The 42,034-nt window shown below is 69.5% G+C and carries 38 protein-coding genes (1 of these 38 cut by a window edge); 18 read left to right on the forward strand and 20 right to left on the reverse strand.

The features are described 5' to 3' along the window. A protein-coding gene (locus VGC13_RS27005; protein ID WP_331128435.1) for a hypothetical protein crosses the window boundary here: on the forward strand, window positions 1-802 show its 3' portion. The gene continues 71 nt to the left of window position 1, outside the view; only the last 802 of its 873 coding nucleotides appear in the window; its start codon lies off the left edge, out of view; it ends in the stop codon at window positions 800-802. Window positions 803-985: 183 nt separating this feature from the next. Here VGC13_RS27005 and VGC13_RS27010 read toward each other — a convergent pair whose 3' ends face one another. Next, a complete protein-coding gene (locus VGC13_RS27010) occupies window positions 986-1,426 on the reverse strand; it encodes a hypothetical protein (protein ID WP_331128436.1) in 441 nt (146 codons plus the stop codon). Window positions 1,427-1,459: 33 nt separating this feature from the next. Next, window positions 1,460-1,879 carry a hypothetical protein gene (locus tag VGC13_RS27015; RefSeq protein ID WP_331128437.1) on the reverse strand — a complete coding sequence of 140 codons (420 nt, stop codon included), beginning with the start codon at window positions 1,877-1,879 and terminating at the stop codon, window positions 1,460-1,462. 125 nt (window positions 1,880-2,004) lie between these two features. Between VGC13_RS27015 and VGC13_RS27020 the strand changes: the two genes are divergently transcribed. Then, entirely contained in the window at window positions 2,005-2,532 is a 528-nt protein-coding gene (locus VGC13_RS27020) for a phosphoribosyltransferase (protein ID WP_331128438.1), read from the forward strand. Between the two features lie 622 nt (window positions 2,533-3,154). Here the strand turns inward: VGC13_RS27020 and VGC13_RS27025 are convergent. Both VGC13_RS27025 and VGC13_RS27030 read right to left on the reverse strand, forming a co-directional pair. Next, the gene (locus VGC13_RS27025) at window positions 3,155-4,828 is read right to left on the reverse strand and encodes a M56 family metallopeptidase (RefSeq protein WP_331128439.1); all 1,674 of its coding nucleotides are present in this window, start codon (window positions 4,826-4,828) and stop codon (window positions 3,155-3,157) included. Between the two features lie 2 nt (window positions 4,829-4,830). Further along, window positions 4,831-5,223 (reverse strand): BlaI/MecI/CopY family transcriptional regulator, encoded by a 393-nt coding sequence (locus tag VGC13_RS27030; RefSeq protein WP_331128440.1) that lies wholly within the window; start codon window positions 5,221-5,223, stop codon window positions 4,831-4,833. Between the two features lie 371 nt (window positions 5,224-5,594). On the opposite strand from VGC13_RS27030, the gene VGC13_RS27035 reads away from it, so the two are divergent. Further along, complete coding sequence (locus VGC13_RS27035) at window positions 5,595-6,791, forward strand: hypothetical protein (RefSeq protein WP_331128441.1); 1,197 nt, start codon at window positions 5,595-5,597, stop codon at window positions 6,789-6,791. Here VGC13_RS27035 and VGC13_RS27040 read toward each other — a convergent pair. Continuing rightward, window positions 6,788-6,982, reverse strand: coding sequence for a hypothetical protein (locus VGC13_RS27040; RefSeq protein ID WP_331128442.1), 195 nt, complete (start codon window positions 6,980-6,982; stop codon window positions 6,788-6,790). The genes VGC13_RS27035 and VGC13_RS27040 overlap by 4 nt on opposite strands. A gap of 562 nt (window positions 6,983-7,544) precedes the next feature. Between VGC13_RS27040 and VGC13_RS27045 the strand changes: the two genes are divergently transcribed. Continuing rightward, a complete protein-coding gene (locus VGC13_RS27045) occupies window positions 7,545-9,746 on the forward strand; it encodes a YfbK domain-containing protein (protein WP_331128443.1) in 2,202 nt (733 codons plus the stop codon). A 337-nt stretch (window positions 9,747-10,083) separates the two neighbouring features. Here VGC13_RS27045 and VGC13_RS27050 read toward each other — a convergent pair whose 3' ends face one another. From VGC13_RS27050 to VGC13_RS27085, 8 genes are all read right to left on the reverse strand, one after another. Continuing rightward, entirely contained in the window at window positions 10,084-10,431 is a 348-nt protein-coding gene (locus VGC13_RS27050) for a helix-turn-helix transcriptional regulator (protein WP_331128444.1), read from the reverse strand. After that, entirely contained in the window at window positions 10,428-10,790 is a 363-nt protein-coding gene (locus VGC13_RS27055; RefSeq protein WP_331128445.1) for a type II toxin-antitoxin system RelE/ParE family toxin, read from the reverse strand. The genes VGC13_RS27050 and VGC13_RS27055 overlap by 4 nt, the downstream gene beginning before the upstream one ends. Before the next feature lie 277 nt (window positions 10,791-11,067). Continuing rightward, entirely contained in the window at window positions 11,068-12,054 is a 987-nt protein-coding gene (locus VGC13_RS27060) for a threo-3-hydroxy-L-aspartate ammonia-lyase (protein ID WP_331128446.1), read from the reverse strand. A 168-nt stretch (window positions 12,055-12,222) separates the two neighbouring features. Then, a complete protein-coding gene (locus tag VGC13_RS27065; RefSeq protein ID WP_331128447.1) occupies window positions 12,223-12,645 on the reverse strand; it encodes a hypothetical protein in 423 nt (140 codons plus the stop codon). A gap of 168 nt (window positions 12,646-12,813) precedes the next feature. After that, window positions 12,814-15,285 (reverse strand): cation:proton antiporter, encoded by a 2,472-nt coding sequence (locus VGC13_RS27070; RefSeq protein ID WP_331128448.1) that lies wholly within the window; start codon window positions 15,283-15,285, stop codon window positions 12,814-12,816. A gap of 437 nt (window positions 15,286-15,722) precedes the next feature. Then, window positions 15,723-16,910: a molybdopterin-synthase adenylyltransferase MoeB gene (gene moeB, locus VGC13_RS27075; RefSeq protein WP_331128449.1), complete on the reverse strand. Its 1,188-nt coding sequence runs from the start codon at window positions 16,908-16,910 to the stop codon at window positions 15,723-15,725. Window positions 16,911-17,710: 800 nt separating this feature from the next. After that, complete coding sequence (locus VGC13_RS27080) at window positions 17,711-18,295, reverse strand: TetR/AcrR family transcriptional regulator (RefSeq protein ID WP_331128450.1); 585 nt, start codon at window positions 18,293-18,295, stop codon at window positions 17,711-17,713. Between the two features lie 107 nt (window positions 18,296-18,402). Next, complete coding sequence (locus VGC13_RS27085) at window positions 18,403-19,599, reverse strand: hypothetical protein (protein ID WP_331128451.1); 1,197 nt, start codon at window positions 19,597-19,599, stop codon at window positions 18,403-18,405. Window positions 19,600-19,772: 173 nt separating this feature from the next. Between VGC13_RS27085 and gcvH the strand changes: the two genes are divergently transcribed. From gcvH to VGC13_RS27115, 6 genes are all read left to right on the forward strand, one after another. Next, a complete protein-coding gene (gene gcvH, locus VGC13_RS27090) occupies window positions 19,773-20,159 on the forward strand; it encodes a glycine cleavage system protein GcvH (protein ID WP_331128452.1) in 387 nt (128 codons plus the stop codon). Window positions 20,160-20,270: 111 nt separating this feature from the next. Next, a complete protein-coding gene (locus VGC13_RS27095; protein WP_331128453.1) occupies window positions 20,271-20,957 on the forward strand; it encodes a metal-dependent hydrolase in 687 nt (228 codons plus the stop codon). A 170-nt stretch (window positions 20,958-21,127) separates the two neighbouring features. Further along, window positions 21,128-21,475 carry a hypothetical protein gene (locus tag VGC13_RS27100; protein WP_331128454.1) on the forward strand — a complete coding sequence of 116 codons (348 nt, stop codon included), beginning with the start codon at window positions 21,128-21,130 and terminating at the stop codon, window positions 21,473-21,475. A 51-nt stretch (window positions 21,476-21,526) separates the two neighbouring features. Then, entirely contained in the window at window positions 21,527-21,685 is a 159-nt protein-coding gene (locus tag VGC13_RS27105; protein WP_331128455.1) for a hypothetical protein, read from the forward strand. Beyond that, complete coding sequence (locus VGC13_RS27110; RefSeq protein WP_331128456.1) at window positions 21,682-22,410, forward strand: Nif3-like dinuclear metal center hexameric protein; 729 nt, start codon at window positions 21,682-21,684, stop codon at window positions 22,408-22,410. The genes VGC13_RS27105 and VGC13_RS27110 overlap by 4 nt, the downstream gene beginning before the upstream one ends. Before the next feature lie 59 nt (window positions 22,411-22,469). Beyond that, the gene (locus VGC13_RS27115; protein WP_331128457.1) at window positions 22,470-22,949 is read left to right on the forward strand and encodes a DUF4112 domain-containing protein; all 480 of its coding nucleotides are present in this window, start codon (window positions 22,470-22,472) and stop codon (window positions 22,947-22,949) included. Window positions 22,950-23,808: 859 nt separating this feature from the next. Here VGC13_RS27115 and VGC13_RS27120 read toward each other — a convergent pair. After that, window positions 23,809-24,129: a hypothetical protein gene (locus tag VGC13_RS27120; RefSeq protein ID WP_331128458.1), complete on the reverse strand. Its 321-nt coding sequence runs from the start codon at window positions 24,127-24,129 to the stop codon at window positions 23,809-23,811. A gap of 193 nt (window positions 24,130-24,322) precedes the next feature. On the opposite strand from VGC13_RS27120, the gene VGC13_RS27125 reads away from it, so the two are divergent. From VGC13_RS27125 to VGC13_RS27145, 5 genes are all read left to right on the forward strand, one after another. Continuing rightward, complete coding sequence (locus tag VGC13_RS27125) at window positions 24,323-24,619, forward strand: type II toxin-antitoxin system HigB family toxin (RefSeq protein WP_331128459.1); 297 nt, start codon at window positions 24,323-24,325, stop codon at window positions 24,617-24,619. Between the two features lie 34 nt (window positions 24,620-24,653). Then, the gene (locus VGC13_RS27130) at window positions 24,654-25,034 is read left to right on the forward strand and encodes a helix-turn-helix domain-containing protein (protein ID WP_331128460.1); all 381 of its coding nucleotides are present in this window, start codon (window positions 24,654-24,656) and stop codon (window positions 25,032-25,034) included. A 248-nt stretch (window positions 25,035-25,282) separates the two neighbouring features. After that, window positions 25,283-27,511, forward strand: a complete 2,229-nt coding sequence (locus VGC13_RS27135) for a PBP1A family penicillin-binding protein (RefSeq protein WP_331128461.1) — start codon at window positions 25,283-25,285, stop codon at window positions 27,509-27,511. 31 nt (window positions 27,512-27,542) lie between these two features. Beyond that, window positions 27,543-29,999 carry a PBP1A family penicillin-binding protein gene (locus tag VGC13_RS27140; RefSeq protein ID WP_331128462.1) on the forward strand — a complete coding sequence of 819 codons (2,457 nt, stop codon included), beginning with the start codon at window positions 27,543-27,545 and terminating at the stop codon, window positions 29,997-29,999. A gap of 278 nt (window positions 30,000-30,277) precedes the next feature. Further along, entirely contained in the window at window positions 30,278-30,865 is a 588-nt protein-coding gene (locus tag VGC13_RS27145; protein WP_331128463.1) for a hypothetical protein, read from the forward strand. Window positions 30,866-31,096: 231 nt separating this feature from the next. Here the strand turns inward: VGC13_RS27145 and VGC13_RS27150 are convergent, their stop codons facing one another. From VGC13_RS27150 to VGC13_RS27160, 3 genes are all read right to left on the reverse strand, one after another. Beyond that, window positions 31,097-32,467, reverse strand: a complete 1,371-nt coding sequence (locus VGC13_RS27150; RefSeq protein WP_331128464.1) for an aspartate aminotransferase family protein — start codon at window positions 32,465-32,467, stop codon at window positions 31,097-31,099. Between the two features lie 293 nt (window positions 32,468-32,760). Next, on the reverse strand, window positions 32,761-33,684 hold the full coding sequence (locus tag VGC13_RS27155; protein ID WP_331128465.1) for a hypothetical protein: 924 nt from the start codon (window positions 33,682-33,684) through the stop codon (window positions 32,761-32,763). A 310-nt stretch (window positions 33,685-33,994) separates the two neighbouring features. Further along, window positions 33,995-34,243, reverse strand: coding sequence for a pinensin family lanthipeptide (locus VGC13_RS27160; RefSeq protein WP_331128466.1), 249 nt, complete (start codon window positions 34,241-34,243; stop codon window positions 33,995-33,997). A 296-nt stretch (window positions 34,244-34,539) separates the two neighbouring features. On the opposite strand from VGC13_RS27160, the gene VGC13_RS27165 reads away from it, so the two are divergent. Continuing rightward, window positions 34,540-35,085 carry a DNA-3-methyladenine glycosylase I gene (locus VGC13_RS27165; RefSeq protein ID WP_331128467.1) on the forward strand — a complete coding sequence of 182 codons (546 nt, stop codon included), beginning with the start codon at window positions 34,540-34,542 and terminating at the stop codon, window positions 35,083-35,085. 473 nt (window positions 35,086-35,558) lie between these two features. Here VGC13_RS27165 and VGC13_RS27170 read toward each other — a convergent pair whose 3' ends face one another. Further along, window positions 35,559-35,786 carry a hypothetical protein gene (locus VGC13_RS27170; protein ID WP_331128468.1) on the reverse strand — a complete coding sequence of 76 codons (228 nt, stop codon included), beginning with the start codon at window positions 35,784-35,786 and terminating at the stop codon, window positions 35,559-35,561. A gap of 156 nt (window positions 35,787-35,942) precedes the next feature. Here VGC13_RS27170 and VGC13_RS27175 point away from each other — a divergent pair, with 156 nt between their 5' ends. Then, entirely contained in the window at window positions 35,943-37,208 is a 1,266-nt protein-coding gene (locus VGC13_RS27175) for an AI-2E family transporter (RefSeq protein ID WP_331128469.1), read from the forward strand. A gap of 155 nt (window positions 37,209-37,363) precedes the next feature. Then, window positions 37,364-37,573, forward strand: coding sequence for a helix-turn-helix domain-containing protein (locus tag VGC13_RS33735; protein WP_414683020.1), 210 nt, complete (start codon window positions 37,364-37,366; stop codon window positions 37,571-37,573). Between the two features lie 221 nt (window positions 37,574-37,794). Here VGC13_RS33735 and VGC13_RS27180 read toward each other — a convergent pair whose 3' ends face one another. Beyond that, the gene (locus VGC13_RS27180; RefSeq protein ID WP_331128470.1) at window positions 37,795-40,770 is read right to left on the reverse strand and encodes a type IV secretory system conjugative DNA transfer family protein; all 2,976 of its coding nucleotides are present in this window, start codon (window positions 40,768-40,770) and stop codon (window positions 37,795-37,797) included. 10 nt (window positions 40,771-40,780) lie between these two features. Continuing rightward, window positions 40,781-41,353, reverse strand: coding sequence for a hypothetical protein (locus VGC13_RS27185; RefSeq protein ID WP_331128471.1), 573 nt, complete (start codon window positions 41,351-41,353; stop codon window positions 40,781-40,783). Window positions 41,354-42,034 lie beyond the last annotated feature (681 nt).

Raw genomic sequence — 42,034 nt, forward strand, 5'->3', positions numbered from 1 at the left:
CGGCAACCGGGGCGGCGGCGGGGACGGGTTCTACGACGACGAGTTCCGCGGCGGCGGAATGAACCGCGGCTACGACCGCGGCTACCGCGAGATGGGCGACGTGAGCGGCTACGGCGGCGGCGCCATGCGCGGCGGCTACGACGCCACCAACTGGCGAGGCTACAACGACGACTGGAACCGCGGCCCCATGGGCGGCGGCTACCGCGGCGGCGGGGAGGGGTACCGCACGGGCGGCTACCAGCCGGGGCACGGCAGCTGGGACGTGGACTGGGACGACAACCGCTCCGGCGGCTACGGGATGGACCGGGGGATGAACCGCGGCGGGATGGACCGCGGCTACACCGGCGGCGGCATGGACCGCGGATACAGCGGCGGCGGGGAGCGCGACCACTACATGGGCCGCGACTTCATGACCAACCACCCGCACTTTGGCCACGACTGGCAGAGCGGCCACTCGGACGACGCCAGCGGGGACATGAACCGTGGCGGCGGCTGGGACCGTCCGGGCGGGATGATGGGCCGCGGCACGATGGGCGGGATGAACCGCGGCATGCAGGGCACGGACCGCGACCGGGACGACGATCGCGGCGACTGGAACCGCGGCGGGATGGACCGGGGGATGGGCGGCGGCGGAATGCTGGGCCGCGAGGGCAGCATGGGCGACGTTTCCGGCGGGACGATCGGGAACTACGGCGCCTACGGCAGCTACGGCCTCGAGCGCTTCCGCAGCGCCAGCGGCGGCGGCGTGTCCAGCGGACAGTACTTCCGCGGCTACGGCGTGGGCTCCGGCTACCGGCCGTAATCCACGCATCGGCTGAAGGTGCGGCAAGGCGGGCCTGGGCTTTCCGGGCCCGCCTTTTACGCGGACGTCGGATCAGCAGGCCGGGATGAGCGGGTAAACCCGCTGCTGGGAAAGCGACAAGCCCCGTTCCCGGCTCGCGTGCGCTCGCCGGACGGGGCTTCAACGGCTCATCGGCCCAGAGCTCTACGAGCCGTTCGACTGTTTGACGAGAAGGTCGTACGCGGCGCGCTGGGCGGGGGAGAGCCTGGGCGGAATGCCGAGCACCAGCGCGGGGCGGGCGGCGTTCTCGGGAAGGTGCAGCACCATGGCCTCCAGCGGCACGGGGCGGGTGTAGTCGCGCGCGCGGCCGCCGGTGTCGATCTGCACCGTGCGGCCGGGGACGGCCAGGCTCGCCAGCAGCCGCCCGTACTCCAGCCACTCCGCCACCGGGTCCGACGCCTCGTCCGCGACGGTGGGGATCAGCGTTTCTTCGAAGTAGCGCAGCGCGCGGCGAAACGCGTCCGGATTGCTGCCCTTGAGCTCGCGCAGCTGGTCGCGGAGAAAGCTGCGCGGGTCCCGCGCGCCCGTCTGCTGCCGGGCGCGCTCGAACCGCTGGTCGGCGCGCGCGCGAAGGTCTTCGTCCATGGCCGCCATTCTACGCGCGCCCGCGCCGCCCCGCTACCGCCGGTCCGCCAGCCGGTACACGAACTTCAGGCCGGACCACACGGCATCGATCGCGCAGACCTTCACGTCCACCATCCCCGCCTGCAGCCCGATCGCGCGCACCACGTCCTCCGTCACGTCCGTGGGCACCTTCGCCGCCTTCTTGGGCCAGCCGATCCACAACGCGCCGGACGGATGCACCCGCGCCCCCAATCCACGGAACGCCGCCTCCAGCTCGTCCGCGCGCTTCGTGAAGAAGACGATCAGGTCCACCGCCTCCTCATCGTCCCAGACCAGCACCACGCCGTCCGGCGGCGCGCCCAGCGCCTCCGCGAAGCCCTCGGGCGGATGGAGTAAAGCGATGCGCTGGCCGGACTTGATGCCGAGCTTCTTCGGCAGGGGCGTGCCGGAGTAACCGGCGGGCTGGGACGTCACGAAGGGAGAGGCTGGGGGAAAGGATGCGGAGATGCAAATGTTTGCTGTCGCGTCCGGAATGCATCTTGTATCGTGCACCGCTCCCCGCGCAACACACCATTCGCCGCCACCGAAGGGAAGCCACCATGCCTGGATTCGTTGCTTCGCACACGTCTCCGGCCAACGGCGGCATGGGCACGTTCGAGCTGTCGTGGGAGCTGTTCGGGGAGTTCTGCCGCGCGCTGGCGGTGCGGGTGTCGCAGGAGTACCAGCCGGACCTGGTGATTGGCCTGGCGACCGCGGGCGTCATGCCGGCCGCCACGGTGGCCACCATGCTGCAGGTGGACTTCGAGGCGATGAAGGTGACGCGCCGCGAGCGCGGACAGGTGGTGCACGCGTATCCGCGGGTGCTCTCGCCCACGCCCGTGTCCGCGCGCGGGCGCCGCGTGCTGATCGTGGACGAGATCACCACCAGCGGCGACACGCTGCGCCTGGCGCTGGCGGCCGTGCGCGAGGTGGGGCCGGCGCAGGTGCGCACCGCCACCAGCTTCGTGCGCCCCGGCCGCTACCGGCCGGACTACTTCACCATGGAGACGGATGCCCTGGTCGTCTTTCCCTGGGACCGCCAGGTGATCGAGAACCACGAGCTGGTCACCCCGCCGATCTACGCCTGAACCGGACGTCTCCCACCCCGGGAATCATCCCCGGAACGTGACTTCCTGAGGGAGCGCACCACGTGGAGCCGGTCGACTGCACAACACTTGGTGCGCGACCGAAGGACCTGCTCTCCGTCACTGCGTGGCCGGCCCCGCCGTGACGCAGCCGGCCCCTCGGTTCCGCCGGCGAGATCCTTCGGTCGGCGCCCGGGCACTGAGGCAGGGCAGGATCAGCGCGGCGCCTCCCCCAGAGGGTGTTGCTGAACCTGACCCCGTGATTGGCTTCCTGAGGCTGAGGGAGGCGCCGCTCCTCGATCTGCGGGTACGAAAAACCATGGCGCCGACCGAAGGACCTCGTTGGCACAAACCGAGGGGCTGGTCCCGCGGCATGAAGCCGGCCCCGCCTCGCGGGAAAGCAGGTCCTTCGGTCGCGCGCAGGCGGTTGTGTGGGATATCGGGTTCCAGGTGGTGCGCTCCCTCAGGAAGTCATCGCTTCTTTGTGAGTTTGAGCGTTTGGCAACACCCTCTCAGGAAGACAATCGCCGAGAGGTCTGGCCGACACCATCCTGCTCCGCCGATGTGAAAAAGGCCGCCCCGCAGCAGCGGGGCGGCCTTTTCGCATCATCCATCGATCCGCGAATCACAGCATCTCGTCGCCGCGGATGCCGGGGAGCAGCTCGCGGCTGCCGAGCGTGTCATCCTCCATCAGGCCGCCAAGGATGCGGAGCGCCGGGTCGGTGGGGCCGCCGCCGCCCATGTCCGTGCGCGCGTTGCGGGGGCGCGGAGCGGGGGCGGTCGCCGCGCCGGTGGGCACGCGCGGCCTCGGCTCGGCGGCGCAGGCCTCGCCCTCGCAGGCGGGCTGCCGGGTCGCCGCCACGCGTGCGGCGTTGCCCGTGCGGCCGGCGTACTCGCCCAGCGCCAGCGCGGCGGCGCTGCGCACGCGCGCGTCCGTATCCCCCATCGACTGCACCAGCGGGCCCACCACCCCGCCCACGTCCATCCGCCCCAGTGCCGAGACCGCGCTGCGGCGCACCTCGGGATCCACGTCGTGCGTGGCGCGGATGAGGGCGGTGAGCATGGGCTCGTCCGGCGGCCCGAAGTCGGGGAAGCGCGCCGGCGCGGGCGAGCCGGACGCCGGGGACGCGTGCGGATCCTTTACCCGCACGTTCAGCCGCAGGTCGCTCGCGGAGGCCAGCGGCACGCTCACCGCGCCCTCCCGCTCCGCCGGCGACGACTCCACCGTCCACTCCAGCGCGTGCGGCGGCGGCGCGGCCGCGACGGCGGGGTGCACCGCCACGGCGGGGGCCGGCGGGGGCGCCTCGAAGCCCTCGGGCGACGCCGCCGCCAGGGGGAACAGCGCCACCGCCGCGACGCCGCCCGCCACCAGCGCCGCGCGCCCGGGGACCGCGGCGCGGTCGCGGGCGGCGTCGAGCACCGCCAGCACCCGGCCCTCCAGCTGCGAGCGGCGCGCCATCGCCACGGCGGCGGCGGCGGTCAGCGGGCGCGGGCGAAACGAGCGCGCCACCTCCAGCAGGTGCCCCGCGTAGTCCGACGCGCGGGTGCCGGCGCGCAGCACCCGGTCGTCGCACGCCTGCTCGCGCTCGATGCGCATCTGCCGCGCGGCCCACCACACGCCCGGGTGAAACCAGTACGCCGCGCAGCACAGGCTGGCCAGCGTCTGCCACAGGCAGTCGCGCCGCGCCACGTGGGCCAGCTCGTGCAGCAGCACCACGCGCTTGCGCTCCGCCGTCCATCCGTCCGCGTCGGCGGGCACCAGCACGGCGGGGTGCAGGATCCCCCACGTCATGGGCATGGCGGCGCCGTCCGCGCGCAGCAGGCGCACCCGCTCGCGCATCCCCAGCTCGCGGGCGGCGGCGTGCAGCCGGTCCATCCACTCGCCGCGCGTCACCCGCCGCGCCCCGCGCGCCACCATGCGCACGGAAACCATCGCTACCCCGTACCGCCCCATCGTCACCGCCGCGCCGGCCAGCCATACCGCCAGCACCAGGGTGCTCCAGTCCACCCCGCCCCCCGCGCCTGCCGCCGCGGCCGCCGCGGCGCCGGCGGGCGCGTCCACCGCCACCAGCCGCACGAACGACAGCTCCCAGCGGGGAATGAGCAGCGAGGCGGCGGGAAGCGCCAGCATGGCGGCCAGCGCCAGCGCCCACACCATGTGCCGCGCCGCCGCGCTGCCGCGGCGCAGCGCCAGCGCCGCCAGCGCGGCGGCGCCCAGCAGCACCGTGCCCCGGGCCACCAGCCACAGGGCGGGCGCCAGCCAGGGCGCGGCCACGGACGAGGGAAGCGGCAGGTCCATGCTCACCTCCCCTGGACGCGCGCCTGCTCGATCAGGTCGGCGATGCGGTCCAGCTCCGCGTCGGACATGCGGTGGTTGTCGGGGTCGAGCAGCGCCGCCACCGCCGCCTCGTTGCTGCCGCCGAAGAAGGTGCGCACCATGTGCGTGAGCGCGTTGGTGCGAGCCGACTCGCGCGGCACCATGGGCAGGTACAGGTAGCGCGGGCCATCCTGCTCGTGCCGCAGGTGGCCCTTTTCCTCCAGGATGCGCATCAGCGCGCGCACCGCCGAGTAGCTGGGCGGGTCCGGGATGCGCTCCAGCACGTCGGTCACGCTCGCCTTGTTCAGGCGGTAGACCACGTCCATGATCTGCCGCTCGCGGCGGCTCAGGTCGGTTGCGGTGGGGCTCGTAAGCATGGGCGGGGGATCGGGCTCCGATTGCTAAAGCGCTGGCAGCGCCTGAAGGTTCGTCTCGCGGGCGCGACAAGTCAAGCTCGGCGAGCGCGGGCCGCGCCCGCGAGAGCCCGCGGAGGCGCGGGAAGGGCCCTCCGGTGACCGGCGCGGGCCGCCGTTTCGTCACGGCGCGGAAGGGTGCGCGCAACAAAGGGGTTGCGCTCGGCGCACTCTTACGGAACATTCAGGGGCTGGAAGCGTTTACAGTCGTAAACCGTTGCACGGCCTTCCGTTCGTTTGGCGACATGCCCTTGATTCCGCCCCTCCGCTCCCGCCGCAGCGCCGCCCTCCGGCGCACCCGTGTGCCCCCCGCGCTCACCCATGGACCCGAGAGCATGCCCGCCGCGGGCATCCTGGACGAGGTTCCCGGCGACCTGGGGGTGCTGCTCTGGCGTTCGGTCCGCAACGTGGCGCTGTGGGCGTCTACCCCTGCAGCTCAACGCGGCGCCCTCTTCTGCGGGGGCGCCGCCGACGTTCGCGAGGCGGACGTGGGCCGGCTGCCGGTAGAGCCGGAGCTGGTGGCGCCGCTTTCGGTGATGGTGCGGCTGCTGGAGACGCCGGCGCGGATGGACGTGATGCGGATGGTGAACGCCTGCCGGCGCGTGTCGCTGTGGGCGGAGCAGCGCGGCTCGCTGGCCACGGCCCTGGAGTTCATGCAGGCGGCGGCGCAGACGGCGCCGCAGGTGGCCGCGCTGGCGTACGCGGTGGGCCGCCTGGCGCGCCGCCGCGCCGAGTACGACCGCGCGGAAAGCTGGTACGGACGGGCCATCGTGCAGGCGCGGCGCACCGGCGACTGGCGCACCTACGCGCTGGGCTACTCGGGCCTGGGCAACCTGAACACGCAGAAGGGCAACTTTCCCGTGGCGCGCCGCGCGCAGATGCGCGGCCTGCGGGCGGCCCTGCGCCACAACCTGACGGACCTGCAAGGCATCGCGTTCCACGACCTGTTCGTTACGCACATCGAAACGGGAGCCGGCGCCGATTCCACGTCGCTCGCGGCCCGTGCCTTCGCGGCGTACGGCGCGGACCATCCGTTCGTGCCGCGCCTGGCGTACGACCTAGCGTACCACTGGACGCTGCAAGGGTACTTTGAACAGGCGCTCAGCGTGGCAAGCGCAATGGAACACGTATTCGACGCACCCGCGGAGCTCGCGCTGGTTCTGGGGCTGGTTGCTCGCGCGGCGGGAGGCACGGCGAACGTGCGCGTGTTCGAAGAGGCACGGACCCGGCTGGACGACGTTCTGGGCGCGGGGGCGGAGTACGATACGGCCGCGCGTGCGCTGCTGGGTGTATCGTATGGGGCGGGAAGCCTCAAGCGTTGGGAGCTCGCCGAGGCGACCGCCCTGCGTGCCCTCGAGATCGCCAACCAGAGGCGGGAGGGGCGGGTCGTGATGGCGGCTGAAGCGGCACTCAGCTTCGTACGTTCGCGGCCTGAGCCTTCCCCCCGGATCGAGCCGGAGGAGGTCCAGGCCGTGCTGGCCGGAGAGTTCGTCCGGGCGCTCCGCCGGCGCCCGGCCTTGGCGGGCGCTTAGGTGCCGGTACCCATCGCGCCGCCGCCGCGGTTGGGGGTGGTGGTGTCCGGCGGGGGAGGCACGGCGTCGAGCGCGGCCGGGGCCGCGGTGGGACGCTCGGACGCGGTGGGGGAGCCGGTGCAGCCGCCGATGGCAACAGCCACCAGCAGCCCCGCGAGCAGGCCGCGGATCTTCATAGGGTGCTTCTCCAACTGGATGTGGAAAAAAGGCGCGGAGTTCACGCCTGCGGCAGAAGCTAGGGGATTGCGGCACCCTACGAACGTACATCACCCGTCGTATATCGCATAGTTCCCGACAGATCGAGCACACTGCACCGGGATGGTGCAGCAGATCAAAAAATGTCGTAAGTCATTGCGACTGCCGAAGCTGCAAAGCGGTCGCTCCCATCGGACCGTAACAATCCGCCGGACCGGCGAGCGGCGCGGGCCGGGAGCGGCCGCCGAAAACGGGAACGTGGAAGCCGTCGGCGGGGGTGGCCGTCCGTACGGAGCAGGGAGGATCACGAGGCGCAGGCCGGAATTCCGGCGTGCGCCTTTTCGCGTGCCGGAACGCGGGTGCGGCCGGTCATCCCGGGCATTCGCCGCTCGTCCCCGCCCTCCGCCGCCTGTCACACGGGCGAAGGCTCGTGACGTTGAGAAGGTGGCACCGGCTACAAGGTGCATCCTTCCCCGCATCCCCGAAAGGAGGATCGATCGGGCGACTCGAATCCTACGGAATCCGACATCATCCACCCGACCGGGTAAGGAGCCTGCCATGAAACGAGCCTTGGTAAGACCGCTGTTCATCCTGCTCGCCCTGCTGTCCGCACGCCCCGCCGCCGCGCAGGAGGCGGCCACCGTCACCGGCCGCGTCAGCAACGCGCAGGGACAGCCCGAGGCCGCGGTGCTGGTGCGCATCGAGAGCCTGAACGCCGGCGCCAGCACCGGCGCGGACGGCACCTACCGGCTGGTGATTCCCGGCGCGCGCATCCGCCCCGGGCAGTCCGTGCAGATCACGGCTTCGCGCCAGGGCCTGTCGCCCGTCTCCCGCAGCATCACGCTGTCGCCGGGCGCCACGCTCACCCAGAACTTCGTCATGGCCGCCCAGCTCATCCTCATGGAGGAGGTCGTGGTCACGGGCGCCGCGGGTGCCATCCAGGAGCGCAAGGTTCCCTTCGAGGTCGCCCAGGTGTCCGGCGCCGACATCGTGGCTCCGCCGGCCAGCGCCGCCGCCGCGCTGCAGGGCAGGGTGGCCGGCGCCACGGTGGTGCAGGGCGCCGGCCAGCCGGGCACCGCGCCCTCGGTGCTGCTGCGCGGGCCCAAGAGCATCAACGCCGCGGGCCGAAGCCAGGAGCCGCTGTACGTCGTCGACGGCGTGGTGGTGAGCGGCGCGGCGATCCCGCAGCTGGACGCCGCGGACGTTGCGCACGTCGAGGTGGTGAAGGGTGCCGCGGCTTCCTCGCTGTACGGATCGCGCGCGGCCAACGGCGTGGTGCAGATCACCACGCACAGCGGGAACGGGGGCCGGTTCAACACCGAGGAGTACAATCCCATCCAGGAGAACCCGTTCCTGGCGGTGGCGCACAACCCGCTCAGCACCTTTGCCATCGACGTGGACCCGGCGTCGTACAGCAACGTGCGGCGCTTCATCCGCGACGGGCAGGCCCCGCCGCGCGACGCGGTGCGCATCGAGGAGATGGTGAACTACTTCAGCTACGACTATCCCGATCCGCGCGGCCGGCACCCGTTCGCGGTGGTGGCCGAGGTGGGCGCCGCGCCGTGGAACCCGCGCCACCGGCTGGTGCACGTGGGCATTCAGGGCCAGCGGATGTCGCAGGCGCAGCTTCCGCCCAGCAACCTGGTGTTCCTGGTGGACGTGTCGGGCTCCATGCAGTCGCCGGACAAGCTGCCGCTGGTGCAGGCGTCGCTGCGGCTGCTGGTGGAAGAGCTGGACGCGCGCGACCGCGTGGCCATCGTGGTCTACGCCGGCGCGGCGGGGCTGGTGCTCGACGCCACCCCCGGCGACCGGCGCGAAGTGATCCTGGACGCCATCGAGCGGCTGCAGGCGGGCGGCAGCACCGCGGGCGCGGAGGGGATCCGGCTGGCGTACGAGGTGGCCGCCCGCAACCACGTCCGCGGCGGCAACAACCGCGTCATCCTGGCCACGGACGGCGACTTCAACGTGGGCACCAGCAGCGAGGCCGAGCTGGTGCGGCTGATCGAGGAAAAGCGCGGCCAGGGGACGTTCCTCACGGTGCTGGGCTATGGCACGGGGAACCTGGCCGATGCGCGGATGGAGCAGCTGGCCGACCACGGCAACGGCAACTACGCGTACATCGACGGGCTGGTGGAGGCGCGCAAGGTGCTGGTGCAGGAGATGGGGGGCACGCTGTTCACCATCGCCAAGGACGTAAAGCTGCAGGTGGAGTTCAACCCCGCGCAGGTGCAGGCGTACCGGCTGATCGGCTACGAGAACCGCCTGCTGCGCAGCGAGGACTTCGCGGACGACCGCAAGGACGCCGGCGAGCTGGGCGCCGGGCACTCCGTCACCGCGCTGTACGAGGTGGTGCCCGTGGGCGCCGACAGCGACGTGCGGGTGGGCGACGTGGCCGCGCTGCGCTACCAGCGTCCGTCCACGGAGCCGGTGACGGCGTTCCGGGGGGAGATGATGAACGTCAACATCCGCTACAAGCAGCCGAACGGGGCAGAAAGCGTGCTGCTGTCGCACCCGGTGCGGGCGGCGGCGCGCAATGCGCGGAACTCCGACGACTTCCGCTTTGCCGCGGCGGTGGCGGAGTTCGGGATGCTGCTGCGCGGGTCGGAGCACCGCGGAAGCAGCAGCCTGGACCGCGTGCTCGCCCGTGCCCGCGGCGCCCTGGGCCGCGACCCCAGCGAGCACCGCGCCGGCTTCATCCAGCTGGTGCAGGACTACGCGCGCCTGCAGGCCGACGGCGAGGAGCTTGCCGCGCGGCGGTAGTGGGATGTCGGTAGATCAGCAGAAGCGCGCGCCGGAGGGAAGTCCTCCGGCGCGCGCTCCGTTGAACAAAGGCGGATGTGTGGAGGGGGGGGTTCCAAACGTGGATGTCACACAGGGGCGTGACTTCCTGAGGGAGCGCACCGCGTACAATCACAATCTGCAAACAGGCTGCGCGCCGAAGGATCTACTCCGCCGTGCCGTGGGACCGGCTTCAGGACGTGAAATTAGCCCCACGGTTCTGCCGGCGAGATCCTTCGGTCGGCGCAAAAGTCCATCACATCAGCAGGTTGTCGGACGGCGCCTCCCTCAGGAAGTCAATCGGTTCAGCGACACCCTATCAGCCCAGCGTGACGGCGAGATGCCCTGCGGCTGCATCGTGTTCACCGGGACGGATGGTGATCTCGACGTCGTTCCCCAGCGCGAGCACGCAGCGCGTCAGCCGGTCCTGCGTGAACCCGGTGAGCCGCCCGCGAACGATGGCGGACACCTTGGGCTGATCCAGCCCCATGATCTTCGCGGCCTCGTCCTGCGTCAGCCCGCGACGCTCGATGGTGTCGCCGATGGCCTGAGCGAGCCCTGCCTTGACCAGCGCCTCGCCGGGGCTGGGCAATCCCAGGTCGGCGAAGACGTTGCCCGATCCGCTCTCGAACCGCGTGGGCTTCTCGTCCGGATTCTTGTTGCTCATCTCTCTCCTGCGTTGCTACGGCAGCCCCTGAGCGCGTCCCTGTACCGCCTGGCGATCAGGTCCTCTTCATGTCTCGGAATCTCGCCGCCCTGCCTGGACTTTTTCTTGTGACAGTAGAGCACGTAAACGTAGCCCGGACACTTGAGCGTGTAGTAGAGCCGATACGTATCTCCAGCTTCATCGGAAGCGAGTTCGACCACTCCGGCGAGCCGTCCCCTCATCGCCGATGCATTTCGAGCCATCCGGCTCTGCTCCGCCAGAAACAGCCCCTGCCCGAACTCCGATTTGACCTCGTCCGGAAATCCGCGCAACGTTTCCCGCGTCCCCGTCTCCCACTCCACCCTGCGCGCTTCGTCCATGCGTCCTCATAATGCTAGATTTAGCATGCACTGTCAAGGCGGACACCCGCCCACAAGCGGAGCGATGCCGTGGCGCGTTCACTCCGCTCACATGTGCGCAGGAATTTCGTGGAAGAATTCGTTCTTTGGAAGAGGTCAATGAAGATGGCATGCACCACGGGCTTAGGCGTTTCCCACTCCGCCACGCCCGCAGGGTGTCAGCAAAAGAAGGCGCGCCCCGGACCATCCGGGGCGCGCCTTGTGTGTCGAATCCAGCAAGGGTGGATTCAGGCCATCGTCACGCGCCGAACAGCTGGCAGGCGTTGGCCAGGTCCACGTTGCCGCCGCTGACGATGATGCCGATGCGCATGCCGCGGAACGCGTCGGGGTCGGCGAGCAGGGCGGCCAGGGGGACGGCGCCGGAGGGCTCGACCACGATCTTCATCCGCGTCCACAGGAAGCGCATGGCCTCGACGATCCCCGCCTCGGTGACGGTGCGCATGTCGGAGACGTGGGCGCGGACCAGGGGAAAGGTGATGCGGCCCAGCGCCGGCGTGCGCAGGCCGTCGGCGATGGTGGGCGGATTGCGCACGGACTGCACGGTGCCGGTGCGGAACGAGCGGGTGGCGTCGTCCGCCAGCTCCGGCTCCACGCCGATGACCCGGCAGCCGGGCGAGGCCGCCTGCGCCGCCAGGGCGCTGCCGCTCAGCAGCCCGCCGCCGCCGCAGGGGGTGAGCAGCGCGTCCAGCGGCCCGGTCTCCTCGATCAGCTCCAGCGCGGCGGTCCCCTGCCCCGCCACCACGTCGGCGTAGTCGTAGGGCGGAATCAGGCTCATCCCGCGCTCCTGACTGAGCTGCGCCGCCAGCTCTTCGCGAGACTGCGTCTCCTTGTCGTACAGGATGACTTCGGCGCCGTAGCCGCGGGTGCCTTCGATCTTGGACGCGGGCGCATCCTCGGGCATCACGATGGTGGTGCGGACGCCCAGCAGGCGGCCGGTGAGCGCCACCGCCTGCGCATGGTTGCCGGACGAGTACGCCAGCACGCCGCGCGCGCGCTCCTCGTCCGTAAGCCGCGAGACGGCGTTGTAGGCGCCGCGGAACTTGAAGGCGCCGCCGCGCTGCAGGTTCTCGCACTTGAAGAAGACGGTGGCGCCCAGCCGCTCGTCCAGCGTGCGCGACGTCATGACCGGCGTGCGGTGCGCCACCCCTCGCAGCAGCTCCGCCGCCGCGCGCACGTCGTCGGCGGTGGGGAGCGCGGGGGCGTCTGTGAACAGATCCGAAGCCATCAGACAATGCGTCAGTGTGTGGCCGTGTTCTACCGACGGCCGAAGTACTCTGCCGGGGCAATCCACCCGGCAAAGCGGGAACGTGCAGAGATGCAGACGACCCGCCCTGAAGGTACAGGAGGCGGGTCGTTTCTGCAGCGGGCGTGCTCGGCGAGCGCCGTGTCGATCTCAGCCTGCCGCGAGTCGCGCCTTGTAGTCCCTGGGACACCACAGCTTGCCGTCGTGGGTCGTCAGATCGGTGTCGGGAAACTCCATGCCGCATTCAGAGCACAGTGCGATATCCGGCCCCTGTGTGGTGTATTCAGCCGGCTTCACGTACGCGGCATGCAAAAGCGCAATCGCGTGAATGATGAGCCAGGAGCCGTCAGAGGTTGCCTTGATGAATGAGACGACGAATAGAATCAGCGTTCCGGTTCCGAAGTAGCCCTTGTAGATATGTCCTCCGCCAGCAATGAAGAAGCTCACCACGACGGCGATTCCATTGGTGCGAGGCCTTTTCCCCGGAGGCGAGAACCGCTCGGTAGCGAATGTGACAAGTGAAGCAACGATCAGAACATTGAGGATGAGTCCAAAAGTGATCAATTCAAACATTGTTGCGACCGGGTGAGAAGGAATGGATCCGTCCGCAGGCGCAGAGCTAGAGGCACCGGCGTTGAACTCGTCAGGGTCCGAGCCCCACAACGTAATGGCGCAAAATGACGCAAGCAAGGCTCGTCTGTGCGATGAGCTCAAGCATCGCTTCGCTCCTCCGCGCTTCCCTCACTCGTTCACGTGCAGCCAGTCCAGCCTGGCTTCGGGGGCGTAGCGCTCCAGCAGCCTGCCGGTTTCGGCAGGGTCCGCCAGGAGCTGGGCGATCTGGGCAAGCGCGCGCAGGTGCTCTTCCGCGCGCTCGGCGGAGCTGACGAGGACGAAGAGGAGGCGCGCGGGGCGGCGGCCGTGCGGAAGGGGCACGCCCTCGCGGCTCACCCCCAGCACCAGCACGGAGCGCGGCAGCCCCGGCAGCCGCGCGTGGGGCAGCGCCACGCCGGGCACGATCTCCGTGCTGTAGGCCTGCTCCGACGCCTCCAGCGTCTCCGCGACGGCGCGCGCCGTATCCGCGTCGAACACGGAGCCCAGCATCTCGCGCATCGCGTCGCCGAAGTCCGCGGACTGCACGCGGACGACGCGCTCGGGCACCAACGTGCCGGAGATCGCTTCCACCGCCCGGTCCGCCGGCGCCTCGGACTCCGGCGCGTAGACGGCCAGGAAGCTTTCCGGCGCAAGGTCCGCCAGCTCGCCGGGCAGGCGCGCCAGCCGCGGGTGCCACGCCACCGTGCCCCGCCGCGCCCCCATCAGCACCACCAGGTCCTCGCGCCGCAGCGACGCCCGCAGCCACGCGTCCAGCGCGCCCCAGTCCGCCACCGACTGCCACTCCGCCGCCGCCTGCGGCCGCACACCGGCGTGCACCGCCTTCAGCCGCTCCGCGTCCCGGCCGATCACCACGCCCGCCATCCCCGCGCCGATGCCGGCGGCGATGCGGTTCACGGCCGAGAGCGCCGCCTGAAAGCCGGGGTGGCGGTCGATGCCGGGCGGACACAGCACCACCAGCCGCCGCGTCACGCTCAACGGGTGGCCCAGCTTTGCCACCAGCACCATCTGCCGCGTGCGCTCCAGCAGCTGGTCCAGCACCGTGCCGAAGATGGCGCGCGCCCCCGTCCGCCGCCCGTCCCAGCCGATGATGACCTCGGTGCTGCGCGTTTCCGCGATGCCGCGCACGATCCCCGCGGCCACGTTGGCGTCCACCCGCGTCAGCGGCGCGGTGGGCACCTCGGCGGCGGCGGCGTGGTGCACGGCGTGGCCCAGCATCCGCTCCGCCTCGGCCACCCACGCCTCCGTCGCGCCGCCCTCCTGGGGCGCGACCGTCAGCGGATACAGCGGCTCGTCGCCGTCGCGCCCGCGCACCACGAAGGCCAGGTCCATCAGCGCTTCCGCCGTGGCGGGGTTGGCCAGGGGGATCAGGATGCGGCGCGGCGCCGAATCCGGATTGTACGGCTTCTGCTCCTCGCGCGCGGCCAGGCGCCGGCCGAAGCGCTCCACCGCCCAGGGGCCGGCCAGGCAGGTGGCCAGGATCATCAGCACCACGCCGTTGACCTCGGTCTGGTCCAGCAGCTCCAGCTCGTAGCCCACGAGGACGATGGCCAGCGTCCCCGCCGCGTGCGGCACCGTCAGGCCAAAGACCACCCATCCCTCGTCCGCATCGTAGCCGAACGCCTTTTCCGTCACCCTGGCCGCCAGCCACTTGCCGGCGATCACGCCCACGGTAAGGACGATGGAGATGGTCCACGCCCGGGCGCTGTCCAGCGCCCGCACGTTCACCAGCATCCCCACGGAAAGCAGGAAGAAGGGGATGAAGATGGTGTTGCCGACGAAGTGGATGCGGTTCATCAGCGGGCCGTGGCTGGGCACCAGGCGGTTGAGCGCCAGGCCGGCCAGCAGCGCGCCCACGATGGGCTCCACCCCGGCCGCGTGCGACAGGTACGACACGGTGAACAGCGCGGCGAGCACGAAGATGAACTCCGCCCCGCCCTCCCCCGCCTGCCGAAAGAACCAGCGCCCCAGCCTCGGCAGCCCCCACATCACCACGCCCACGTACACGCCGAACGAGACCGCCAGCCGCGCCCAGAACCCCAGCGTCGGCGCGCCGCCGCCCGCCGAGTTGGCGACCACGGCCAGCAGCAGCAGCGCCAGGATCTCGGTCAGGATGGTGCCGCCCAGCGCGGTGGTCACCGCCTCGTTGCGCACGATCCCCAGCCGGCTGGCGATGGGGTACGCCAGCAGCGTGTGCGAACTGAACGCCGACGCCAGCAGCAGCGCCGAGCCGGTGGAGTAGCCCAGCGCCAGTCCGACCGACAGTCCCAATGCGGCGGGGAGCCCGAACGAGAGCAGGCCGAAGACGATGCTGCGGTTGCGGTAGCGGTTGAACTGGTGCAGGTCCAGCTCCAGCCCCACCATCAGCATCAGGTAGAGGAGCCCGACGGTGCCCAGCAGCACGATGGTCTGGTCGCGCGCCAGCAGCCCCGCCCCGTGCGGCCCCACCGCCGCGCCCGCGACGATGAGCCCGATGACGCCGGGGACGCGCACGCGCTCGGCCAGGATGGGCACGGCAAGAAAGAGGAGCGTCGCCAGCGCGACGATCAGGACGGGGTCCGTGAACGGCGGGGTGGGGATGATGGACAGCAGCGGTGCGGGCATCGGCTTCCTTGGCCGTGGGTGGTTGAGGCCCAGGTCAGGGAGCAGGGACCGGTGCCCTCCTCCAGACGGCTATGCGGGTGCTTCGGCGTTTTGCCGCCGCGGGTTCCGTGCCGGTCGTGCAGTGACTACAAAGGATTGGGAGTGGTTCGTAGCACAACGAACGGCATCGAACTGCGTCCGCCGGGGGCCCCTCCCCCGGCCCCTCCCCGCTCGTTCCTCACGGAGAGGGGAGAATTCGATCGCGCTACGATTGGGTTCGGCGCGAGCGGCGGGCGCCCCCCTCTCCCGGCCTCTCCCCCATACACTGCATGGGGGAGAGGAGAATTCGATCCCGCTCCGGACACCCTGTCGGGCGCGACACCCTCCCCCGCGCGGTTTGCGGGGGAGGGCCGGGGTGGGGGGCGTTCGCGGACGCAGCCCGATGCCGTTCGCGCGCCTCAGTACTTCGGGATCGACGGGTCCACCTGGTCGGACCAGGCCAGGATGCCGCCCTTGAGGTTCAGCACGCGGTCGTAGCCGTGGCGGCGCAGAAAGCCCAGCGCCTGCGCGCTGCGGGCGCCGCTGCGGCACTGCAGCACGATCTCCTCGTCCGGGCTGATCTCGTCCATCCGCTCGGGCACCTGCTTGAGCGGAATGAGGCGCGCGCCGTGCGCCTCCAGGTTGCCGATCTCCCATTCGAACGGCTCGCGCACGTCGATGATGGTCAGCCGCTCGCCGCGGTCCAGGCGCTCCTTGAGCTCCGTCGGGGTAATCTCGGGCACGTCGTCGTTCATCCGGTTCTCCGTCACGGCCTCCGCGGGCGCGTACCCGCAGAAGCGCTCGTAGTCGATCAGCTCGTGGATCGTCGGGGCGTCGCCGCAGACAGGGCAGGCCGGGTCGCGGCGCAGGCGCATCTCGCGAAACCGCAGCCGCAGCGCGTCGAACAGCAGCAGGCGCCCGATGAGCGAATCGCCCTGTCCCAGCAGCAGCTTCACGGCCTCCAGCGCCTGCACGCACCCGATGATCCCCGGCAGCACGCCCAGCACCCCGGCCTCCGCGCACGACGGCACCTCGCCCGGCGGCGGCGGCTCGGCGAACAGGCAGCGGTAGCACGGCCCGCGCCCGCCCCAGAACACCGACGCCTGCCCCTCCCACCGCAGGATGGAGCCGTAGACGCACGGCTTTCCCTCCAGCACGCACGCGTCGTTCACCAGGTAGCGCGTGGGAAAGTTGTCCGTGCCGTCGATCACCACGTCGTACCCGCGCACGATCTGGCGCGCGTTGGCGCTGGTCAGGCGCACGGGGTGGCCCTCGACGGCGACGTGCGGGTTGATCCCGGCGATGCGGTCGCGGGCGGAGTCCAGCTTGGGGCGGCCCACGTCCGGGGTGCCGTGGATGACCTGGCGCTGCAGGTTGGTGGTATCCACCACGTCGAAGTCCACGATCCCCAGCGTTCCCACCCCCGCCGCGGCCAGGTACATCGCCACGGGCGAGCCCAGCCCGCCGGCGCCCACCAGCAGAACGCGCCCCGCCTTCAGCCGCCGCTGCCCCTCCGGCCCCACTTCGGGAAGGATGAGGTGGCGGCTGTAGCGGATGGATTCGTCCTGCGTGAGCGCGGGCAGGCTGGCCGGGTCGCGAGTCTCCATAGGGGACAGGTTACAGGGGACAGGGGACAGCCAGCAACACCCGGCGCGACGACGTTGCGCGCAGAGCAGCAGCTACCCTTTGTGGATTCGGGATGAGACGCAGACGCCGCGGGAGACCGCGCGGCAAGAGTTCCGACCGTCGCGCCAGGTCAGGTGAGCACGGCGCTACATCAAAAGTCTGTCATCCCGGGGCCCGGCCACGAGAAACCGTCCGCACACGCAAGTGGTTGCAGGGCCGAGGGATCTACTTTCTGGCTGCTCGAACTCCGACGCGGCAGCCCGCACCGCAACTGCCGCCCGCGGCATGGCCGGACGAAGCCGATGGTCCTGCGCATAAGAGCGTGTTAAGAATCCGACGCCGCGCATCCAGGCAGATCTACCAGCGCTGTCATTCCGAGGCCCGGCCACGCCGTAGCCTGCTTTCACACCAGATGTTGCAGGGCCGAGGAATCCCCTGTCGGATTGCTGGAGGGCAGACGCGGTAGCCCGTGCTTACCTTGCGGCTACGACACGGGCGGACAGGGCCAGTGCCGGAGCGGTGCGGCGGGGCACCAGCGGCAGACAGTAGATTTCTCAGTCGGCGCGCCGGATTTCGTGCGAGCCGATGGTGCGGTGTGGCGCCTCCTTCGAAATGACAGACCGGCGCGAGCGCAGGGATTCTTAAACACATTCTAAGGGGCTGGCTACCAGAATCCCGAGAGTAGATTCCTCAGTCGCGCGCCCGGTCTGGCGGTTGGAGAGGGTTCAGCGCGGCGCTCCTTCGGAATGACAGATCCGGGCGAGGGGGCAAGGCGGGAAGGTTACGCCCGATACGGCTCCAGCACGGCTTCGACTTCGCCGCGAAGCCAGTCGTCGAGGGTGCCGGAGCGGTAGACGGCCCAGGTGGAAAGCGCGCCGGTGTAGGCCGTCTGCACGGTACGCGACAGGTCGTCGGGGTCGCACTCCGCCAGCTCGCCCGCCTCCACGGCTTCGTCCAGCAGCGCGCGGATCTCCGCCAGCATGGTGCGGGCGTGCCGCAGCGCGTGGGCGTGAAAGCCGTCTTCGTCCAGGTGCATCTGCTCGAACGCCAGCAGGTTCGCCAGCGCCTCCGGCGTATCCACCTCGTGCGCAATGCTGGCCAGCGCGTGCAGAAGCGCGTCGAGCGACGAGGCGTGCAGCTCGCGCGCGGCGGCGAACCGGCCGGGGACGCCGGATGCGCGGTGCTCCGCCAGCGCCAGCAGCAGCCCGCCCTTGGAGCCGAACCGCTGCACCAGCCCCGCCGGAGAAAGTCCCGCCTCCTCGCCGATGTCGCCCAGCGTAAAACGCCCGGAGCCCACCCGCGAGATTACGCGGGCCGCCGCCGTGAGGATCTCTTCGTCCGACGTGCTGCGGGGCCGCGGAGACATGCGCGCACTTTCGTGAATGTGTGTTCATTTACAATCGTGCACAGATGCGGACACGTCAAGCATCTGGTGAGCCGATCGGCAGCGAAGGCTGCAAATCGGCTGAAGCGTCAGGCGCCACTCTCCGTCGAGGCCGCGGCGGCCATCTGGTCCAGCAGCGCCAGGCGGAACGGGTCCTTGTCGGGAAGTGCGGCGCGGGCGCGCTGGATGCGCTCCGCGGCGCCGGCCCGGTCGCCCTCCGCCAGCGCGACGGCGGCCTCGGCGCGCAGGCGGTCGAACGGCTTTACGGCGGGTGCCTTTTCCGGAACCTCCGCCAGGTACGCGCGCGCCGCCGCCGCATCGCGGGTCACGAAGCCGTCGAAGAACGCCGCCTCCGCCATCAGCGCCGGCACGAACGGCTGCGGATACTGGTCCGCCAGCTCCAGCGCCCGGTGCAGCGCCTGCCGCGCGCGGTCGGTGTCGCCGCGGTCCAGGTAGTGGCTGTACGCAAGCAGCCACGCCGAGCACTCGTCCGGTCCACCGTCGCGCAGCGCGGTCACGGCGCGCACCGTTTCCTCGGGCCAGTCGCGCGGCGCCGTTTCCGCCATCGACAGGGCCACCAGCGTCATGATCGCCGCCTGCCGCTGTGCATCCGGGCCGCCCCGCGCCAGCCGCAGAAGCTGCGCCCCGTCCGACGCAAAGCCGCTGAACCGCATGGGCACCAGCGTCACCAGGCCCACCCCGCCAGACATGATCACCAGTACGCCCAGCAGCAGCCGCGCCAGCGGCGCCCCGTCCGCCATGGGCCCGGCCAGCGCGGCCGCCCCGGCCAGCAGAAAGCTGGTGCCCGGCCCGCCCGCCACCATCAGCGCCATCCGCCTGCCCAGCGCGTCAGTCCCCGTGGGCATCATCGCCGCGATGCCGCCGTACAGCGATCCGTCGCGGTTCAGCCCCACGCGCACGCGGTCCGCGGCGTTGCGCTCCACGCGCAGCGGGCCCGCCACCAGCAGGTGAAAGCGAAAGCGGCCCATCCACCCGCCCGCCACGTGCCCGGCCTCGTGCGCCAGGATGGCCAGCCACGCCGCGGCAAGGGCGGTCAGCATCACCACCACCGTGGTCCACGGGCCGTACGCGGCGCGGAGCGCGGCCTTGCCGCCGAGCCCCGTGACGCCCCCGCCCAGCAGGCGGATGGCGCCCGCGGCCAGCAGCGCGCCCACGACACCGCCGGCCATGCCGGTCAGCAGGGCGCGCCAGGCGGACTTCTTTGCGGGCTTGCGGATGATGGGCGGCCGCGGGACGGGACGGGCGGCATCGATGCTCAGGTCCATCGGAACATCCAGGTAGAACGGGGCGGAACTCTGATTCGGATCGGCGGAATTCTACGATGCGCGGGCGCGGAGGTTTCGTCCAGCGGGTGCCGGCGCGCTTGACGGTCGCGGTGTGCGCGGCCTATATCTTCCGGCGAAATCCGGCCCCGGCCCAGAACCGCTCGGAGAGCACCATGGCGAACGTCCCGCAGGACCTCAAGTACACCAAAGAGCACGAGTACCTCAAGCCCGCGGGTGAGGACGGCGTCTTCTACGTCGGCATCACCGACTACGCGCAGGGCGAGCTGGGCGACATCGTGTTCGTGGAGCTGCCCAGCGCGGGCGCCACGTACGACGCGCACCAGACGTTCGGCACCATCGAGGCGGTAAAGGCGGTCTCGGACCTCTACATGCCCGTCGCGGGCGAGGTGGTGGAGGCCAACGCCGCGCTGGACGCCAACCCCGCCGTGGTGAACAGCGATCCGTACGGCGAGGGGTGGATGATCAAGGTGCGCGTCACCGACGCCGCGTCGCTCGACGGCCTGCTGGACGCCGCCGCCTACGAGGCGCTGATCGGCTGAGAAAGGCAGTGCGTGAGTGCGGAAGTGCGTGAGTGCGGGAGCAGCTCTTTCCCGCGCCGTGTGCTTTTCCACTGACGCACTCACGCACTAACGCACTCACGCACTCTTCTCATGGCGATCCTTACCTGGCACGGACACTCCTGCTTTACGCTGGAGCACGACGGCACGCGCATCCTCATCGATCCCTGGATCGACGAGAACCCCATGGCCGACATCAAGAGCGGCGACGTCGGCAAGATCGACTTCATCCTGGTCTCGCACGGCCACGCGGACCACTTCGCGGACTGCATCAAGATCGCCAAGGCCACCGACGCCACCGTCATCTCCACCTTCGAGCTCGTGGCGTTCTGCCAGAAGCAGGGCGTAAAGAACGGGCACGGGATGAACATCGGCGGCGCGTACCTCTTTCCCTTCGGCCGGGTAAAGCTCACGCCGGCGGTGCACACCGGCAGCATCGACGGCGACGACGAGGGCGCGTTCACCACCGACTGCTGCGGGTTCCTCATCAGCCTGGACGGCGGGCCCACCATCTACCACGCGGGCGACACGGCGCTCATCACCGACATGCAGCTGCTGCAGGGCCGCGTGGACGTGGCCATCCTCCCCATCGGCGACAACTTCACCATGGGACCCGAGGATGCGGCCCGCGCCGTGGAGATGATCCAGCCCGAGATCGTCATCCCCATGCACTACAACACCTTCCCGGTCATCGAGCAGGACCCCGCGGGCTTCCGCGAGATGGTCGGCGAGTCGGCCCGGGTGGAGATCATGCAGCCCGGCGGCACCTTCGAGGCCTGACGCCGCACCCGGCCCGGTCGACGGCTCTTCCGCCCTCCGCCTGCACTCCAGGCGGAGGGCGGATTCGTTTCGTCCGGCGCCGGCGGGTGAGGGGCCGCGTGGCAGGGCCATTGCACACGGGCCGCGCGCATGGGAAGTTGAGGGAGTCCAGAAACGGAGGGAGCGGTACGATGCGGATGAACATCGCGAAGCTTGGGGCCGTCCTGCTGCTGGCCGGCGCCGCGGCGTGCGGAGGCGGCGGCGAGAACGAGGGCGATCCGGCGGACGTGCCGGGCGTGGACGCCTCGGGCACGGCGGACACCGAGATCTTTACCGACAGCCCCGACACCACCGGGGTGCCCGTCGCCGGCCAGGGCGGCACCATGGCCGACAGCACCGCAACGGGCAGCGGCGGCGCGATGAGTGGTGGCGGGGCGACCGGCGGCACCACGGGCGGCAGTGTCGGGAACGGCGGCGCGCAGGGCGGCGGCGCAAACGTCGGAAACGGCGGAGCGCCCGGCCAGACCACCACGCCCTGACGCACGGGGCCCCGCCTCCACGCGCGCGACATTCACCAGGAGATTCAGACGATGGTGGGACTCATCCTGCAGTCGCGCGCGCTGGAGGCGGGGTACGCGCTGGCGGCCGCCGCGGCCTGCGCGGTGGTCATGTGGAAGTCGATCGAATACATCGTCACCACACGCCGCAACAGCCGCGAGCGAAACCAGGGATCCGATCCCGAGGCGTGACGGGATACGAGTCGCCCGCCCCCGCCGTCCCCCTCGCGGAGCTTGCCGCCCGCATCGGCGACGTGGTGGATGCGGGCGCCTTTCCCGATGATCCGCCGCTGGTCTACGTCCCCTCTCCGCGCCCGGTCGCGCGCCTCGGGTTTGCGCTGGAGCCCGCGCCGGACCTGGCCGCGTGGGTGGATGCGCAGCATCTCGACGCGCTCTTTCTGCACCGGCCGTGGGGCGTGGAGGATGCGGGGCTCCCGCCCGACATCGGCACCCTGGCCTCCCACGCCGCCTTCGACCACCGCCTGACCATCGGCGCCAACCCCGGCCTGCTCTTCGCGCTTGAGATGCACGACGTGCGGCCGCTCGGCGGCGGCGCGGACGGGGCGCCGGGGATGGTGGGCTCGATCGGCATGGCGGAGCCCGCCGCGTGGATCGCGCGCTTCGAGGCGATGTTCGGCGGCGTGGAAGAAGTGGTGCAGGGCGACGCCGCGCCCATCCGCCGCATCGCCGCCGTCGGCGCGATGACCGACGCGCTGGTGCGCGAGGCCGCGGCGCTGGGCGCGGACCTGTACCTCACCGGCCAGATCCGCCACCCCGCGCGCCCGGCACTCGCCGAAACGCGGATGGCCGCGGTCGCAATCGGCCACCGGCGCATCGAGGAGTACGGGCTGCGGCTGCTGGCCGACGCGCTCGCCTCCGCCTTCCCCGGCCGCCTGTCGACCGTCTTCCATCCCTGACGGCGCAGTCCGTGCCTCACCCTCCCGCACCACCGCCCACGCCCCTCCCGGAGAGCCCGATGGAGCCACAAGACCACACGGCGCGCGAGCGGGCCCTGCGCCGGCTGGATTCGCTGGGCTACGTGCTCGACAACTCCATCCCCATCCCCGGCACCGGCAGGCGCTTCGGGCTGGACGCGGTGATCGGGCTGATTCCCGGCGTGGGCGACGCGACGGGCGCGGTGATGTCGGCGTACATCGTGGTGCAGGCGGCGCGGCTGGGGGCGCCGGCCTCGTCGCTCGTGCGGATGCTGCTGAACGTGGGGATCGAGGCGCTGGTGGGCGCCATCCCCTTCGTGGGCGACCTGTTCGATGCGTGGTTCAAGGCCAACGCGCGCAACGTGGCCCTGCTGCGCGGCGAGCTGGACCGTCCCGGCAGCACCCGCCGCTCCAGCACCGCCGTGGTGGTCGCCGTCGTCATTGCGCTCGTCGTGATCCTGGGCGCCATGGGCTGGCTGGCGTTCTCCCTGTTCCGCGCGCTCTGGCAGGCGATCACCTGAACGCAGGCGATCGCTGCGCGCACCTGCTGGATGAGAAGAGTTGTCATTCCGAGGCCCGGCCGCGCTGCAATCGGACGATCACGCCGCGGATTGCAGGGCCGAGGAATCTAATGTCGGCTCGCGCGAGGCCGGACGCGGCAGCGCACGCCATCGCCGCGGCGGCGAAACAGCAAGACAGGGCCAGTGTGGGGGCATCGCGGCAGGCCACGAAGTGGCGGACAGTAGATTCCTCGGTCGCGCACCGGGTTCCGTGGTCAGGCCAGGTGCCGGGTGTGCGCTCCCCTCGGAATGACAGATTGGGGGAGAGCAGGCTTTTCTTGTACTCCAGCGGCACTCCGCGCACCTGCTGGACGAAGGGGATTGTCATTCCGAGGCCCGGCCGCGCCGCAATCGGACGATCACGCCGCGGGTTGCAGGGCCGAGGAATCTACTGTCGGCTCGCGTGAGGCAGGACGCGGCAGCCCACGCCATTGCCGCGGCGGCGAAACAGCGCGACAGGGCCAGTGTGGGGGCTTCGCGGCGGGCCACGAAGAGGCGGAGAGTAGATTCCTTGGTCGCGCGCCGGGTTCGTGGTCAGGCTAGGTGCCGGGTGTGCGCTCCCTCGGAATGACAGATTGAGGGGGACCGGCTTTCCAGTCCGGGAGCGCACCACGTGCAGCCGAACGCTGCACAATCGCCTGCGCGCGACCGAGAATCTCGTCCGCATCGGCAAGGGGCCGGCTTCCGCGCACGGAAGCCAGCCCCTCGGTTCTGCCGGCGAGATCCTTCGGTCGGCGCCACAGCCCATCGTGCCGGCGGGCCGCGGAGCGGCGCCTCCCTCAGGAAGTCAATTGCGGCAAGAGGTTCAGCGACTCAGGAGTCAGCGGCTGGAGCCGCCGGCCGGGGGCATGGGGTCGCTGCGGTCGCCGGGGCGGTTCTCCATCCCGCCGGAACGGCTGCTGTTCATGGCGTCCTCGCGCCCCGCCTGGCCAGGACTGTCGAACACCTCGCGCTGGGTGATCTGCCCGCCGTCCGCCCGCTCCCGCTCGGTCACCGGCCCGCCGCGCAGCCCCTCATCCCCCTGCGTGCCTTCGCGCTCCACGCCCCCGCCCCGCATCCCCTCGCGCTCGGCCGGCGCCTCGTCCAGCCCCCGCTCCACGCTGCCGGGATTCACGTCGCTCTGGCTCTCGCGGTCCTGCATGTCCGCCTCCGTGTGCGTGATGATCGGCCCCCTCAAGGGGTCGCCACCCGTCGCAAGCGGCAGGCCGCGGAAGCCCCAGCATCACCGTGTTACCATCATGGGAAAACTACATCCTTGACAGCCGCGGAACCGCCCGTTACCATTTTGGTAATCCGAAGGCAGGTCGTGGCGGAGGAGATGGAAAAGCGAGCAGATGCGGATCATCACCGAAACGCGACTGACGGCGTTCTGGACGGAGCATCCCGATGCGGAAATCCCGCTGAAGGCCTGGCGGCGCCTGATCCACGCGGCGCGGTACAGAACGCCGCACGACGTGCGCGCGGACTTCCCCACCGCCGACTTTCTGGGCAACGGCTTGACCGTGTTCGATATTGGAGGCAACAAGTACCGGCTGGTGGTCACCATGCGGTACGACCTGCAGCGAGTCTACACCCGCTCCGTGCTCACCCATGCCGAGTACGACCGCAGAAGCAGGACCGGCGACCTGTAGGCGCCGCGTCAGAGACGACAACGAGGGTGGCTCGATGAAGACGGTGCTCGACTGTCCCACACCGCACGTGCTGCGCAGCAGGGATGAATACGATGCCGCGGTGGCGGAGATCGACCGGCTCGTCGACATCCATCCCCAGCCCCCCAGCCCCGGCTACGACCGGCTGGAGCTGCTGTCGCTGCTGGTGGAGGACTACGAGGCGCGCCACCACCCCATCGACGACAGCGGCCTCACCCCGCAGGACATGGTGGACTTCGTCCTGGAGCAGCGGGGGATGACGCGCGCCGAGCTCGCGCCGCTGATGGGCGGGCGCAGCCGCGTGTCGGACTTCTTCAACGGCCGGCGCGCGCTCTCCCGGGGGCAGATCGAGGCGCTGAGATCGCACCTGCACATTCCCGCGGATTTCTTGTTCTAGGTACCCGCTCGTATGGGGCCAGCGCTGTGCACTTTTATGTCCACTTTGCTTCGGCAAGGCGGACGGTGCCGCCCGGCAACCGGCGCCGCGCCGGTCCATCTCCGGGGTTCGCTCCACCGCACGTCTTCCCTCCCCGCATTCCCGCCGATCCGCCCGGGAGGTGGCACATCGGCCGCGGACGCTGTATCTATGTAGGCTGATTCCACCCGCGAGCAAACCGGAAGCACAAGGCATTGGCAACTCCCTGGATGCGGTTTGACCGCGACCTGTGGCGCGACCGCGCGCGCGAGGGCTGGACGCGCCTGCGCGGCGCCTGGCACGACCGGCAGGAGCGCAAGATCGTCATCGGCCTGGCGGCGCTGTCGCTGGGGTCGTGCGGCACCGGCGGAATGGTGGCCGCGTGGACGCGCGCGTGCGCCGGCACCTGCCCCACCGCCGAGAGCATCGAGAGCTTTGCCCCGCGGCAGGCCAGCCTGGTGCTGGACGCCCGCGGCGGCGTGCTGGGCCAGTTCTACCGCGAGCGCCGCACCGTCATCGACATCGACAGCCTGCCGGCGCACGTGCCCATGGCGTTCGTGGCCATCGAGGACAAGCGCTTCTTCGAGCACGAGGGCGTGGACCCGGTGCGCATCATCGCCGCGGTGCGCGACAACGTGATCAAGGGGTGGGGCGGGCCCGGCGGCAGCACCATCAGCATGCAGCTGGCCCGCAACCTGTTTCCGCAGCAGCTCCCCGCCAGCGAGACCTCCGTGCGCCGCAAGGTGGCCGAGATCAAGCTGGCCATGCAGATGGAGCGGCGCTTCGAAAAGCGGAAGATCCTGGAGCTCTATCTCAACCACATCTACCTGGGCGCCGGCGCGTACGGGGTAGAGGCGGCGGCGCGCAGCTACTTCGGCAAGCCGGCGCGGCAGCTGAGCTACCTCGAGGCGGCCACGCTGGCCGGCCTTCCGCAGGCCCCCAGCGCCTACGACCCGCGCCGGCACCCCGAGCGCGCCGAGCGGCGGCGCAACGTGGTGCTGGAGGCCATGGCGCGCGAGGGCGTCATCACCCGCGCGCAGGCCGAAGAGGGGAAGCGGACGCCGCTGGCCCTGTCGCCCCCCGGCGGCGCGCGCGGGGCCCCGTACTTCGTCGAGGCCGTGCGGCGCGAGCTGGAGGCCCGCTTCGGCGAGCTGCTGTACACCGGCGGGCTGCGCATTCACACCGCCATCGACCCCGTGCTGCAGCGCACGGCCGAGCAGGGGCTCGAAGAGCACCTGCGCCGCATCGAGGCCGGCACCTACGGCGGCTTTCGCGGCCCCAGCTACCAGCAGTTCACCGCCGGCCTCAAGCCCGGCCAGGCGGTCACCCACACGCCGTACCTGCAGGGGATCGTCGTGGCCCTGGACCCCGCCACGGGGCTGGTGCGGGCCCTGGTAGGCGGGCGCGACTTCCAGCAGTCGCAGTTCAACCGCGCCACGCAGGCGCTGCGGCAGCCGGGCTCGGCCTTCAAGCCGTTCGTCTACGCGGCGGCGCTGGAAAACGGCCGCGCCCCCTCGTCCGGCATCTCGGACGGGCCGCTGTCCATCAGCGTCGGCAGCGAGGTGTGGTCGCCCAAGAACTACGACGGCAGCTACGGGGGATGGACGTCGCTGCGGTCGGCGCTGCGCAACTCGCGCAACCTGGCCACCATTCGCCTGGGGCGCGAGACGGGGATCGAAAAGGTGCGCGACCTGGCCCGCCGCACGGGGCTGGGCACGCGCATCCCCGGCTACCCGTCCAGCTACATCGGCTCGGGCGGCGTGTACCCGCTGGACATGATGGCCGCGTACGCGTCGTTCTCCAACGGCGGCTGGCGGGTGGAGCCGCAGTTCGTGGCGCGGGTGGAAAACCACCGCGGCGAGCTGCTGTGGGCGCCGGCCCCGCCGCCGCAGCGCGCGGTGGAGCCCGGCATCGCCTGGATCCTGACCGACATGCTGCGCGAGGTGGTGGACCGCGGCACCGGCTACCTGGTGCGCGACCCCTCCGTGGGCGGCCTGTCGTACGACGTGCCCGCGGCGGGAAAGACGGGGACCACCAACGACGCAACCGACGTGTGGTTCGTGGGATACACGCCGGACCTGCTGGCGGGGGTGTGGCTGGGCTTCGACAACCCGCGCCCCATTGGATCGGGGGCCACGGGGGGAACACTTGCCGTGCCGGTGTGGGCCCGTGTTATGCGTACCGCATACGCCAACCGCAAGCCGCCCGCGCCCTGGACCCGTCCGCCGGACGTGGTGACGCGGCGGGTGAGCGGGCGGACGGTGTACGCCGAAGGGTGCGGCGGTGGCACGCCCGACTACTTCGCGGCCAGGCACGTGCCCGAGGCGTCGTGCCCGCAGCCCCGGGCGGCCCCGCAGTTCGTGGACCCCACCCCGGAGCTTCCCGGACGGCCGGTCTTCCCGGGGCAGGCGCGCGAGCCGCGCCCCGAAGACTTCATCACCCCGGACGAGCGGCGGTGACACACACATAGATCAGGACCGGGACGAGTAGATGAAGCGCAAGCTGCTGATCGCACTGTCGATCCTTCTCGGCCTGGGCCTGACCGCGTTCGGCTGGCTCTGGTTTGGCCCCTGCGGCCTGGGCGGATGCGCCCCCGTGAGCCAGCTTGAGCAGTTCCAGGCGGAGGGCTCGCAGCTCTTCGACCGGCACGGCAAGCCCTTCGGCACCCTGGCGACCGTCAACCGGCGCGTCGTCCCCCTCGATTCGCTTCCCGAGTACCTTCCCCAGGCCGTGCTGGCGGTGGAGGACCGCCGCTTCTACGACCACGGCGGGGTGGACTGGCGCCGCTTCATGGGCGCCCTGCTGCGCAACGTGCGCGCGGGCGGCGTGGAAGAGGGCGGCAGCACCATCACCATGCAGCTGGCGCGCAACCTGTTCCCCGAAAAGCTGGACTACCGCGACCGCTCCATCCGCCGCAAGGTGCTGGAGGTGCGCGTGGCGCGGCAGATCGAGCGCGCGCTGGACAAGCGCAAGATCATGGAGCTGTACCTGAACCACATCTACCTGGGCGAGGGCGCCTACGGGGTGGATGCGGCGGCGCAGACCTACTTCGGCAAGCCGGCCACGCGGCTCACCCTGGCCGAGGCGGCGCTCATCGGCGGGCTGCCGCAGTCGCCGTCGCGCATCAACCCGCGCGAAAACCGGCAGGCGGCCCGCACCCGGCGCAACCTGGTGCTGCGCGAGATGGCCAAGGCGGGGTTCATCACGCCCGAGCAGGCGCGCGAGGCCACCGAGTCCCCCATCCGCCTGGCCCGCCGCACCGACAGCGGCACGGGGCGGGGCTCGTACTTTACCGAGCGGGTGCGGCGCGAGCTGGAAGAGCGGGTGGGACCGGAGTTCTACACCTCCGGCCTCCGCGTGTACACCACGCTTGACCCGGCGGCCCAGCGGGCGGCGGAGGAAGAGATCGCAAAGCAGGCCGACGCCATCGAGGCGGGCGGCTTCGGCGCGTACCGGCACCCGACGTGGCCCGAGGCCAAGGGCGAGACGGAGGAGGGCGCCACCACCTACCTGCAGGGCGCGGCGGTGGTGATGGAGGTGCGCACCGGGGCCGTGCGCGCGCTGGTCAGCGGGCGGGACTACGAGGACAGCAAGTTCGACCGGGTGTGGCAGGGGATGCGGCAGCCCGGCTCGGCCTTCAAGCCGTTCGTCTACCTGACGGCGCTGGAGCGCAGCGTTCCCCCCACGCGAAAGATCCAGGACGCCCCCGTGCGTCTCGTGCTTTCCGGCGGCGAGGTGTGGTCGCCGCGCAACTACACCGGGCGGTACGACGGGCCCATCACCGTGCGCGAGGCGCTGACGCGCTCCAAGAACACGGTGACGGTGCAGCTGGCGCAGGAGATGGGGATGTCGTCGGTCATCCAGACGGCGCGGGAGATGGGGATCACCACCCCCATCCCCAACGTTCCCTCCACGGCGCTGGGCTCGGCCGAGGTGCGGCCCATCGAGCTGGTGCGGGCGTACGCCGCGCTGGCCAGCGGCGGATGGCTGCCGGAGCCGCACGTCATCGAGCGCATCGAGGACCGCCACGGCGAGGTCATCTACCGCGCCGAGCCCCAGCGCGACCGGGTGATCGACCCGGCCGCGGCGTTCGTGCTCACCACCATGCTGCGCGACGTGGTGGACCGGGGCACGGGAACGCCGGTGCGGGCGGCGGGCTTTCGCGGCCCCGCGGCGGGAAAGACGGGGACCACCAACGGGGCCACCGACATCTGGTTCGTGGGGTACACGCCGGAGCTGGTGGGCGCCGTCTGGTTCGGGCTGGACCGTCCGCAGACCATCGTCCGCGAGGCGTCGGGCGGCACCATCGCGGCGCCGGTGTGGGGGCGCATCATGTCGCGCATCGGCGGCCGCGGGGGCGACTTCGCGGAGCCGCGCGGGGTGGTGACCGAGACGGTGGACCGGGCCACGGGGTACGTGGTGGACCCCGCCTGCCCGCCGCAGGGCGAGACGTACACCGAGTACTTCGTCCACGTGCGCCCGCCGCGCCCGGTCTGCTACCCGGGGAACCAGTACCCGGCGATGGCCTTCGACACCGTGTTTTCGGACGAGGAGCTGGGGGCGTACAGCTACGAGGCCTACGACCCCGACACGGTGGGCACGGGCGACCTGCGCAGCAAGGGGATCGACTGGCCGGAGCTGGAAGAGCGCCGCCGCCAGGGCGAGGCCCAGGGCCGCCCGCTTCCCGGCAGCGTGAACACGGATCCCACGACCGGCGCCCGCCCGCCGGTCGGCGGAACGCTTCCACCCCAGCAGCAGCCGCAGCGGCCCCCACCCCAGCAGCAGCCGCAGCGCCCGCCGCCGCAGCAGCCGCCACCCTCGCAGCCCACGCCGGAGCCGGAGCCCGCCGAGCCGGAGCCGGCGGAACCGGAGCCTCCGCTGCTGGGCGAGCCCGTCACGCCGCCCCCGCCCGACAGCACCGGGGCGCGAGCCGGCTCCCGGGGCTGAGGCGGACTCCGCAAAAGACAGGATCACCCAGAGGGAGCAGAGGACGCAGAGAAACGACTCCGCTTCCTCTGCTTCCTCGTGATCCCGGACCCGGGAAAACAAAGACCCTCGATCGTTCTTTTTCAGGATCTGGTTTGATACGGCTCTTTCACCGGGGGACGGGGTGAAACTCCCGGCGTGCTACGGGGTTGTAGACGGGCGCCGCGCTCCGACCGGGGGCGCGGCGCCTCGTTGCCGGAGGGTCCGGCACGCTTCCGAATCCAGAGGGGGTGGGTCGCTTGGCGGGTTCCATTCGGCGGGTTGCGGCGGTGGCCGCCGTCGTCTTGATGATGCCGCTGGCCGCGGCGGCGCAGGCGCGTCCCGCGGCCACCGAAGTGCCCGGCGCGCGCGCCAAGCCCCAGGCGCGCGAGTCGGTCATCAACTGGTACGGCGAGCTGCAGAGCATCAGCACGCACCTGCAGCGCGTGCACGACCGCGCCCTGCAGGACGCCGAGCTGCTGCGCGCCCGTACCCAGTTCATGGCGGCGGTGCAGCGCGCCATGGACGCGGCCGACCCCGAGCTTCCGCGCCTTGCCGCGCGCGTGCAGCGCATTCCCGCCGAGATCACCGCCGCCCGCCGCCGCGGCGACGCCGAGCGCCTGCCCGCGCTGGAGCGGGAGCTGGCGCAGATCCAGGCCCGCTTCATCCGCGCGCGCTCCGACGCGCTGCGCCAGCCCGACATCGCGCGGCAGGCGCGCGCGTACGAAGAGCGCCTGCGCCGGCGGATGATCCAGATCGAGCCGCTTACCGAAAACCTGCTTTCCCGCAGCGGCCAGCTGCAGCAGCTGATCCAGTCTTCCCTCCCCCAGCGCCACGACGAAGACTGATCCGCGCCCTCGATGATGATTGAATGAAGACGGCCTCCACCCTCGCGAGTGGAGGCCGCGTATCATTTCACCCGGAAAAGCGGGGGAGTACAGAGGGGCAGAAAAAAGCCAGAGGAGCAGAGAAGGCCGATTTTCTCTGTTCCTCTGCCTGTTCTCTGCTCCTCTGTACTTTCGATGTCGTTTTTTCGAACTTGAGATGAGATCGAGGCAGCGCGTCGTGTCAGCTGTCTGTCACCGCATCTCGTCCAGGATCTCGCCGATCACGCCCAGCGCGTGGTCCGCCTGCGCGTCCGTCAGCACGAACGGGGGCGAGAGCGAAAGGACGCTGCCGTGGATGCCGCCGCCCAGCAGCAGCACCCCGCGCCGCAGCCCCTCCACCACCAGCCGCCCCGCCAGCTCCGGCGCCGGCTCGCGCGTTCCGCGGTCGCGCACCATCTCCATCCCGATCAGCATCCCCCGCCCGCGCACCTCGCCCACGTTGGGGTGGCCGGCCGCGATGTCGATCAGCCGGCCCATCATCCGTGCCCCCAGCGACGCAGAACGCTCCACCAGCCGCTCGTCGCGCAGCACGGACATGGACGCCAGCGCCGCCGCGCATCCCACCGGGTGGCCCAGGAAGGTGGACGTGTGCAGCGCCTCGCCGGTGGACCGCGGCCAGGCATCCATCACCGCCTCCGTGCCGATGCAGGCCGCGAACGGAAAGCCGCCGGTGAGCCCCTTGCCCACCATCATCACGTCCGGCACCACGCCCCAGTGCTCGCACGCGAACCACCGTCCCGTGCGCCCGAAGCCGGTGTAGATCTCGTCCAGCATCAGCAGCAGCCCGCGCTCGTCGCAGATGCGGCGCAGGCCGGGAAGAAAGCCGTCGGGCGGCACCACGTCGCCGCCGCGGGCCTGGATGGGCTCCACCAGGATGGCGCCGATCCCCTCGGACGCGGAGCCGGGCGTATCCAGCGTGTGCTCGATGAGCCGCAGCGTGGCCGCGCACACCTCCTCGGGGTCGCGCCCGAACGGCGAGCGGTACGGGTAGGGATAGGGGACGAAGACGGCGGCGGAGCCCAGCTGCGCCGCGAACGGCGCGCGAAAGTCCTCGCGCCCGCTGACGGAGAGCGCGCGATAGGTAAGCCCGTGGTAGCCGCCGTGAAAGGCCAGCACCCGCGGCTTTCCGGTCGCGAGCATCGCCGTCTTGAGCGCGGCCTCCACCGCCTCCGCGCCGGAGCTGGCCAGGATGCTCCGGGTCAGCCCCCCCGGCGCCACCTGGGCCAGGGCGCGCAGCAGCTCCACCTTGACCGCCGGGGGGTGCACGTCGCCCATGCCGTGCAGCAGGCGCGCGGACTGGCGCTGGATGGCCTCCACGATGCGCGGATGCGCGTGCCCCGGCCCCGCCACGGCAAAGGCGGCGGTCAGGTCCACGAACACGTTGCCGTCCACGTCGCGCACGTTGGCGCCGCGCGCCTCATCCCAGAACACCGGAAAGTCGTCCGCCAGGTACGTGACGTTGGGCGACTCCCAGCGCGCCAGCTCCGCCGCCAGCGCGCGCGAGCGCGGCCCGGGCGGCGGGACGGCGAGGGACGGCAGGGCGGTTCCGGTCAGCGGGGACACGAGTGCGTGAGTGCGTGAGTGCGTGAGTGCGTGAGTGCGTGAGTGCGTGAGTGCGTGAGTGCGTGAGTGCGTGAGTGCGTGAGTGCGTGAGTGCGTGAGTGCGTGAGCAGAGGAGTTTGCGTCGGCGGGACGAGCGGGGCAAGCCGGCGAACAGAAAAAGGACGGGCGCCGCGGAAGTCCGCGGCGCCCGCCTGTGTCTCCTGTACGGCACCTTCCGCCACACGCCGCACCCCCCCTCGCGACGATCCCGTGCAGGCTATTCCCTATTCCCTGTTCCCTATTCCCTAGATTCCCTATTCCCTCATCTCCGCGGGCCGGCGCAGCTTCTGGGCAAGGTCGGCGATCAGCAGCTGGGTAAAGGCCAGCGGCACCAAGCGGCCCGCGTCGCCCTCGTCCCCCTGGTACATGCCGTAGCTGGCGGAGGCGTACGTCTCGGGGAACCGCTCCTGCCCCCACGCGTCCACCACCTCCTGCGGCAGGGTGCTGTCGATGCGCACGATCAGCTCGCCGCCGTCCGCCTCTTCCAGCGCGCCGTGGCTGCCCAGCCGCGCGGCGATGCCGTTGCCGCGCACCGCGTCGGCGGCGGCGCGGCGCAGGGTGAGCGTGGTGCGCACCTCGCTGTCGGGCGCGTCCCACTCGGGCACCTCGTAGCGCACCACCAGGTCGGCGCGGTCCGCCTGCGGCAGCACGTAGATCTTGCTGTCGACCAGGTGCCGGGCAATGCTCTTGAGCACCTCGGCCTCGCTGTAGCCGCGCGACTTGGTGTCGCGGCGCAGCTTCCAGCGAAACAGCAGCTCGGGCTCGGGATACAGAAAAGCGGCCAGGTCGTACGACGACCGCATCTCCTCGGTGGGAAAGCCCAGCAGCCCGCGCACGATCACCACCTCTTCGGGCTCCAGCAGGCGCAGGGGGCCAAAGGTGCCGTCAGTGTGGTCGTAGCTGCGGTTGCGCACCGGGCGCCCGCGGCGCAGCAGGTTCAGGTGCTCCTGCACCAGCGACAGGTTGTGCACCATGGGGTTCAGCGCGGTGAGCCCCAGCTCCTGGCGCTCGGCGCGCGAGTAGCGGTGGTAGTCGTCCAGCTCCAGCGTGGTCACGCGCGCGGGGCCGATGAGCTCGCGGACGCCGCGCGCCACGGTGCTCTTGCCGCTCCCCGAATCGCCGATGATCCCCAGCACGAAGGGGTGGTGGCGCGGCGCGTCGCCCTGCTCGTCAGACATGCGCACTGTTCCGGGCCATGAACGAACCTCCGGATGATAGAGGGTGGGCGTACATCATAGCGGGGCGGCGTTCGGCGCGCGAGAGTTGAGAAAATAGCAGGCGTTCCCCGTGCGTGCACGCGGAAGTGAACGGCCCGTTCGGCGCGGTCCACGAACCCCCGATGTCGCCAGACGTTGGGTTGGATGCGCGGGACGGGCGGATGGATGCGTGGGGGGTGGCAGAGGGGTCCGGAACGAGTCGCCGTGGGCGGGATTGCATCCCGCCCACGGCGATGGTCATCCTGCGCTGCGTCGCGACACTAACAGCACACTAACAGCACTGGGTGTCGTCGCAGTTGGTGGCACAATCCGACGCGCAGAAGGTGTAGTCGAACGATCCCGAGCAGCCGTACGGGTGGCAGGTCTGGGAGCACTCCACGAAGCTCTCGCAGTGGCCGCAGGTGTAGATGCATCCCGTTCCTTCGTGCCCGCTGTGTCCCTGCACCGTCCCGCGCTCATCGCTCTCCTTCGTCGTGTCGAAGCTCTCGACCGACAGGTCTTCCAGGCGCAGCTTCTTCATGAGGTGCTCCTTTGGAAAGGAAGGGTGGGATGGGCGGATCCTCCGTGGCGCGCTGCCGCCGGCCGGCTCCGCCCCGCAAGCGCAGCCAGCCGGACGGCCGCCTGCGCATGATGAAGACCCCCCCGGCTGCCCGGGGCGAGCTTGCACGAAGAAAGAGAAGAAAGAACGGGCACGGTCGCGTTCCGTCCAGCGGTGCCGCATAATCATCGTGAACGCGCGCGCTGTCCGTCCCGCCCCGATTGTGCAAGAAGGGACAAACACCCCGGATTGTGACACGCCCCTCACACGCTTCCGTCATGTCATCCTACTGCGACGCCGCGCCCGGGCATCCGTTCCATGGGCCGTATCACGAGCACGAGTACGGGTTTCCCCTGCGCGGCGACGCCGAGCTGCTGGAGCGGCTGGCGCTGGAGATCAACCAGGCCGGGCTCTCGTGGCTGACGATCCTGAAAAAGAAGGACGCCTTTCACCGCGCCTTCGACGGCTTCGACGTGGACCGGGTGGCGGCGTACGGGGACGAGGAGCGCGCGCGGCTGCTGGCGGACGCCGGCATCGTCCGCAACCGGCTCAAGGTGGACGCGGTGATCCAGAACGCGCGCCGCATCCAGCAGCTGCGGGGGGAGCATGGATCGTTCGCGGGATGGCTGGATGCGCACCACCCGCGCGAAAAGGCGGAGTGGATCAGGCTGTTCAAGAAGACCTTCCGCTTTACCGGCGGCGAGATCGTGGGCGAGTTCCTGATGTCGCTGGGCTACCTCCCCGGCGCCCACAAGCCCGAGTGCCCCGTCTATCCCCGCGTCCTCGCCGCCGGCCCGCCGTGGGCGCGGAATGCGCCCGGCTGAGCACTTCGCGTCCGCGGATCCCGGGATGCCTCAGAGGGTGTTGCCAAACCTCTCAGCGTGATTGACTTCCTGAGGGAGGCGCCGCGCTGTAACTCGCTTGTACACTGCACCTTGGCGCCGACCGAAGGACCTCGCCAGCAGAACGACGGGGCTGGTTCCGTGCCCTGATCTGGCCCCTGCGCCGCCGGGACGAGGTCCTTCGGTCGCGCGCAACCTGTAGTGTGACTTCTGGTTACACGTGGTGCGCTCCCTCAGGAAGTCACCGCTTCGTTATGGATTCGAGGTTTAGCGACACCCTCTCACACGGAGTCAACGAAGTCAACGGAGGGCAAGTACTCCGTTAACTCCGTTGGCTCCGTGTGAGGCCCGGTTCTTCCGTGTGAGGCCCGGTTCTTTTGAGGATTTCGGTACGAAGCGAGGCCGCCCCGGCGTACCGGGGCGGCCTCGTCGTCCCTCGAAAGGGCGAACGGCGCTCAGTCCAGCGGGGCGCGTCCGGCGCCGGCGCGGCGCGCGCGGAACTTGTCGTACGCCATCAGGCCCAGCGGAACCGCCCAGGTGGCGGCCTCCACCATCCGCACGCCGCGCGCGGCCCGCGGGCTGCGGCGGCCCATCCGGTTCATCGCCCAGGTGGCGGCGCCCATCATCGCCATGCTTTTCATGTTCCGGCGCCCCGGCACCAGCATCCGCATCAGACCGTTCATCGCAGTTCCCTCCGGTTGTCGGCTAAGTGCCTGTGAGCCTGCGTGTTGTGCAATGTCCGGGCCGTGCTCCGGCATCCCCGCTCTGGCCGCCGCCCCGCCGCCGCGCTACTCTGTGCACCCATTCCGGACCTTGATCCCGCACGACCTGAAAATCGCATGAACGACAGGGCCGTCGAACCGTTCAACTGGCGCACCTGGCACGCCGTCCTCGTCATCGGCGTGCTGGCGCTGTTCCTGTTCAGCATCAAGAGCATCCTCAATCCCTTCATCCTCTTTCTGCTGCTGCTGTTCCTGGTGCAGCCGTACTCCGGCACGCGCTACCACGTGATGCTGGTGAGCACGGCCGCGCTGCTCACCTTTGTCTGGGTGCTCGACACCACCGGGTTCCTGCTGGCGCCGTTCGTCCTGGCGCTGGTGCTGGCGTACATCCAGCACCCGCTGATCGCGCGGATGGAAAAGCGCGGCGTCTCGCGGCTGGCCGCCACGCTGATCCTGGCGCTTCCCGCCATCGGGGTGATCTGCCTGATCCTCTTCGTGGGCATTCCGGCCCTGAGCGCGCAGATCGCCGACTTCATCCGCGGCACCCCGCAGCTGCTGCAGACGGCCACCACGCGGCTGGAGCAGTGGCAGGCGCAGCTGCAGACCCGCGACCTGCCCTGGCTCGACGAGCAGGCGGTGCTGGAGCGCATGCGCTCCGTGCAGCCCGAGGCGGTGATGGCGTGGATGCAGCAGCGGCAGGAAGCCATCGCCCGCGGCGTGTGGAGCGGGCTGCTGGGCGTGGGCGCGGGGGTGGGCGCGGTGCTCAGCCTGTTGAGCTACGTGTTCCTTACGCCCATCATCACCTTTTACCTGCTGCGCGACTGGCGCAGCATCCTTCTGAAGTTCAGGGAGCTGGTGCCCGGGCCGTACCGTGACCGCGTGGTGGGTTTTGCGTCGGAATACGACCGGCTGCTCGCGCGCTACCTGCGCGGCCAGGTGCTGGCGGCCGCCATCGTGGGCGTGCTCACCTGGATCGGCTTCTGGATCGCCGGCTTTCCCTATGCGCTGCTGCTGGGCGCCATCGCCGGCGTCTTCAACATCATCCCGTACATGGGGCTGGTGGCCAGCCTGATCCCCGCGCTGGTGATCGCGCTGTTCTCCGCCAATCCGCTGGTGGCGCTGCTCAAGATCGCCGCCGTCTTTGCCGTGGTGCAGGTGCTGGACTCGTCCGTCATCGGCCCGCGGGTGGTGGGCGAGGCGGTGGGGCTGCACCCCGTGTGGGTGCTGCTGGCGCTGGCGGTGTCGGGCTACTTCTTCGGCTTCGTGGGGCTGCTGATCGCCGTGCCGCTGGCCGTGCTGGTAAAGCTGCTGCTGGGATACGCGCTTACCCGGTACCGCGGCAGCAGCCTGTTTCGCGGCGAGCAGCCGCTGGTGGTGGATTGATGGAAGGTGCGGGAGTGCGCCGGAAGTGCGTGAGTGCGTGAGTGCGTGAGTGCGTGAGTGCGTGAGTGCGTGAGTGCGGAAGTGCGGAAGTGCGGAAGTGCGGGGTTGCGTTCCCATTTTGCAGGTGCACGCGAACCTGGCGCAAGGACGGGTCAGTGGCGCCGGAGGGGTTTGCTACGCTTGGGGATCATCTCAGGCACCGCCGGATACTGCTAGGACTGACTCTTGATGCGGCAGGTGCGGCTGTAGGTGTGGACGGGAAGAAATTCAGCCATTGGGAACGTCTCTCCGTTCGGCGGCCGCGGGGGTGCAATTGGTCGGCAGTGACAACGTTCTTAGGGTACGATCCACGCTTAGCCGCGTGAAGGTCGACCACTACGACATAGGCGAGGCGGGAGCGAAATGCTCCCGCCTTTTCTTTGCCCTTGGGAGAGCCCCCGGTTTTTGTGACGTTCTGTACACCCCCAAAGGGCGGGTAAATCGGACTTACCTCACGGGGTTGATCACCCCTGTGATTGCTGCCTTAACCCCTTCTTCCCCCCAGGCAGCACTACCCGCCCTGCTGCTTGCCCCTGCACTCTCGCACTCATCGTTTCCGTTTGAGGGAGCGGGTCAGTAGATCGCGGATGCGCTCCCGCATCGAAGCATCATCCGACGACGGTTCGTTGATCCGCACGTTCACCTTGTACCCTGAAACTACCTCACCTGAGGGTTTGTCTTCTGCCCATGATCGGATCAGCTGCGGCAGATCCTCAGGCGCTGTAAAGAGGAGGCGACTTAGCTCTGAGGCTGCAAGAACTTTCCGCACCGCCGCTTCAGCTCGTTTAAGCTTCTTTCCATCCGGACTCGTCAGCACCACGACATCAAACCCGGCAGCAAGGCACTTCTGGAGATTTGCCACCTCGTGTTCAGTCGGTGTTGTCACCGTGACCTGTACCGCTGCCCTAAAGCCTTCCCGCTCAAGCACTACATCGACCCGGCCGACTCCATCGAGGATCGGAACTTCGATGCTGACCCGGAGGTTTTCTGCGTGGCCGAACCCCTTAACAAGATTCTGCAGATACCGATGCTCCTGACCTCCAGCGCCCGGTAAGCTCGGCGGCAGCTTTACAGGGGGCGGCGGCGCTGCTGGCTCTGGCGCTCGGGGATGTGCTTTCGGTTCAGCAACGGGCGGGCGAGTGTCGGCTGGCGGTGTTTCTGCCGCATCGCGTGCAGGTTCATTCTCCGAAAGCTCTACCGCATGCTGTGCTCGGGAAGCATCGATGATGTTGCGAAGCGTTTCGCGCCCTGAGGCCGGGTCAACTTCAGCAGCAGCAAGTGTTTTCAAGTTGAAATCATACTCTGCCCGCTCGACCCGAACGACTGCTTCACCTGTTGAGAGATTGAGGAGATCGGCCGCTTCAAAATGCGAGAAGCCGGAGGATAGCGCTTTAGCGTCGCTGTCGCTTGCGCGAAAAACGATGCGGGTTGCCGCACTTAGGGCTGCATCGGCCAACTCGTCTGACTTTCCGCTCAACTGCGATAGCTGCTGGTGAGCGAGTGTGAGGCCCAAGGCATACTTACGCACCCCGGTCAGAAGATCGGCAACAGAGGGAGTGACGAAGTGCTGGAACTCGTCCAAGAACACGAAGAACGGCACACGGTCAGAACTCGCGGTGTCCTGACGGGAGAGCGCTGCCTGTTGCAGCTTGGAAACGATCAACGCGCCTAGGAGATAGCTGTTCTCAGCGCCGATTGCCCCTTGAGACAGCTTGCAAAGCAGGATGCCGCGACTATCCATCACCTTCCGGAAATCGACGCTTCCTCGGGTTTGAGATACCATGCGCCGGATGAGCTTCGGGCGCAGGAAGGCATCAAGGCGCGTGAGTATCGGCGCCTGCGGTTTGCCTGACAGCAGGGGAAACTCGCGCTGCCAGTAGTAGACGATCTCCGGATCCCGGACTGAACGCAGAAACTCGGCACGATACTCTTTCTCGACCAGGAAGCGCCGCAGCTCAGGCAGCGCACCCCCAACATCGCTTTCCAGGAATGCGAGGATAGCGTTTGCAAGCACCGCGTTCATCTGATCGCCCCAGCTCGTTGAGAGCCGGCGAAAGACGGCAACCAGGTCTGAGGCAAGGAGCGTTCGTTCCAGATCGCTACTTGCCGAGAGGATATTTAGGGGGATCGGGTACTGCTCATCTGTGGGGTCAACCAGGAGAACGTCCCCGATGCGGCTTTCCGGCAGTCGCATGCAGACGGCATCCACCAGGTCGCCGTGCGGATCAAGCACTGCGACCCCGTGTCCGGCCTCTATGTCTTGAAGGATGAGGTTTAGGAGGAGCGTAGATTTCCCGGTTCCCGTCCCGCCGATGATGTAGGTATGGCGGAGCCGCAGGGAGAGCGGGACCGAGATCTCTGTTTCAACTCCATCGTGCCTGTTCGTGCCCAGGAGCGCTCCATCGGCGCGCATGAACGCTGGGGCGGGGTGACTCCGCCGCTGCTTTCGGACGAATCGCGGCGCCAGAACTTTCTCACCCGGCAGGTGGACGAGAGTTGCCAGTTCCTCAGCGTTGAGGAGCATTCCCGTGCGATGCGCCGTCCGCTGGATCAGGTCTTCTTCTTGTGCGTCAGCTGACCAATCCGCGCCGTCGAGCGCGATCAGCTCGTTTGTGCCTGTCACTGAGTGAGGAGCGAATGCCCCCAGGACCGATCGAAGCAGCTGTATACGTCGCGGATGCCCTGCAGCTTTCACAGCGATGCGCGGGCGCACGGCAAAAAGCGGTTTGCTGACCTTGCGTTTGGCGGCTTCCGCCAAGCCCTCTCCAAGCAGCGTCAGCGGTTCACCATCGTTTCCGTGCACCGAGGTGAGGATGCTTTGAGGCCACGGAGCTTTCGCCGCGGTGAATAGCACCTGGAGAATACCGACCTCATCCTCTTCAAGCCGGCCGAGCGCGGTTATGGCTGCGGCAAGCGGATCAAGGGCGTGCAGCCGGAGAGAGGGGAGCGGTCGCATGAACTCTTTGGAGAGCCCAAGATCGACTACGAGCCCATCGTGCGGCGAATCGTACCAGCATTCGGCAAGCGTGACATCATCGAGCACCAGTGCAGCGTCCGGCGCAAAGGCAGCCAGGCGCGCGCTCAGGTGCTCTGCATCACCCTCCGCGCAGGCAAGGATGAGCCAGACACCATCGAGGGTCGCTACTAGCTCGAAGCTGACTGGATGCAGACAGAAGCGGAAGGAAGCAAGAAGTTGCTCTGCTGCCTCTACCCGCAGATTGAAGTCTTTAGGGAGAAGGACCGTAAACTCGGTTATGCCTCCCGTGTCCCGCGCTTCCTGAATCGGGTGTTCAGGCGGGTCGAGTGCTTCAACGAGCCCTGCGGAAAGGGAGGGGAGCGGTTGGAAGGAATGCCGCGCGTCGTCAGGTACCGGCGCGCGGATGACGGTGTGGGACAGGAACGGGCGGAATGGGGGCTCAAGTTCCACCGGATGCGGGAACACGAGCCACCCCCGCCCGCGCAGCTCAAACCTGCGGAACTGCGTAATCAGCTGGTCGGCGAAAGAGCCGTAGGGGAGCCCCACCGCAGAGCGCCTATCTCGCGGCGTATATCTCTCGCATGACCGGCCGGCGCAGTGTATCGGGGATCCGGGAGCCCGTAAGGGTGGTCATCTCGTCGATTTCGGCAAGCACCGCGTTGTGCACCAGCGCATGGAACATGGCTGCCGAATCAACCCGGAAGTACGTCACAGGCGCGAAGAAATGCAGCAGGGAGCGAGCGAACCAGCCGATGAAGGGCACGGGAGCGAGCATTTCAAGAATGCCGTCGCGCGAGTTGGAAAGCCACGACGACACAAAAAAGCTGTTGCCCACGGGGGCCGCGCAGAGGTCGAAAATGTAGTCGCCCCGACGAATACGCAGATAGTCGCGTTTCTCGGTGTGAATACCCCCTTCGTGCCAGGCCACGACTTTGATGTGCAGCCCTGACAGGTTCTCCTCTTCCAGCCTTGAGCGCACCCGGTCGTAGAACTCGCGCGGCGTGCAGCGCACCCCTTCAAGCGATTGATGCCAGTGCGATAGCGAGTCATCGACAGACTGCTTATCCGTGCGGATGACGACGGCGATCAACAACACTACCACAATGCAGAAGACGATGAAGTAAATCATAGCGACCTCAGGAAGAATGAAAGGTGGTGAATGAAGCGGATCACAAACGTCTAGTGCGACAACCTTCTTCTGTCAACAAAAAAAGCATGAGGCCCCGCTCGGAGCCTCATGCCTGAAATCCCACACCGCGCTGCAGCCGATGATCCCGTTACGGGTAGATGCTGCTGCTTGGGAAGCGTGCTTGAATGTCGCGGTGAATGGCGGGCAGGCGCGAGCACTGGAAAGCTTCATAGCCAGGGCGGTGCCCTTCCTGTTCAATGCTCCACCGGCCGTTGCGACGAGTGATGTTTGCGACTTCTTCGGCGGCTGTAAGCCAGTTGTTCGCGTAGCATCCGCTACCATCTTCGCGGGTACACTGTAGCGACCGCCTCAGATCGAAGACCGCCTGGACTTTGCCCGTCCACTCGACCGGCTGGGGATTTACGCCGTTAAGCCGGTCCGCCTCGGATATGCTCCTGGCAGGTATGTAGCGTGAGCTGACCACTTCAAACGAAGGAAACGATCTCGCCATGTGGATGGTGCTGCTACCGCGCTTCTGATCCTGCCTTATTCACCCCAAACCGGATCCGTGAGTCATAGCTAGAAAAAACCCATGTCGCATCTTCTTGGGTTGCAGTAAGATGGGTGGTGTCGAAGCAACCATCCGTCCACAAGCCCGTGAATCTACGACATGGGTGACTC

Origin of the sequence: Longimicrobium sp. (genome assembly GCF_036399255.1) — a bacterium.
GTDB lineage: Bacteria > Gemmatimonadota > Gemmatimonadetes > Longimicrobiales > Longimicrobiaceae > Longimicrobium.

Excerpts from the sequence above, each read along its gene's own strand:
- VGC13_RS27010 (WP_331128436.1), bottom strand. The coding sequence starts at position 1,426 with ATGGACGAAGACCTTCGCGCGCGCGCCGACCAGCGGTTCGAGCGCGCC.
- VGC13_RS27020 (WP_331128438.1), top strand. The coding sequence starts at position 2,005 with ATGCCTGGATTCGTTGCTTCGCACACGTCTCCGGCCAACGGCGGCATG.
- VGC13_RS27025 (WP_331128439.1), bottom strand. The coding sequence starts at position 4,828 with ATGGACCTGCCGCTTCCCTCGTCCGTGGCCGCGCCCTGGCTGGCGCCC.
- VGC13_RS27030 (WP_331128440.1), bottom strand. The coding sequence starts at position 5,223 with ATGCTTACGAGCCCCACCGCAACCGACCTGAGCCGCCGCGAGCGGCAG.
- VGC13_RS27035 (WP_331128441.1), top strand. The coding sequence starts at position 5,595 with ATGCCCGCCGCGGGCATCCTGGACGAGGTTCCCGGCGACCTGGGGGTG.
- VGC13_RS27045 (WP_331128443.1), top strand. The coding sequence starts at position 7,545 with ATGAAACGAGCCTTGGTAAGACCGCTGTTCATCCTGCTCGCCCTGCTG.
- VGC13_RS27050 (WP_331128444.1), bottom strand. The coding sequence starts at position 10,431 with ATGAGCAACAAGAATCCGGACGAGAAGCCCACGCGGTTCGAGAGCGGA.
- VGC13_RS27055 (WP_331128445.1), bottom strand. The coding sequence starts at position 10,790 with ATGGACGAAGCGCGCAGGGTGGAGTGGGAGACGGGGACGCGGGAAACG.
- VGC13_RS27060 (WP_331128446.1), bottom strand. The coding sequence starts at position 12,054 with ATGGCTTCGGATCTGTTCACAGACGCCCCCGCGCTCCCCACCGCCGAC.
- VGC13_RS27065 (WP_331128447.1), bottom strand. The coding sequence starts at position 12,645 with ATGTTTGAATTGATCACTTTTGGACTCATCCTCAATGTTCTGATCGTT.
- VGC13_RS27070 (WP_331128448.1), bottom strand. The coding sequence starts at position 15,285 with ATGCCCGCACCGCTGCTGTCCATCATCCCCACCCCGCCGTTCACGGAC.
- moeB (WP_331128449.1), bottom strand. The coding sequence starts at position 16,910 with ATGGAGACTCGCGACCCGGCCAGCCTGCCCGCGCTCACGCAGGACGAA.
- VGC13_RS27080 (WP_331128450.1), bottom strand. The coding sequence starts at position 18,295 with ATGTCTCCGCGGCCCCGCAGCACGTCGGACGAAGAGATCCTCACGGCG.
- VGC13_RS27085 (WP_331128451.1), bottom strand. The coding sequence starts at position 19,599 with ATGGACCTGAGCATCGATGCCGCCCGTCCCGTCCCGCGGCCGCCCATC.
- gcvH (WP_331128452.1), top strand. The coding sequence starts at position 19,773 with ATGGCGAACGTCCCGCAGGACCTCAAGTACACCAAAGAGCACGAGTAC.
- VGC13_RS27095 (WP_331128453.1), top strand. The coding sequence starts at position 20,271 with ATGGCGATCCTTACCTGGCACGGACACTCCTGCTTTACGCTGGAGCAC.
- VGC13_RS27100 (WP_331128454.1), top strand. The coding sequence starts at position 21,128 with ATGCGGATGAACATCGCGAAGCTTGGGGCCGTCCTGCTGCTGGCCGGC.
- VGC13_RS27105 (WP_331128455.1), top strand. The coding sequence starts at position 21,527 with ATGGTGGGACTCATCCTGCAGTCGCGCGCGCTGGAGGCGGGGTACGCG.
- VGC13_RS27115 (WP_331128457.1), top strand. The coding sequence starts at position 22,470 with ATGGAGCCACAAGACCACACGGCGCGCGAGCGGGCCCTGCGCCGGCTG.
- VGC13_RS27120 (WP_331128458.1), bottom strand. The coding sequence starts at position 24,129 with ATGCAGGACCGCGAGAGCCAGAGCGACGTGAATCCCGGCAGCGTGGAG.
- VGC13_RS27125 (WP_331128459.1), top strand. The coding sequence starts at position 24,323 with ATGCGGATCATCACCGAAACGCGACTGACGGCGTTCTGGACGGAGCAT.
- VGC13_RS27130 (WP_331128460.1), top strand. The coding sequence starts at position 24,654 with ATGAAGACGGTGCTCGACTGTCCCACACCGCACGTGCTGCGCAGCAGG.
- VGC13_RS27135 (WP_331128461.1), top strand. The coding sequence starts at position 25,283 with ATGCGGTTTGACCGCGACCTGTGGCGCGACCGCGCGCGCGAGGGCTGG.
- VGC13_RS27140 (WP_331128462.1), top strand. The coding sequence starts at position 27,543 with ATGAAGCGCAAGCTGCTGATCGCACTGTCGATCCTTCTCGGCCTGGGC.
- VGC13_RS27155 (WP_331128465.1), bottom strand. The coding sequence starts at position 33,684 with ATGTCTGACGAGCAGGGCGACGCGCCGCGCCACCACCCCTTCGTGCTG.
- VGC13_RS27160 (WP_331128466.1), bottom strand. The coding sequence starts at position 34,243 with ATGAAGAAGCTGCGCCTGGAAGACCTGTCGGTCGAGAGCTTCGACACG.
- VGC13_RS27165 (WP_331128467.1), top strand. The coding sequence starts at position 34,540 with ATGTCATCCTACTGCGACGCCGCGCCCGGGCATCCGTTCCATGGGCCG.
- VGC13_RS27170 (WP_331128468.1), bottom strand. The coding sequence starts at position 35,786 with ATGAACGGTCTGATGCGGATGCTGGTGCCGGGGCGCCGGAACATGAAA.
- VGC13_RS27175 (WP_331128469.1), top strand. The coding sequence starts at position 35,943 with ATGAACGACAGGGCCGTCGAACCGTTCAACTGGCGCACCTGGCACGCC.
- VGC13_RS27185 (WP_331128471.1), bottom strand. The coding sequence starts at position 41,353 with ATGATTTACTTCATCGTCTTCTGCATTGTGGTAGTGTTGTTGATCGCC.